The 57,671-nt window shown below is 42.8% G+C and carries 41 protein-coding genes, 1 other RNA gene and 4 pseudogenes (2 of these 46 cut by a window edge); 12 read left to right on the top strand and 34 right to left on the bottom strand.

All coding sequences use genetic code 11. The features are described from left to right. The 3 genes from NXX38_RS13420 to NXX38_RS13410 all read right to left on the bottom strand — a co-directional run. Window positions 1-497, bottom strand: the 5' portion of a protein-coding gene (locus tag NXX38_RS13420) for a 4Fe-4S dicluster domain-containing protein (RefSeq protein ID WP_195650471.1). 58 nt of this gene lie to the left of the window's left edge; the window shows 497 of its 555 coding nt (coding positions 1-497); its start codon is at window positions 495-497; the stop codon falls past the left edge of the window. A 102-nt stretch (window positions 498-599) separates the two neighbouring features. Then, window positions 600-1,037: a hypothetical protein gene (locus NXX38_RS13415; RefSeq protein ID WP_074557379.1), complete on the bottom strand. Its 438-nt coding sequence runs from the start codon at window positions 1,035-1,037 to the stop codon at window positions 600-602. 82 nt (window positions 1,038-1,119) lie between these two features. Continuing rightward, window positions 1,120-3,843: a transglutaminase domain-containing protein gene (locus NXX38_RS13410; RefSeq protein ID WP_258979719.1), complete on the bottom strand. Its 2,724-nt coding sequence runs from the start codon at window positions 3,841-3,843 to the stop codon at window positions 1,120-1,122. A 324-nt stretch (window positions 3,844-4,167) separates the two neighbouring features. Here NXX38_RS13410 and NXX38_RS13405 point away from each other — a divergent pair, with 324 nt between their 5' ends. Together NXX38_RS13405 and NXX38_RS13400 are read left to right on the top strand one after the other, a co-directional pair. Beyond that, window positions 4,168-4,305 (top strand): hypothetical protein, encoded by a 138-nt coding sequence (locus NXX38_RS13405; protein WP_167511728.1) that lies wholly within the window; start codon window positions 4,168-4,170, stop codon window positions 4,303-4,305. 93 nt (window positions 4,306-4,398) lie between these two features. Beyond that, a complete protein-coding gene (locus tag NXX38_RS13400) occupies window positions 4,399-5,577 on the top strand; it encodes an aminopeptidase C (RefSeq protein ID WP_148364415.1) in 1,179 nt (392 codons plus the stop codon). Between the two features lie 207 nt (window positions 5,578-5,784). Here NXX38_RS13400 and NXX38_RS13395 read toward each other — a convergent pair whose 3' ends face one another. The 3 genes from NXX38_RS13395 to dinB all read right to left on the bottom strand — a co-directional run bounded on the left by NXX38_RS13395 (window position 5,785) and on the right by dinB (window position 9,898). Further along, complete coding sequence (locus NXX38_RS13395; protein WP_074557373.1) at window positions 5,785-6,486, bottom strand: DUF4627 domain-containing protein; 702 nt, start codon at window positions 6,484-6,486, stop codon at window positions 5,785-5,787. A 60-nt stretch (window positions 6,487-6,546) separates the two neighbouring features. Next, window positions 6,547-8,481, bottom strand: a complete 1,935-nt coding sequence (locus NXX38_RS13390) for a heparinase II/III-family protein (RefSeq protein ID WP_258979718.1) — start codon at window positions 8,479-8,481, stop codon at window positions 6,547-6,549. A 325-nt stretch (window positions 8,482-8,806) separates the two neighbouring features. Then, a complete protein-coding gene (gene dinB, locus NXX38_RS13385; protein WP_148364413.1) occupies window positions 8,807-9,898 on the bottom strand; it encodes a DNA polymerase IV in 1,092 nt (363 codons plus the stop codon). 215 nt (window positions 9,899-10,113) lie between these two features. On the opposite strand from dinB, the gene NXX38_RS13380 reads away from it, so the two are divergent. Then, window positions 10,114-11,541, top strand: a complete 1,428-nt coding sequence (locus NXX38_RS13380) for a DUF4419 domain-containing protein (protein WP_258979714.1) — start codon at window positions 10,114-10,116, stop codon at window positions 11,539-11,541. Window positions 11,542-11,608: 67 nt separating this feature from the next. Here the strand turns inward: NXX38_RS13380 and ssrA are convergent. Then, window positions 11,609-12,005: a transfer-messenger RNA gene (gene ssrA, locus NXX38_RS13375) on the bottom strand. Window positions 12,006-12,188: 183 nt separating this feature from the next. On the opposite strand from ssrA, the gene NXX38_RS13370 reads away from it, so the two are divergent. Further along, window positions 12,189-13,370 carry a lactonase family protein gene (locus NXX38_RS13370; RefSeq protein ID WP_258979703.1) on the top strand — a complete coding sequence of 394 codons (1,182 nt, stop codon included), beginning with the start codon at window positions 12,189-12,191 and terminating at the stop codon, window positions 13,368-13,370. 4 nt (window positions 13,371-13,374) lie between these two features. On the opposite strand, the gene NXX38_RS13365 is transcribed toward NXX38_RS13370, so the two are convergent. From NXX38_RS13365 to NXX38_RS13330, 8 genes are all read right to left on the bottom strand, one after another. Continuing rightward, the gene (locus tag NXX38_RS13365; RefSeq protein WP_148364410.1) at window positions 13,375-14,013 is read right to left on the bottom strand and encodes a M23 family metallopeptidase; all 639 of its coding nucleotides are present in this window, start codon (window positions 14,011-14,013) and stop codon (window positions 13,375-13,377) included. 37 nt (window positions 14,014-14,050) lie between these two features. Beyond that, window positions 14,051-14,716, bottom strand: coding sequence for a B3/4 domain-containing protein (locus NXX38_RS13360; protein WP_195648407.1), 666 nt, complete (start codon window positions 14,714-14,716; stop codon window positions 14,051-14,053). Between the two features lie 50 nt (window positions 14,717-14,766). Next, window positions 14,767-15,579, bottom strand: coding sequence for a peptidoglycan editing factor PgeF (pgeF, locus tag NXX38_RS13355; protein ID WP_217721616.1), 813 nt, complete (start codon window positions 15,577-15,579; stop codon window positions 14,767-14,769). Further along, window positions 15,576-16,742: a GTPase ObgE gene (gene obgE / locus NXX38_RS13350; RefSeq protein ID WP_074557362.1), complete on the bottom strand. Its 1,167-nt coding sequence runs from the start codon at window positions 16,740-16,742 to the stop codon at window positions 15,576-15,578. Before obgE ends, pgeF begins: the two co-directional genes overlap by 4 nt. A gap of 115 nt (window positions 16,743-16,857) precedes the next feature. Then, window positions 16,858-17,427 carry an adenylate kinase gene (locus tag NXX38_RS13345; RefSeq protein ID WP_004301902.1) on the bottom strand — a complete coding sequence of 190 codons (570 nt, stop codon included), beginning with the start codon at window positions 17,425-17,427 and terminating at the stop codon, window positions 16,858-16,860. Between the two features lie 67 nt (window positions 17,428-17,494). Next, window positions 17,495-18,031: a hypoxanthine phosphoribosyltransferase gene (hpt, locus tag NXX38_RS13340; protein ID WP_004304676.1), complete on the bottom strand. Its 537-nt coding sequence runs from the start codon at window positions 18,029-18,031 to the stop codon at window positions 17,495-17,497. A 41-nt stretch (window positions 18,032-18,072) separates the two neighbouring features. Next, window positions 18,073-19,617, bottom strand: a complete 1,545-nt coding sequence (locus NXX38_RS13335) for a peptide MFS transporter (protein ID WP_258979700.1) — start codon at window positions 19,615-19,617, stop codon at window positions 18,073-18,075. Between the two features lie 204 nt (window positions 19,618-19,821). Next, complete coding sequence (locus tag NXX38_RS13330) at window positions 19,822-20,046, bottom strand: winged helix-turn-helix domain-containing protein (protein WP_148364407.1); 225 nt, start codon at window positions 20,044-20,046, stop codon at window positions 19,822-19,824. A gap of 557 nt (window positions 20,047-20,603) precedes the next feature. On the opposite strand from NXX38_RS13330, the gene NXX38_RS13325 reads away from it, so the two are divergent. From NXX38_RS13325 to NXX38_RS13315, 3 genes and pseudogenes are all read left to right on the top strand, one after another. After that, window positions 20,604-22,115 (top strand): NAD(P)H-hydrate dehydratase, encoded by a 1,512-nt coding sequence (locus tag NXX38_RS13325; protein WP_258979698.1) that lies wholly within the window; start codon window positions 20,604-20,606, stop codon window positions 22,113-22,115. A gap of 72 nt (window positions 22,116-22,187) precedes the next feature. Then, complete coding sequence (locus NXX38_RS13320) at window positions 22,188-23,255, top strand: DUF4831 family protein (protein WP_074557355.1); 1,068 nt, start codon at window positions 22,188-22,190, stop codon at window positions 23,253-23,255. Between the two features lie 23 nt (window positions 23,256-23,278). Next, window positions 23,279-23,564: pseudogene (locus NXX38_RS13315) on the top strand (hypothetical protein). Window positions 23,565-23,865: 301 nt separating this feature from the next. Here NXX38_RS13315 and NXX38_RS13310 read toward each other — a convergent pair. The 16 genes and pseudogenes from NXX38_RS13310 to NXX38_RS13225 form a co-directional block, all read right to left on the bottom strand. Further along, window positions 23,866-24,213, bottom strand: a complete 348-nt coding sequence (locus tag NXX38_RS13310) for a PqqD family protein (RefSeq protein WP_195648413.1) — start codon at window positions 24,211-24,213, stop codon at window positions 23,866-23,868. Between the two features lie 118 nt (window positions 24,214-24,331). After that, window positions 24,332-25,720: an MFS transporter gene (locus NXX38_RS13305; protein ID WP_074557349.1), complete on the bottom strand. Its 1,389-nt coding sequence runs from the start codon at window positions 25,718-25,720 to the stop codon at window positions 24,332-24,334. Window positions 25,721-25,966: 246 nt separating this feature from the next. Then, a complete protein-coding gene (gene secG, locus NXX38_RS13300; protein WP_074557347.1) occupies window positions 25,967-26,359 on the bottom strand; it encodes a preprotein translocase subunit SecG in 393 nt (130 codons plus the stop codon). A gap of 6 nt (window positions 26,360-26,365) precedes the next feature. Next, window positions 26,366-27,138 (bottom strand): annotated as a pseudogene (locus tag NXX38_RS13295) (tetratricopeptide repeat protein). A gap of 5 nt (window positions 27,139-27,143) precedes the next feature. Further along, window positions 27,144-27,671: an LptE family protein gene (gene lptE, locus NXX38_RS13290; protein ID WP_074557343.1), complete on the bottom strand. Its 528-nt coding sequence runs from the start codon at window positions 27,669-27,671 to the stop codon at window positions 27,144-27,146. Further along, window positions 27,658-28,899 (bottom strand): sigma-54-dependent Fis family transcriptional regulator, encoded by a 1,242-nt coding sequence (locus tag NXX38_RS13285; RefSeq protein WP_258979693.1) that lies wholly within the window; start codon window positions 28,897-28,899, stop codon window positions 27,658-27,660. The genes lptE and NXX38_RS13285 overlap by 14 nt, the downstream gene beginning before the upstream one ends. 104 nt (window positions 28,900-29,003) lie before the next feature. Next, window positions 29,004-30,098, bottom strand: a complete 1,095-nt coding sequence (gene pdxA / locus NXX38_RS13280) for a 4-hydroxythreonine-4-phosphate dehydrogenase PdxA (RefSeq protein ID WP_258979691.1) — start codon at window positions 30,096-30,098, stop codon at window positions 29,004-29,006. 4 nt (window positions 30,099-30,102) lie between these two features. After that, window positions 30,103-31,146 carry a DUF4837 family protein gene (locus NXX38_RS13275; protein WP_074557337.1) on the bottom strand — a complete coding sequence of 348 codons (1,044 nt, stop codon included), beginning with the start codon at window positions 31,144-31,146 and terminating at the stop codon, window positions 30,103-30,105. A gap of 18 nt (window positions 31,147-31,164) precedes the next feature. Continuing rightward, complete coding sequence (gene rlmN, locus NXX38_RS13270; protein WP_148364403.1) at window positions 31,165-32,199, bottom strand: 23S rRNA (adenine(2503)-C(2))-methyltransferase RlmN; 1,035 nt, start codon at window positions 32,197-32,199, stop codon at window positions 31,165-31,167. 103 nt (window positions 32,200-32,302) lie between these two features. Continuing rightward, window positions 32,303-35,651, bottom strand: a pseudogene (locus NXX38_RS26750) (DUF4062 domain-containing protein). 204 nt (window positions 35,652-35,855) lie between these two features. Continuing rightward, window positions 35,856-37,997, bottom strand: coding sequence for a peptidylprolyl isomerase (locus NXX38_RS13250; protein ID WP_258979681.1), 2,142 nt, complete (start codon window positions 37,995-37,997; stop codon window positions 35,856-35,858). A 119-nt stretch (window positions 37,998-38,116) separates the two neighbouring features. Further along, window positions 38,117-39,374 (bottom strand): annotated as a pseudogene (locus NXX38_RS13245) (hemolysin family protein). Between the two features lie 53 nt (window positions 39,375-39,427). Further along, entirely contained in the window at window positions 39,428-40,042 is a 615-nt protein-coding gene (gene lptC, locus NXX38_RS13240) for an LPS export ABC transporter periplasmic protein LptC (protein WP_099146244.1), read from the bottom strand. 43 nt (window positions 40,043-40,085) lie between these two features. Next, window positions 40,086-41,411, bottom strand: a complete 1,326-nt coding sequence (locus NXX38_RS13235) for a hypothetical protein (protein WP_099146245.1) — start codon at window positions 41,409-41,411, stop codon at window positions 40,086-40,088. A gap of 62 nt (window positions 41,412-41,473) precedes the next feature. Beyond that, window positions 41,474-42,745, bottom strand: a complete 1,272-nt coding sequence (locus tag NXX38_RS13230) for an outer membrane protein transport protein (RefSeq protein WP_258979678.1) — start codon at window positions 42,743-42,745, stop codon at window positions 41,474-41,476. Further along, window positions 42,732-43,520 carry a type III pantothenate kinase gene (locus NXX38_RS13225; RefSeq protein WP_176553111.1) on the bottom strand — a complete coding sequence of 263 codons (789 nt, stop codon included), beginning with the start codon at window positions 43,518-43,520 and terminating at the stop codon, window positions 42,732-42,734. Before NXX38_RS13225 ends, NXX38_RS13230 begins: the two co-directional genes overlap by 14 nt. 408 nt (window positions 43,521-43,928) lie before the next feature. Here NXX38_RS13225 and NXX38_RS13220 point away from each other — a divergent pair, with 408 nt between their 5' ends. The 5 genes from NXX38_RS13220 (at window position 43,929) to NXX38_RS13200 (ending at window position 51,938) form a co-directional block, all read left to right on the top strand. Then, on the top strand, window positions 43,929-45,116 hold the full coding sequence (locus tag NXX38_RS13220; RefSeq protein ID WP_148364399.1) for a DUF4105 domain-containing protein: 1,188 nt from the start codon (window positions 43,929-43,931) through the stop codon (window positions 45,114-45,116). Then, window positions 45,116-46,690 (top strand): alkaline phosphatase family protein, encoded by a 1,575-nt coding sequence (locus tag NXX38_RS13215; protein WP_258979675.1) that lies wholly within the window; start codon window positions 45,116-45,118, stop codon window positions 46,688-46,690. The genes NXX38_RS13220 and NXX38_RS13215 overlap by 1 nt, the downstream gene beginning before the upstream one ends. 135 nt (window positions 46,691-46,825) lie before the next feature. Next, on the top strand, window positions 46,826-50,143 hold the full coding sequence (gene secA, locus NXX38_RS13210; protein WP_148364397.1) for a preprotein translocase subunit SecA: 3,318 nt from the start codon (window positions 46,826-46,828) through the stop codon (window positions 50,141-50,143). 181 nt (window positions 50,144-50,324) lie between these two features. Beyond that, entirely contained in the window at window positions 50,325-51,431 is a 1,107-nt protein-coding gene (locus NXX38_RS13205; protein WP_258979674.1) for a tetratricopeptide repeat protein, read from the top strand. Between the two features lie 60 nt (window positions 51,432-51,491). Then, window positions 51,492-51,938 (top strand): hypothetical protein, encoded by a 447-nt coding sequence (locus NXX38_RS13200; protein WP_217721609.1) that lies wholly within the window; start codon window positions 51,492-51,494, stop codon window positions 51,936-51,938. 234 nt (window positions 51,939-52,172) lie between these two features. On the opposite strand, the gene NXX38_RS13195 is transcribed toward NXX38_RS13200, so the two are convergent. From NXX38_RS13195 to NXX38_RS13185, 3 genes are all read right to left on the bottom strand, one after another. After that, window positions 52,173-54,308, bottom strand: a complete 2,136-nt coding sequence (locus NXX38_RS13195; RefSeq protein WP_234131916.1) for an alpha-N-acetylglucosaminidase — start codon at window positions 54,306-54,308, stop codon at window positions 52,173-52,175. 69 nt (window positions 54,309-54,377) lie between these two features. Further along, complete coding sequence (locus tag NXX38_RS13190) at window positions 54,378-56,705, bottom strand: beta-galactosidase (RefSeq protein WP_309569436.1); 2,328 nt, start codon at window positions 56,703-56,705, stop codon at window positions 54,378-54,380. Between the two features lie 88 nt (window positions 56,706-56,793). Continuing rightward, window positions 56,794-57,671: the 3' portion of a DUF4874 domain-containing protein gene (locus tag NXX38_RS13185; RefSeq protein ID WP_297284621.1), read on the bottom strand. 688 nt of this gene lie beyond the right edge of the window; 878 of the gene's 1,566 nt are visible here — the last part of the coding sequence; its start codon lies off the right edge, out of view — the gene reads right to left on this strand; it ends in the stop codon at window positions 56,794-56,796.

Raw genomic sequence — 57,671 nt, 5'->3', positions numbered from 1 at the left:
TTTACCCGTTCCGGAAGAAGGTTGAGCTTCCCTTTGACGAACATAACAGGAGCCACATTCAAATCCTGTGTCAAACGTAAGGTACGGGCTTTAAAACCTGCAACCAATCCAACCTCGTAGAGTCTTCCTGTTCTTTTTACTGATTCGAGAAAAGCGGAATGGAAAGCTACAACAGGGCGTGACTCTTTACTAATGCATCCTTCTTGACGGGATTTCTCACGCAGATAGTCCATCACTTCAGGAATGTTTATTTCTTTGGGACACCGGGCAATACAGTTTTCGCAATTCAAGCAAATCCAAATGGCATTGGAACTTAACACGCGACGGTCATTTTGAGCATTTTTTGTCTGCAACAACCGGAGAATATAGCTGGGAGCATAATCCATCTCCTCTGATAACACACATCCGGCCGTACATTTGCCACACTGGTAGCAATAAGACACATCAATACCCGTCTTTTGTTCCAAGTCACAGGAAATACATTCTTTGTTTTCCATGTTGACATGAATAAAATAGATAATAATAAAAATAAAGGAAAGAGTGGCAGAGAGGTATCAGAATAAGACACACCTCACCCAACCAAAAGAAAAGAATATTGTCTAAATGAGAATATGCGCCAATGTGTAGACGTAATACTTACACGAATATTTAGTGTAATTGACATCAAGGTCGGTATGACCCAAACGATTCTCCGGAAGCTGAACATTCAGAGAGCTCAATATCTGTATAATCACAGTATTTGTATTGAACTTCAAGTTCTTGAAAGGAACAATGCTTCTCGGAAAAGAGATATTATCAAAAATGCAGTCACTGACTTTACAATTGGATGTCTCATCAACAAACTGCGAATGCGATTTTTTACTTGACTTATCGAAGCCGGCAGAAGAGACACAACAACATGACTCTACTTTATATTGCATATCATTAACCCGGATTTCAGTTTCTTTCTGAAATCCCTGCAAATCTTTATCGGAAACATTACTAAATCCCAATACCAGAAATGCGCATGCTAATATGCAAAAAATATACTTAGTCATAATTTGCTGCAAACGTAATCATTCTTTTCCGAAAAAAGCATATTAAGAGCAAGAATTAACGATTATTCATACAGCCTCTTTCCTATAATCCATGTACAACTTTCATCAATTGTTCCCCTAAACCGATTGTATATCCTTGAGAAACAAAGACTATCCTATTAAATGTGTCGGCAATAATAAAGACCGGCAGGATGGAATTGTTCAAGTTCATAGCTGCCACAATTTCTTTCCGAATGCTGTCATCAGTATCAATACCGTAAGTGATGGTAGACGGAAGTCCCTTGAATTCGTCAGCATTAAATTTCTTGTATTGTTCTTCCGAAGGGAAAAGAAAGACCATCTTACGCCCCCACTGTTCAAAATCATTGCCTAGAGCGGCTATGTCTCTTAACGCATGATTGGTAGGTTCCTGCCCTGCCCCGAGAACAGCCACCACAAAATAGCCACGACCGCAGGTTTGCAAAATACTTTGCAGCCCGGTGTCACCAACCGGACGATAGACAGCTTCTGAATTAAAATTGCCGATCACCTGTACCTGATCTTTGCTTTCACGCATCACAAGATCAACTGTCGTTGTCTTACCCGGTTCTATCGTAAAAAACGTAATGTTGGAAAGCACTGCGCCACTTGCCAGACGGGTTCCGGTCACCATCATATAATAGCCTTCATCAAACTCTCTCCCATATCTTAATAAATTATGCCATGTAGTCCCATCCCCCATATCTGTCTCTCCTTCGTCATAATTCAACAACTGGAAGGTACCGTCTTTAAACTTGGAAAGAGTGAAATGCGAATAATATTTAGGATTATCTAATGAACGGATAGGCGTATAGGTAGCTTTCAATACTCCTTTTTGGGACAATGCGGATTCTGCTGTCTCGAAATCGACATCTTCCGGAGCAAATTCTTTATTTAAGACCTGTACCTTTCCGGTCACTTCATCAATCCGGGCAGGCGCCCATCCCATGCTCCGGCAAGCTGCTACAAAGAAAATATCACGTGACTTTTCATCAGCCACCCGTGCTTTCCACACACCCATCGGAGAGATCGGAATCTGTTGGGAATTCAATTCATTATTGATTTTAATTTCTTTTCTACACCATTCTATTAATACCTTAGGATCACGCTTCATGCTATCGGGAACAGACTGGTAAACAGTTTTTTCAATCGCTTCGCGAAGTACCTTTTTATAAGGAGTCAGCATTTCATTGGCTACACGAGGAGGATTGAGGTACATTCTTTTAAAACGTTCGGTATCTATCTTTTCCCAATCCGAAAGATTCGTTTGCAAATGATCATTCAATACATCCAGAGTTACATCACGGAGGTCTTTTGCCGAAAGACTCTCTAATATCCACATGGCACGTATTTCTTCCCATGAGACAGCATCTTTCTCTTTCCTGACAGGCAAAAGGAAGTCTTTCAATGTTTGGTAGTTTCCGCGCGAAGCAACCAGAAAGTCTGCCAGTTTTTCTTTCTTTTCCGATTGTAAAGCATTTCCATACAGCTTGTCTACCCACTCTTCGGCTTGTTTTTCCGTCATCATTGTTGCCACATACGCATTACGGATGGAGTCTTCTTGCGCCATTCGCCGATCATTCTCTGCACGCTGTTCGGGAGTGACTTCGGGGATATTCGCCCCTTCTACCGGAGGAATAAGATCCATTGGCAAGGAATAAGTTTCCCCTTCTTTCTTATCTAAAGAGAGATGCAATGCATTGTCTTTTCCAAAAGATAATTTAGCATAGCCAAATCGTCCGTCACGGGATGCCCAAACCAGCATATCTCCTTTACCAGCAGTCAGGCTGGCTTTCCCTTCTGCATCTGTATACTTCGTAGCTACTGTATAGAACTCTGCATAATTGTATATCTTAAATTCAACTTTAGCGTCTGCTACCGCTTGTCCTTCGGCATCCGTCACCGTCACGATAGCCTTAGCGGTAGGCGCATAATTATCAATCACATTGATTTCCGTATAATTCGGCGTTTCAAGCATCATTTCCTCCGGACCGTTATAACGCCCGAAGACTTTCGTATGCATCAACATTCCCCGACTGGCAGGAGCATTGAACCATCCCAGATTCAAAACCGGCTCCGGCTCACAGGCTCCGAAGAAATACCAATGTCCATCCGCCCATGCTTCCACCCAGGCATGATTATCATCCGTATGCGCCCAACGAGGCGTATACACCTGACGCGCCGGAATACCAACCGCCCGGAGAGCAGCTACCGTAAATGTAGACTCTTCACCACAACGCCCATACGCCGTCTTGACGGATGCCAATGGCGAACTGGTACGCGCATCACTCGGACGATAGACTACTTTCTCATGACACCAGTGATTCACCTCTAATATAGCCTCTTTCATCGGCAGTCCCTTCACCCTATCTTTCAGCTCGCCATAAAACACACGACGGGAATCGTCCAGATTCTCATTATTCACCCGGATCGGCAAAACAAAATGACGGAACACTTCATCGGGAATCTCCTTTCCCCAAGGCATTTCGCTACGCGTCTGCTTTGACAGCCGGACATTTTCCAGATAATAATCTCCTGAATAGTCCGTCACATCCCCTATCGGCATATAAGCATAGAGAAACATCAATGCTTCGCGCTCGTAGACTGATAAAACAGAATTGGCAAAGATCGCAAATAAATCTCCATGAGGAAGTGCCTGTTTTTTCAGTTCAAAGTCTTGAGCCACTTGATTCCGGTAGGCTTCTTCTTTGAGAAAATGAGCGTTGTTACAAGCAAACAGCACAATTGACAAAATCAGAATGCACAAAAGATGGGTGAATGTTTTCATACGAGTGTTTGGTTTATTCTAATAATAAGGTTGCTGACTGACAAAAATACAAGAATATTTTCTGAAAGCCTAGATAAGTACATAAAAATGTGATAGATAAGAATAATATTGTCATCAACGGAGAATTGCGGGCATTTTGTAACAGGTCTGTAACATGGACCGTGTTCGAACCCTTATAAAAAGAAAATTCAAATGAAAAAGAAGATTTTTATGTTTTACAGCATATAATTCAAAAACAATTCGTATCTTTGCAGTGTTATTAGAGAAAACAAGATGTAAAATCGCTCTTCAAAACGTGGAGGGCAAAAAAAGAGGAAACAAATTATGAAAAAGAATGCAAATGAAAAAATTATGATGTTACAGTACCGTATTAAACGCTATCAAGCAATGGGAAATGGTGCTATGTGTCAAACCTTGAACGGTAAACTTCAAAAACTGCTGTCACAGCAGGTTGTCATGTAAATAAACACACTAATTATAATAAATAGAGCGAGGAACTTTCGAGTATCCTCGCTTTTTTTATACATTTGCAGAAGAAAGATAATAAAACACATTATGAAAAAGCTATTTATGTCGGTTGCGCTGCTTTTACTAGCCGTAACCTCTTTTGCACAAACACCCGGTTATGAATTCACAACCGTTGTATCTCACAAAGCAACACCTGTCAAAGATCAGGGCTCCACAGGAACCTGCTGGTGCTTTGCCACCGCTTCTTTTATGGAGTCGGAACTGCTCCGTATGGGAAAAGGAGAATATGATCTCTCGGAAATGTTTATCGTCCGCCAGAAGTACATGAATCAGATCGAAGACAATTACCTGCGTCGTGGTAAAGGAAGCATTGGGGAAGGAAGTTTGGCACACACTTTCAAGAATGCTTATAAGAAAGCGGGAATCGTTCCGGAAGAAGTATACACCGGACTGCTAAACGACAGCAAAGATCATAACCACGGAGCATTGTCACGTTACCTCAAAGCATTGGTGGATGCAAATATTGCTTCTAAAAAGCGTACTCCGGAATATGATGCGCTCATCAACAATCTGTTCGACATTTATTTGGGCAAGCTTCCTGAAAAGTTTACTTATAAAGGCAAGGAATATACGCCTCAATCTTTCACTGAAAGTTTGGGATTGAATATGGATGATTATATCGAGCTGACCAGTTTCACTCATAAACCTTATTATGAAACCTTCTCACCTGAAGTGCCCGACAACTGGGAGAATCAACCGATGTATAATCTTCCGCTGGACGAACTGATCGGGGCTATTGACTATGCATTGAACAAGGGATATACCGTATGTTGGGATGGTGATGTCAGCGAACAGGGTTTCTCTTTCAAGAACGGAATCGCCATCAATCCGCAAGTAGAGGACGTGAAAGATTACTCAACTACCGATCGTGCCCGTTTTGAAGCTATGCCTAAATATCAGCGTATGGATGAAGTGTTCAAGTTCGAGCATCCTTATCCGGAAATCAATGTTACACCGGAAATCCGTCAGGACGGTTATGAGAAGTTTGTAACGACCGATGACCACCTGATGCATATCACCGGCATTGTAAAAGACCAGAATGGTACTAAATATTATATTACCAAGAATTCCTGGGGAGCAGAAAGCAACAAATCCGGAGGTTATCTGAATATGTCTGAAAGTTATGTACGTGCCAAAACTATTTGTGTCATGGTTCATAAAGATTCTCTGCCAAAGGGTTTGAAGAAGAAACTCGGAATCCAATAAGCCGCTTGGTATCACCCTAAATAGAGGGTTGATTATTCTATGGAGTCTATATATTAAGTATGTGTTCTTAATAATTTAGGCACGGATTACACGGATTAACACGGTTACTTTGTAGCAATGACAATACTTAAGACCGTGAAATCCGTGTAATCCGTGCCTAAAAAGATAGCAATTTATGAGTGACAGGCACTTACCCACCCTTAGTTTTTATTTTTTTCTCAATGTCACGTCGCTGATTTCTACAACGCCACCTTTGTTTTGTGAAAGAATAGCCAGATAGCAATCTTTCAGAATAGCAGCGTCATCATCCGTGTCAGATACTTCCAAGTCAGCATTTGCCTTCTTGCTGCTAATAGCATTAACCACTTGTCCCATATCATAATAAACCACTACTTTAGTCCATTTATCAGCATCTTTAATCTTAAAGTTATACTGTGCACCCGAAGCATTCGGTTGAGCATCCGCATCATAATCTCTACGCATGAAGAAAGTGGTATTGTACTTACCATTATCGTTCTTTTCTTCATTGGTCTGTTTGATGTATACACCTACCGGAGTACCAGCTTCTTTAGCTTTTGCATAGAAAGTAAGAACATAGATGCCTTTTTCCAAACCATCGGTAATACGTTGTCCCAGAAAAGCCTTGTACCAAGAGATATTTTTTTCGGCACCGGAATTATCAAATTTCATCGCATTCGGATATTTGGCATCTCCCGTTTGTTCCCAAGCAATAGTAGTTACTCCGTCAGCTTCATTATTCAAAATAAACCACTCTCCTGCGGCAGCTTTGTTAGCGTTAGTCACTTTAGTCTTTACTTCGGTAGCGAATTTTTCATTCTTTATCAGGTTCTGTGCACTTACACTTACTCCTGCAATGACCAAAAGGCCGGCAAATAAAACTTTTTTCATCTTACTGTGATTTAAATGTTTATACTTTATTTTTTCTTATTTAAAAGAATCTACTTCATCTTACTTCACTTGTTGGATCACAAATTCATATTTACCAGTCGCTTTCTTTTCTTCTGTCTTTAGTGTGATGCGGTAAATCTCCTTGCCCCATACGTTAGACAGGCGCGGATCATCTAATTTGATTGTTTCCAGTTCTGCTTTAAATTGTGACGGATAATGCATTTCCACCTTTTGTCCCTTCACTTCGATTCGGATTTTCCCTTCAGACGGGAAAGTAACATTGCCCCAAGTTAAGAAATTCAGTTGATTAGGAGCAATAACCTCATCTAATGTATAAGTATCGCCAATAGTTAATTTATTATTATCAAGTGCGTAAGAGCGAATCCAACTTTTCACTTTCGCCTCTGCCGGATAAGCAGTAGCTATATCAGTAGAGAATGTCCGTTTCTTCTCATTGCAAACTGTATTTGTCGCTTTATACTGCTGACCGAATTTTTGCGGTACTCCGTTAATCATCGGCAAGTTGTGATAATTGCTCTGCATGGTCCAGATAGTATAGCGGTCTTTACCGAACGTCTGTTTGGTATAGGTACCTACACCGGCATCAATAATCACGGGGATCGTATTCACGTATAGAGAGAAGGTCCCTACATCATTGTGATTATGACTTTCGTTATTAAATCCGCCTTTAGCGGCAACGAACATACCATTCTTGTTCTTCATATAGCAGAATTCCGTTTCGGGATACCAGGTAACATCCGGCATATCATGTTTCGGAGTTGCTTTTGCGAGTTCATTACAGCAAAGCAGAGACTGGAGCGAACGGAAAGCATCGTTGCCCATGGTGGCATACGGCTTTCTCCCATTCAGCAGGTAAGCGGCAAAATGCATCATTTCATCGCTGTTTACAGCTTTACCGAAACGATAGATTAACAAGGGATCACCTCCTCCTTGTGCCGATGCGTCAGCAAAGTTCACCACCCAGCCATTACCCACGTATGAGCGGGACATATATTCTCCCATCCGGCGAATCATCGGTTCGTTGAACAGAGACAGTTTTCCACCTGTACCGTCGGAGAGTATCTGCAGATAGTCATAGAGTTTGCCGGCAGCATGTCCCCAGTAGGATGTACCTTCTTCACAGGCACCGTCGGACTTCACGAAATTGATAAATTTGTCGACTGATTGCATGGAGCGGTAAACGGCTTTTGCCAACTTGTCTTTATTGTTCTCCATCAGGAAGAAACATTGCAGGGCATTCGAGTTACACCAGGGATTCCAGTTGTTGATGATTTCCCCCGGTTTCCAGTTAAAAGCCATCCACCACATTTCATCGTCGTTCATATATGGATCGAGAATACGTTCTTTGATTGCCTTACGCATTTGTAAAGATACCACGGGATTGATTTTGTCGAATGGTTTGCGGAAGAAATAATGCACCCAAGCCATTAAAGCTCCATATCCGCCTGAACCGAGGTCAATAATCTGTTCACGGAAATCGGGCAGTGAACGTTTGCTGCTCTGGCGAGGCAAGTGTGCAGATAAAACCCATGAATTCATTTCACAGCTCATATATGCTCCGTTCAGTAGCTGGTCGATGAAGCGTCCTTTCCCTTCAGCCAGTTCGGCGAGCATCAGGGTGTTGAGTGCCTGACGGTTGGCGTCATAAGGAACTTCCATCACTTTCCGGTTACCGCTACGTTCGTACTCCAAATAAGCAGTGGCAGGTATCAGCTGCCATTTATAGTTGAGGAGTTTTTCACCGGCTTCGATGAGGCATTGTTTGTTAGGTCCCATCAACGAGTCCCAAGCGGCGCGATCTGTATAAGCAGGGTAAGGCACCCAAGCCTGTTTCATTACCAACACGTTTTTCAACGTAGTTTCGTCTGCCGCTTTCTGCAGCATATTGCGTTCGGTATATGCGTTTGCCTTGAAAGAAAGACTTCCCAAAGCTGCTACCAGAAAAACACAAAGCAAATGTTTCATTCGAGTCATGGTATTTTCATTCATTTAAGTATTGCAAAGATAGTGTATCTGATAAAAAATGAGGTGAGCAAATCATACGAACCTAATGACAAAAAAGTACATACTTCAAAATTTGTACTCATAATTGCTTCATTTTAAGCTTTTAGGTTATAGAATAATCGATTTCACTCATATTTAAACAGAGATTTCTTCTCAAAATACAGAGATTCCGTTCCAAGAAAACAGAGGTGCAATTTTAGCTAAACAGCGGCTCTGTCTTCCTTAAACAGAGCCGCTGTTTAGTCCAAATAAAGGCTCTATTTTGACATCCTGTTCTCTTCCCGTTTTTCATACCTTAATCCCAATCGCTAAATTCAAAACTCAACTGTTCCCAAACACCGTGTTGCTCATCGGCTTCTTCTTTCGGATTGGAGACAGAAAGCCCGATGAGACGGATTGGATGTTGTTCATATTCCACACTTTTAAGCAGTTCCTTGGCAAGCGGGAGTACCCGGTCTAAGGTAGTCAGTTCCTGCGATTGAGTAAGGCTTCGGGTGATCTGGCTAAAATCATGAAACTTAATTTTCAAGGTAAGCGTGTTTCCTTTGAAGTCTTTTCGCTGGAGACGTTCAATCAGTTCTACTGCAACGTGATATAATTCGATTATGACCGATGAACGGGCCGAAATGTCCCGTTCCAATGTACGTTCACAGCCGATAGATTTACGAATACGAATTGCTTCGACAGGGCGTTCGTCAATGCCTCGCGAACATTCATAATACAGCGTACCTGCTTTTCCAAAATGACCAGTCAGCATTTCAAGAGAACATTTCCGTAGTTGAAGTCCGTTGTGGATACCCAGCAAATGCATCTTCCTGGCAGTCACAGGTCCCACTCCCCAGAAAGATTCAATAGGAAGACAGGCGATAAAATCAAGAGCTTGTTCCGGGTGAATAGTACATAAGCCGTCCGGTTTGCGATAGTCCGAAGCTATTTTAGCTAAAAATTTATTATAAGATACTCCGGCAGAGGCAACAAGGTTGAGTTGCTCGCGAATCTTCCGCTTTATTTCCTTGGCTATATCCACAGCTAGGGAAATATCTTTCTTGTTTTCAGTAACATCCAGAAAAGCCTCATCCAAAGACAGAGGTTCGATGAGGTCTGTATATTCGTGGAAAATCTCATGTATCTGACGGGAAACGGATTTATAAACATCCATCCTGCCGGGTACAAAGATGAGTTGGGGACAAAGGCGTTTCGCCTTTTGGGAGGACATGGCCGAACGGACACCATAACGCCGGGCTTCATAGCTGGCAGCAGCCACAACTCCCCTCTCTTCAGCATGACCTACTGCCAAAGGTTTGCCACGAAGTTCAGGATTATCACGCTGTTCTACAGAGGCATAGAAGGCATCCATGTCGATATGTATAATCTTTCTCTGCGTCATTCTTTAGGATTAGCAGAGCAAACTTACTACAAATTCCCGAATAATTCCCGCTTATCGGCTCAAGAAATAATACGCTTATGTTTTTTATAGATATAAATCAAAAAACATTTAATATCCTGTTTAATCTACTTCTTATAATGTTATATTTGCATATCGTCTATGAAAAGCATAGACATACCTGATAAGTTTATGCCACCATAGAATCATTTAAGATTATGAAAAACATACTTTTTGGCTTATTAATATCTTGCAGTGTTCCCATATTCGCTCAAAATGGAATCACCTTTAAAGTTGAAAAGCTTTCAAAGCCTGAAGAATTACTCCATTTGAATTCCCAAGACGACATTTATAAAAGTCTTATATTATCGTACATGAACATAGAGCCTTATGAAATAAAAAAGAAGCATATCGAAATTCCTTATCATATCATTGCAAAGAGCCAATCTCCTGACAGTCTGGTATCTTTTGGTCCTAATTCTTTTTTCAACGGTATGTATCAGGCTTATGCAGATCACAGGCCATTTGTTCTGTCCCCAGACATGATTTGGCTACTAATCAGCCAGGGATTTGCCCGGCATATAAATGCCAATCAGGAATCGATGAGAAATGATCTCGTTGACTTCTCCGGCAAACTGTCCTTAATTGTAAGAGCGGACAAGAAACTGGAAGACCCTACTTTTTCATGGGAAGAGATCTTTCCCCAATTCACAAAACAAATATCAGAACACGTCTGTAACCATCTGACTGAGTTGCTTACCTGTAATTTTTCAACAACCACCTCCTTAGAGAAAGTTGCTTCTGAAATAACAATCATGGAAGCTGTGAAGCCATACTTTGAGTTTATAATCATACGCATTGTCTGTGGAATACCTGAAATAACCCTCGAAGGAACTCCGGAGGACTGGGAAAAAGTTCTACAGAAAGCCAGAAGCCTGAAAGAATATAAACTTGAATGGTGGATTTCCGAACTGGAGCCTCTTCTGGAAGAATTTGTCAAAGCCTCCAAAGGCCAGGTGGACAAAAGCTTCTGGCGCAATATGTTCAAATATCATTCACAGAAGCAATACGGCGCTCCGAATATTATTGACGGATGGATTGTTAAATTTTTCCCGTATGACAAGAAAGGAAGAAGAAATAATCTGAAACAGCTTGAAGGCAGAAATTGTCTCCCCGATGAAATAGTGAAGGTAGATGTAAAGTATCAGGAAGTATATCCCGATGCTGTCAAAGAGACCCCATTGGAATTTTGGGCAGGTTTCATCGGACTGGAGCAAAATAGTAAGAATTTTGCTCTGCGACCACAAATAGGTTGGATGGTCAGAAAGAAAGACGTTAACAATGACGGATTAAAAAACAAGTTGAGTGCTGACGCCCAAAATGATGGCTGGGGCAGTGGTATTAACATTAGGGTAAAGAAGTTTCCTACTGTCTTGTTAGAACTGAAGGAGATAAAAAGACTGGATATCCAGTTTATCGATAAGATTGATATACCGGATGAAATATCAAAGATAAAAATCAAATCGTTGAACCTATATGGAAAGATAACCAAAGAGGGAATAGAGCGCATTAAAATGCTATTGCCTGATACAGATATAAAGATTAATGGCTCACGAGGGGGAATAAATTCATTGATAGCCCCATAGAAAAGAACACTCAATGTTACTTTTGCAACATTGAGTGTTCTTTTTATAGATACTAATGATCAGTACAAAGTGGAGCTGGAGGGAATCGAACCCTCGTCCAAACGAGGAAATCATAAGCTTTCTACATGCTTATCTTTGCCTAAATTTTCGTGCAGGAACAGAACCAAAGCCATCAATTCCTGCCTTATCCTCTTAAGTTTCATCAAAGGTGCGAGGCCGCCTTTGACTATCCCCGATGTAACTGCACCACTGAACCGGAATGCTTCGGAGCAACAGCTTCCGAGTGATGTCTCGTCCTGGCACCTAGTGCCTGGATTAAGCTAATCTACTGTGATTCGATTAAGCAGCAAGAGCGTAATTAGTTTCGCCAGATAAAATTTTGATAACTGATATTTAAGTGGAAATTACCGACCCACTGCATGCTTACCTACCATTTCTGCCCGCTGTCAAATCCAGTCAACCCCAAATTCTTATTCGTACAGAATAGCGATTATTTAGAACGCTTTCCAAGGGTACAAAGATAGGAAATGTTTTCTAAATTACGAGAAGACGTTAGCAAATATTATATCAAAGCATTATCTTTACGGAGCTATTTTATACTTAAAATGAAAAAACACCATGAAGAACCAACCAATAACATGCTACTTATGAAGAAGAGATTTTTATCTAAAGCATTTATATTCAAGTCATTCGCGGCTATTTGTCTATTCGGAATCAGTATCAGTAGCTGCACATCTAAAAAAAAGACTCATATGGAAACAACCGATACTACGGAAAATGAATTAACGATGTTAGTAGGTACTTACACTTCAGGAACCAGTAAAGGTATCTATAGCTTCCGCTTTAATGAAAAAGACGGAACTGCTGTCCCGTTGAGTGAAGTAGAAATAGAGAATCCTTCTTATCTTGTTCCATCCACTGACGGAAAATTCGTTTATGCAGTCAGTGAATTTAATGATGAGCGGGCTGCTGCCAATGCATTGGCTTTCGATAAAGAGAAAGGCACTTTCCAACTATTAAATTCACAGAAAACCGGAGGCGAAGACCCTTGCTATATTATCACTAATGGTAAGAATGTGGTGACTGCCAATTACAGTGGAGGCAGTATTTCTGTTTTTCCTATTGCCAAGGATGGTTCTCTCCTTCCTGCTTCCGATATCCTGAAGTTTGAAGGTTCGGGAGTAGACAAGGAACGGCAGGAAAAATCTCATTTGCACTGTATACGGATTACTCCGGATGGAAAATACCTGTTTGCTGATAATTTAGGAACAGACCAAATACATAAATATGTCATCAACCCGAATGCAGATATTGCCAACCAAGAGAGTTTCCTTAAAGAAGGACAACCAGCAGCCTACAAAGTAAAAGCCGGTTCAGGCCCCCGCCATCTGACATTTGCCCCGAACGGTAACTATGCTTATCTGATAAATGAGTTATCGGGCACAGTCATTGCTTTTGAATATAAAGACGGAAACCTGAAAGAGATTCAAACGATAGCTGCTGATACTGTGGGAGCTAAAGGAAGTGCAGACATTCATATCAGCCCGGATGGAAAATTCTTATATGCCAGCAATCGCTTGAAAGCAGATGGCATCGCTATCTTCCGGATTCATCCGGATAACGGAATGTTGACGAAAACAGGCTATCAACTTACAGGGATTCATCCGCGTAATTTCATCATCACGCCTAACGGTAAATACCTGTTAGTCGCTTGCAGAGATAGCAATGTGATACAAGTTTATGAAAGAGATGCAGATACGGGATTGCTAACGGACGTGCACCGGGATATTAAAATAGACAAACCGGTTTGCATACGGTTTGTACCATAATAGTTTACTTCTTATTCTGCGCAACCCGACTATCAGGAGTGTGAGTCTTCACAACGATTTTACCCCCATTCTTGGTACACTTGATACATTCTTTCCGCAATGTTCTCTCTTTCAGGTTGAAAATCAGATTCGGATTGAAGTGCTCTCCGTTGATACGGGTTTCGAAATGCACATGTTCGGTAGTGGCACGGCCAGTACGCCCGGTTAGTGCGATAGGCTGTCCGGCTTTTACGATATCACCGCTTTTAACCAGATTCTTGAAATTGTGGCTATAAAGAGTTTCCAATCCGTTAGCGTGACGGATAACGACTAGATTCCCGTAGGCATAATATGGTTTCGACATACGTACCACTCCATCAAAAGCAGCACGAATCGTATCTTTTGCACAAGTTTTAATGTCTGTTCCCGAATGTCCTCCACGAGTTCCATAGGCGGAGATTACTTTTCCTCCGGGTAATGGAAAAGCATATTCATGGTCTTTCAAGGAGTCCAAATGCAGATAGATGTGATTCCCTTTAGCAAATAGCCCGGGAGTAGCTACCCGGACATCGCTCACTTCCCGGGCAGAGAATGAAGGTTTATTCTGTCCGTTGACAGCCAGTGGCAATAATAAAACAGTCAGTAAAATAAGTATGTTTTTCATGTGTTTTTTCTTTTTCAAGCCGGAAAAAGGAGCCTCATTATTCAAAGAACATGATTTCGCCTCCATCCGATTCTGCATAGTTTCTTAATAAAGTCTGAATCATTTCAGCAGCTTCTTTCAAGCCTTCTTTCCCGTTATAACCGTTGACTATCGCTAAAATATGAGTAGTTCCGAGATCCATTTTCGTACGTTCGTGATCGCTTGTCGGGGTTCCGATTCCTCCGAATGAATCGCGATATACGGGTAATCCTTCAATATTCAACACACCGCGCCCGATGCCTTCAAATGGTTCTCCAGCTTTACCGATACCGAGTTCAAGGTGTGTACCTTGTATTTTATCCGCATCAAAGCCACCGATAGAATGTCCCGTACGAAGAGACACGAGGTTAATCAGGTCTACCAACGTATCAATCTGATATAAAGGGATTCCGCGCATCAGGCGGCGACGCAAAGCTTCGGCTGACGGACGATAACGTCCGGGGTCTTTGCCACAACGTTTATAAGCCTCACGGGTAGCAAAGATAACAGGTTGATGTTTGATGTCTTCCATCTGTGTTGTGGAAGTCAGTTGTTCGGTGAAAGCATTGATTTCGTGCCAAAGACCTTCGCTGTAAGCAGTATTCTTCACTGCAGCATACACGGCGGCTCCGGCGAAAACCGGGCATGCGTCTTTTATTTCTTTAGATACTTTTATTTCAAACATAACTTATCATAAACTAATCATCAGTGCTATACGGTTATAGGTACTGATTATTACTTTCTAATCATTATTCCCGACAAGATACGGCCGGAGTCTATACCCAGTCTACGTGCAGAGAAGAATTCATCATGATGAATATAGGTACAGATGCCAGCTACTTCTATCTGTTCTGCAGGCACTCCGGCATTCAGTAATTCAATCCGGTTTGCTTCCCACAGGTCGATATGATACTTTCCGGTTTTCCTCTTTTTAATAGAAATAAGGGACATATCGAAACCACTTTCTTTAAAAGCTTCGTAGACCTCATCGCCTACTTCAAATGATTCGAGCGAAATACTCGGTCCGATGCAAGCTACCACATCTTCGCCTTGCGTTCCGAACATCTCATTCATGTGTTCGAGTACATTGCTGACAATATGCTCCACCGTTCCTTTCCATCCGGCATGAATGGCAGCTACCACTTGCAACTTCTTGTCATACAACAATATGGGTACGCAATCCGCAGTCGTGACGCAAACGCAATACCCCGGTATATTGGTAATTAAAGCATCGGCACCTCTCAAAACATCCTGCCTCATTCCTTCCGGAGCATCAAAGTACCATTTATCAATCACTATGCTCACGGCACCGTGTCGCTGCTCTGCAAAGAATAATTCTTGTATTTCCCACTTCATCAATTGAAGCAACCGATGCCGGTTACGGACAAGATTCATACACGTGTCATTCGTATAAGGCGAGCAGTTGAAAGAGGCATAAGTCCCGGTACTAACACCTCCGTGACGTGTAGTTACGAAATGAGCTACTTCGGGATATGACATGAGTGACTTATATCCCTTCAACTCTTTATTTTTTGTAAGTGAAATCATTTTTCTTCCCAATCTTCTTCCTCATATTCATAGTCGATATCATCATCGTCATCATCAACATTGTCATCATATTCATAAACGATGTCTTCATCTTCGCCCATGTCTTTGAGCTCCTGTTGCAGACGGGTCACGTCCTTCGGACGGTGAACGATGTTCTCTATCTTATTACTTTCCTTATTCAGTTCTTCCCAAAGAATGTCTTTCAACACCGAGATACCCAAACCGGAAACAGAAGATATGAATACATGGGGAATGCCTTCCGGCAATGTAGGTTCTATTTCGTCCATCAATTCCTGATCGAGCATATCGCTCTTGGTGACAGCCAACACACGTTGCTTGTCCAACATTTCAGGATTGAAAGTACGCAGTTCGTTCAGCAAGACTTCGTATTCCTTACGAATGTCGTCACTGTCTGCCGGAACCATAAACAGCAGTAATGAATTGCGCTCGATATGACGCAGGAAACGCAGTCCCAAGCCTTTACCCTGACTGGCTCCCTCGATAATACCCGGTATGTCCGCCATTACGAAAGACTTTCCACCATGATAGGAAACGATACCCAGATTGGGTTCGAGCGTAGTAAACGGGTAATCAGCAATTTTCGGTTTGGCAGCCGAAATAGAAGAAAGCAAAGTTGACTTACCCGCATTCGGGAAACCTACCAGACCAACATCGGCAAGCAGTTTCAGCTCCATGATAACGGTCATTTCCTGCATCGGTTCTCCCGGCTGCGCAAAACGCGGAGCCTGACGGGTTGCCGTCTTGAAATGCCAGTTACCCTGACCACCGCGACCGCCTTTGAGCAAGATCACTTCCTGTCCGTCTTCTGTTACGTCACAAAGATATTCCCCGGTTTCGGCATTATAAACGACCGTTCCGCAGGGCACTTCTATTACTTTATCCGCACCGTCTTTTCCGAAACTACGTCCTTTGCTCCCCGATTCACCATGACCGGCCATTGCATGACGGTCATACTTCAAGTGCAGCAATGTCCAGTAATTACGGTTACCGCGCAAGATGATATGACCTCCTCTTCCACCATCGCCCCCATCGGGACCTCCGTTAGGACAATATTTCTCGCGCCTCATGTGCGTAGAGCCTCTTCCGCCCTTACCCGAGCGACAGTATATCTTTACGTAATCAACAAAATTCGATTCAGCCATATTCTTTTTAAGTAGTTAAAGTAGTCAGTAGTTAGAGTAGTTAAGTAGAATACTCCGGCTACTGACTGACTTATTCATTTATAATAGTGTATTGATAATTAGTAAGATTACTAAATTACAATTTATCTACTGCTTCGCAGATTTCAGCAAAGATACCTTCCATAGTACCCAAGCCGTTGATGTGTTGGTATTTCTTTTCGTTCTTGTACCAGTCGATCAGTGGGGCAGTCTGTGAATGATATACGTGCAGACGTTTTTTGATGGTCTCTTCATTATCATCAGCACGACCGGAATCCTTACCACGTTTAATCAGACGTACCATCAGTTCTTCTTCCGGAACATCCAGGTCAACCATTACAGAAACATCCTGTCCTCTTTCTGCCAACATTTTCTTTAATGCTTCAGCTTGTGCAATTGTTCTTGGGAAACCGTCGAAAATTACACCTTTGCTATCTTTGAAGCTGTCGAATACGCTTGCCAGAATATCAATCATTAATTCATCAGGAATCAATTGACCTTGGTCGATGTAACCTTTAGCAGTTTTACCCAGTTCTGTGCCATTCTTGATTTCAGCACGCAATACATCTCCTGTTGAGATGTGATTGATTCCATACTTTTCTACAATACGTTCGCTCTGTGTTCCTTTTCCTGAACCCGGAGCACCGAAAATTACGATGTTCAACATTTTGTTATTTACAATTTAACGATTTACTATTTACCATTAAAACTGGTACCTATTTAATATTAACTGTTTAATCTACTACTGTATAAATATCGGGATAGTTACGTCCGAAACCATCATAATCCAATCCGTAACCAACGATAAAGTCGTTCGGGATTTCCATTGCTACATATTCGATGTTCAGATTGACCTTGAGCTTTTCAGGCTTCACAAGCAGAGAAGCAATATGGATTGCTTCAGGGTTGCGTGTACCCAGTGTATCCAACAGGCGTTGCATGGTCAGCCCGGTATCCACAATATCTTCCACAATCACTACTGTGCGTCCGGCAATGTCTTCATTCAGTCCGATCACTTCCTTAATCACTCCCGAGGAAGTCACTCCCTGATAAGAAGCCAGTTTCACAAACGAAATCTCGCAAGGGATGGTGATATGCTTCAACAAGTCGGCGGTAAACATAAATGAACCGTTCAACACACTAAGGAAGAGCGGATTCTTACCTGCCAAGTCGCGGTTGATTTCGTTCGCTACGCGAATCACTTCTTTCTGAATATCCTGTTCCTTAATAGAAACAGTGAACTGTTTGTCTTTTATCTGAATGGTATCCATAACCGGTAATTTTAAAAATAACCTTGCAAAAATACGATTTTTTATTCTACCCCGTGCATCATCTTCTGTAATTTCTTCGAGAGAAGGAACAGAATCAATGAAGCAACACCGGACATGACAACGAATACCATAAAGAAATCGTACATGGTAGCAATCTGATAACCAAAGATTGATTTCACTTTTCCGGCTTCCGGATAAAGTCCGCTCAACATGCCTGCAAATTTATTGGCTGTGGCAGTAGACAGATACCAGATTCCCATCATCAAAGAGGCGAAGCGTAGCGGACTCAACTTATTTACCATTGAAAGTCCGATAGGTGACAAGGCTATTTCACCCATTGTATGAATAAAGTAAAGTCCTGTCAGCCAAATCATACTTACCTTCACTCCGGGGATGGCATCTTTCACTCCGAAACAGATGAAAAGATAACCTAAAGAAAGAAGTAGCAAGCCAATCGCTTGTTTGGTAGGAGAAGCAGGTTCCATCTTTCGTTTGTTAAGGAAACTCCACACACCCGGCATTATATATGCCAGAACAACAACAAACAGAGGATTGAAGGATTGAAACCACGAAGCCGGCATTTCCCAACCTAAAATATCGCGGTTGGTCTGTTCGGAGGCAAAAAGGGTTAAAGAGGCTCCTGCCTGTTCGTAAGCCGCCCAGAAGAAAATGACAAAGAAAGATACTATATAGATAACAAAAATACGGCTACGTTCGATCTTGGTTAATGATCCGTCCAGCAGGATGAGGACAGGGAAAACAATGCAGGCGGTAAAAATACCGATGCTCACCCAATCACCCTCAAAAGCATAATTAAAGAAGGCTATTAAAGCAACTGTAAGAATAGTGATTACAAAGGTATTACGTATCTTGGTACGCTTATCCATCTTCGGGTGTGAGATATGCTCGGCTATCTCCTCTTTCTTTTCACGTTTGGCATCGGGAATAATACCGATTGGTTCTCCGGAGGGAGAGAAAAGATATTTATTCTTTTGAGTTTCAAAAAGTACAACGGTGAACAGTGTCATGATTCCGGCTGCAAGAAATCCCCATTTAAAGTCGTGCGGATCACCGGTATCACCCAGATAACCACAAATCAAAGGGGCGGCAAAAGAACCGACATTCACTCCCATATAGAAAATGGTATATGCAGCATCCAGCCGTCTGTCTCCCGGTTCGTAGAGTTGCCCCACGAGAGAAGAAACGGTAGGTTTGAAACAACCATTTCCCAAGATCAGGAATCCGAGTCCGCCATACATCATCCAGTGAGCAAGTTCCGTATTATCCAAAGTAGAGGCACTCATGAACATCAGGAATTGTCCGACTGCCATCATCACTGCTCCCCAAAACACAGAGCGACGGATTCCCCAATATTTATCAGCAATGTATCCGCCAATCAAAGGAGTTAAATAGACTAATCCGGTATAGCTACCGTAAATGGATGCTGCCGCTTCTTTGTCAAACAATAATGCCTGCGTCAGGAAAAGAATAAAGATCGCGCGCATACCGTAGTAACTGAAACGCTCTGCCGTGCTTGTCGCGAAAATCAGATAAAGGCCTTTCGGATGCCCTTTCAATGCACTCATAAATTTATGTGTTTAGTAGTTTATGGGGTGCAAAGGTACGAAAAATAGATTAAATGCTTAAAAAAAAGAAAGTTCTTATCAAACAGGAATACAGGGGGAATAATAAAAATGAGCATAAAAAATCCTACCGGTCCACTTCATTATTTTTTTAGCTGTGTAAATAACAAAATGGAGATCCATCTTACATGCAGGTTACTTACCACTTTAGCCAAAAGTAAATTCGACATTTTCGACACTGGCAAAAAGCATTCCTTCCCTCTTCCTCAAAAAGACTTTGCTTTCTCTAGCCAGCCAACCAATAGCAAGAGCTACGTCTTCGAACGTCAAACCTAATTCACGGCACAAATCGAACATGGAAAGTTCACCTTTTTCATTTAAGATGCGCCATACTTTCCCGGCATTCAAGCCAATCTTTGTCTTTTCCATCATGCAAACTTTAAAAGATTAAACAATCTATTATTTATAATCTTATTCATTGTGAGCATAGGAAAATGATGCAATACACATCACCTACCCCAAAGATAGTATTTTTATTGGGAACCGCAAATAATCAAACACTTAAATTGTTCAAAAACAGATTTTTCCCCAAACCAAACAGACTATGTCCGATACATTTACAGATCATTCCCAATCTATTCATAACAAAGTTACTCTCTATCAATGATAAACTTACTAATGACTCATTGAAAAGTTCCCTTTCACTAACTAAAATCTATAAATGCAACTTGCATTTATAAAAACAAAGCTTGCGTTTATATAAATGAAAGCTTCATTTATATAATCAAAAGTTGCAATTATAGTTTTCTTCCTATACTCAAAAACTTTGCAACCTATAGAAAAGAACTTTGCTATGGGTCACGGACAACTTACTTCCCTATTCCCTGCAGCTCATCTCCTTATAATTAATAAGTTTTCTTCCCACAACAAACGGGAAAAGTCAGAAGAATCATGTACATTTGTAATCCGAAAACTAAAAGAACATCGCAATGAAAATATTTCCAAGCAGCAGTATCAAGAAATTGGACGCTTATACCATTGAGAACGAACCTATTGCATCAATCGACCTGATGGAACGTGCAGCAACCGCATTAACTAAAGCCATCACAGACAGATGGAATACGGAAACACCGGTCACCATCTTTGCCGGACCGGGAAATAATGGCGGAGACGCCCTTGCCGTAGCCCGCATGATGGCTGAAAAAGGGTATAAGCTCGAAGTATATCTCTTCAACCCAAAGGGAGAACTTTCACCTGACTGCCAGACCAACAAAGAACTGGTAGAAATGATGGAAGAAGTGGCATTCCATGAAATTAGTACCCAATTCGTCCCTCCTGTCCTGACACCCGATCATCTGGTTATTGATGGATTGTTCGGTTCCGGCCTGAACAAACCATTGAGCGGAGGATTCGCTGCCGTAGTGAAATACATTAATTCTTCCCCTGCCATGGTAGTAGCCATCGACATTCCTTCGGGATTAATGGGAGAAGAAAACACATTCAACGTAAAAACCAATATTATCCGTGCCGACGTTACTTTCAGTCTGCAACTGCCGAAGCTCGCCTTTTTGTTCGCAGAAAACACTGAATTTGTAGGAGAATGGGAATTACTGGATATCCAATTGAGCGAGGACGGCATTGAAGAAACGGAAACAAACTACGAGATGTTGGAAATAGAGGAGATCCGTTCACTCATCAAACCACGCAAACAGTTTGCCCACAAGGGAAACTTTGGTCATGCACTATTGATAGCCGGTTCAAAAGGAATGGCAGGAGCTTCTGTTCTCGCCGCCCGTGCCTGCCTCCGTTCGGGAGTAGGACTGCTGACCGTTCATGCACCAATGTGTAACAACGACATCTTGCAGACTTCCATACCTGAAGCAATCGTAGAAACCGACGCCAACGAGACCTGTTTTGCCGTACCCACCGACACAGATGATTATCAAGCAGTCGGCATCGGTCCGGGACTGGGACGAAATGAAGAAACGGAAGCTGCCCTACTGGAGCAACTGGAACACTGCCAAGCCCCTGTTGTAGTAGACGCCGATGCACTTAATATCCTTGCCAACCACCGCCACGCACTTACACATCTGCCGAAAGGCTCCATCCTCACCCCGCATCCGAAGGAGCTGGAACGTCTGACCGGCAAATGTCAGGATTCCTACGAACGTCTGATGAAGGCTTGCGAGTTGGCTCATGCCGCTCATGTCCACATTGTTTTAAAAGGAGCCTATTCCGCCATCATCACCCCCGAAGGCAAATGTTTCTTCAATCCGACCGGGAATCCAGGAATGGCAACCGGAGGTAGTGGTGACGTATTGACCGGAGTAATCCTGGCACTGCTCGCCCAAGGTTATCCAACCGAAGAAGCCGCTAAAATCGGCACTTACATTCACGGATTGGCGGGCGATGTCGCTCAAAAGAAGCAGGGAATGATCGGAATGATCGCAAGCGATATTATCACCTGTCTGCCGACAGCATGGCGACTTGTAAGCGAATAAAAGTTAAGAACTTACAGTTTTTTCAATAACTTCATTAACTTTGTTTTCAAAACCAGTTAAAAAGAACCGAATATGAAAAAGTTGATTATAGCAGCGGGACTACTGATGGCAACATCCGCCTATGCACAAACCGAAGTACTGACGGGAGTTACCCGGGGAAAAGATTACGGAGTAGTCTACAGCCTTCCCAAAACCCAAATAGAGCTTGAAATAAAAGCCAACAAAGTCAACTATACTCCAGGAGAATTCAGCAAATACGCTGATCGTTACTTGCGATTGGCCAACGTCTCCACCGAACCCGAAGAGTATTGGGAACTGGCTAGTGTGAAAGTGAAATCCGTAGGAGTACCCAACAGCGAAACTACTTACTTCGTAAAATTGAAGGATAAAACAGTAGCACCGCTTATGGAACTGACAGAGGACGGCATCGTGAAAACCATCAATGTGCCTTACAGCAAAAGCAGTTCAGACAAGAAAACAGCTCCTGCTCCCACTGTCCTCTCAAAAATAGCGAATCCCCGCGAATTCCTGACCGAAGAAATCCTGATGGCCAGCTCTACCGCGAAGATGGCTGAACTGGTAGCTAAAGAGATCTATAACATCCGCGAAAGCAAGAATGCCTTATTGCGCGGACAAGCTGACAATATGCCTTCAGACGGAGCACAGCTTAAAATTATGCTCGATAATCTGAATGCACAGGAAGAAGCCATGACTCAAATGTTCTCCGGCACTCGTGATAAGGAAGAGAAGACATTCACCGTCCGTCTTACTCCGGACAAGGAATTCAACAACGAAGTTGCTTTCCGCTTCTCCAAGAAGCTAGGCGTAGTTGCTAATAATGACCTGGCAGGAACTCCGTTTTATATCAGCTTGAAAGACCTGAAATCTGTCAAGATCCCACAGGAAGACGGTAAAAAGAAGAAAGATTTGGATGGAATCGCCTACAACGTGCCCGGACAAGCAATGATTACATTGACCGACGGTAAAAAGAAACTTTACGAAGGTGAACTTCCTATAACTCAATTCGGTGTGATAGAATATCTGGCTCCTGTCTTATTCAATAAGAATTCTACAATCAAAGTTTATTTTGATCCGAATACGGGAGGATTGTTAAAAGTGGATAGAGAAGAAGGTAAATAGTAAAATTCTAAAAGACAAAGAATATGGGTGGTGAAGGACATATGCTCGACATGATACGCCGGCTTAGCGAAGGACGGGAGGCTTCCCGTCTACGCCGTGAACGTGCCAACAACAAACTGAAGCACTTAAACCGCACCAACGAGCCTTATCCACTGCCCAACACCACTCCCGAGGAAATGGGACGTATCATCCACGACTCGGAAAAAAAAGAAAGAAAAGGACAGTAATTATTTCGTTTGGGGGACGCTTATTATCATGGGAGCCCTCATAGCAACTGCTGTCATATTCTGGGCAATCTTCCTTAATTAGATAATTTATGATGATAGATGATAGATGATAGGTGATAAATGATAGATGGGAGATGGGAGATGTTTCCTAAATGATAAGGGATATTTAGTAAATAAGAAATATAAGTAACTAAAGATATTCTCAAAATATTAAAAAGGCAACTAATTCGTAATGAATCAGTTGCCTTTTTTCATGTCTTTAAACGAGATATTTAATAAACCTCCTTAGGAGGGCTGTACTACGCATATAACCAGCTATTATGCCACATAGTAACTATCATTTATCATCTATCAACTATCATTTATCAACTATCTATCACCTATCATCTAATTAAGAAAAGTTTTATAAATCCATCTTTCTGCATTTGAGAAAGATAAGCCGATACACGAGACTCGTATCCCACTTCATTTTGAAAATGCTCTGCGAGTTCTTCTATGATCTCACGAACAGTACGTTTTCCATCTATCAGTTCCCATACAGCCGTACCGTGTTCTTCCAATCGTACATGAAGTTCTTTCGACATTCCTGCCGGTACAAGGAAGCGTTGCATCCACGGATATTTAAAACGGGGAAAGGAGAGCACAATCGTCTCCCCTTCCCTTTCTGCTGTAATATGTTCACTGCGACAGGGAATAACCTCTAACAGGTTGGTTTTCTCTTTGGCAGCCATAGTTCTTATTTCTTATTTCAAAGCATTAATACTGATTCTCTTTTATTTCCGAACCTTATACTTTCGGATTTATAGCGTTACTTTGAATCACAACAGTTACTTCGAATTGTAGCAACTGTTACTTCTGGATATTTGCCTCTTCCAAACCGTATCCTTTCTTCTTGTTCTCTGCTTTCAACATCAAAGCAACAACCAGAGCAAGTACACCAAAGAGAGCAAAAATAGTCATCGGCAATGTGTAATCATAAGTCTGTGCACCGTCTACCACCGGACCTTTACAATAAGTATTCAATACCCATCCGATTAACAAAGGAACACCCATCAATCCCCAGTTCTGTACCCAGAAAATCAAAGCGTAAGCAGTACCCAACTGTTTTTCCGGAATAATCTTCGGAACAGAAGGCCACATAGCCGAAGGCACCAGTGAGAAAGCAAATCCCAATATAATCATTATAATAGTAGCAAACCACCATATATTCAATATAGGCAGGGCAAACATGGTATGTACAAAAATCAGCATCAATGATCCGATCACCATCAATGTGGCTCCCTTACCGATACGGTCATATAACGAACCGAACAACGGAGTCAGGATAATAGCACCAATCGGCAATAATCCGGGAATCGTTCCCGCCAGTTTCGGATCCACATTATATTTCTGCACCATCAAGTCGGCAGCATATTTGATAAAGGGGAACACGGCCGAGTAGAACAATACACACAGTAATGCGATCAACCAGAATCCTTTATTTGTGATGATATACACAATGTCTTTCATGCGGAACGGCTCTTCCGGTTCCAAGCCTTCTGCATCCAAAGAAGCATCCAATTTCTTATCGTAGAAAGTATAAAGGAAGAAAGCGATGGTACCTACACACAACATAATCAGACAAAACAGAATAGGAGCAGGAATATTGGTATGGAATGCACCACTCTCATCCGTATATCCGAAGAAGTCTGCCAAAGGAACTGTCAACACCATCGCCAGAGTTGTTCCGATACGTGCCGTAGCCATTTCAAGTCCCATAGCCAATGCCATTTCCTTGCCCTTGAACCATTTCACTATAATCTTGGAAACAGTGATACCGGCAATCTCCACACCTACACCAAAAATAGCATATCCCAATGCAGCCAAAGTCACCTGTGTTTTGAATCCGAAGAGCATGGCACCTTCCGGAAAAGTAGTAGAAATCGCATAGTATTTCAATCCACAACCAAACACCATCAATAAACAAGCTCCCATTCCAGTGAAACGAACTCCCATCTTATCCAAAATGATACCACCGAAGATCAGCATCAACAAGAATACGTTAAACCAACCGTAAGCGCTTGTGAAGAATCCATAATCAAGACTATCCCATAGTAGTTCTTTCTCAAGCATGGGTTTTAGAGGAGACATTACGTCGGTGAGGAAATAGCCGCATAGCATAGTAAATGCGACCAATGCTAGAACACTCCATCGGAGTACGGCGGAGTCATTCAATTTCTGTTTCAAATGTTCTGTCATTGTTATATTCAAAAAGTAGTTAATAATCTTATACAGCCCACAAAGGTAGTTAAATCTCGTTTGTTTCTATCACAAAGAGATTGTTTTTACAAGAAAAAGTTAAGTGCGGATTACACTGACCACTCGGAACATTGAAAATCCGTGTAATCTGCGTAATCCGCACTTAAATATCAAAGAAATGCAGCATCCGTCTGCACCTTCCCTTAAATGGTTTTATCCCAAAGCCTTACCTGACGGCGGAGCAAATTACTCTGCTTTAGGAGCAGGAGTTTCAGCCGGTGCCGGAGTTTCTGTTGCAGGTGCATTGGTAGCAGGAGCATCAGTTTGCGGTGCAGCCGTACCTGCGGGTAAGTTATACGGGTTAGTCTGTTGTTCTTTCTGTGCCTGTTCCAACACTGCGTCTTTAGCAACTGCAGAACGAGGAACTACATAAGCAGTAGCAATGCTCATTACAACCATAAAGATGGCCAGGCCCCATGTTGCTTTTTCCAGAAAGTCTGTAGTCTTGCGCACGCCCATGATGGCGTTAGATGAAGAGAAACCAGAAGCAAGTCCGCCTCCTTTTGAGTTCTGAATCAGCACGATGAAACACATCAACAAGGCTGCAATAACCATTAAGATAACGAATAATAAGTACATTTTTAGTTATTTTGAATTAGCGTTAATAATCAATTTCTCCAAAAATCTGATTTGGTCTGCAAAGTAAGCATTTTTTTTGGATATTTCAAGCTTAATTTTTTAATTATTTCAAGAGCTTTTGAATATCGTTGCTGTTTAACATAGATTTTTGCTAAAGTTTCCGTGAAACAGCTGTCGTCTTCCTCTTCTTCCTCCATCATTTCTTCTTCGCATACCTCGTCCGAAGCAGCTGCGGAAAATACCGCTTCTTCTCTTAACGGCTTCATGCAGAGGGGGGAGTCACTCTCACTCTTTTCTATAAAATCGTCAATCAGTTCGTATCCTTTGAGTTTGGGCGTTTCTTCCGATGGCTGTTCCGTAGCCGGAGTCTCCTCCAAAAGATAGGAAGTATAATCCATCGAATAGTCGAAGCCGGTCTGGGCCGCTACTTCTTCGGGGACTGTGGACAAGAAAGCGTCAATCAATGCCAATGTGCGGTCTACAGACGGCTCGTCTTTCAGTACCTGCGTGAGAGGTACTCCTTTTTTCCGCGCCTGTACATCATAGCGGTCACCTTCAATCAACTGGAACAACTGTCGTCTGTCTGCGATGTAAAGAACCGCTTTTCGCAGTTCCCCACCAAAACTAATATCATGGAGAACATACAGGTTTTTCAAATACAGCAGACGGAGCGACTGAAAATACGGATATCTCGCAAGAAGATTGCGCAGTTCGTATAAAGTATCCCTATTCAGCATCTCGGGATGCTGTATCCATTGTTGAAAGTTAACAGAAGTCATTTATATTACCAGTTTGCTACAGTTGCATTAAAAATTTGGTCGGTGATCTCTTTAGACATTTCAGCAATCAATCCGTCCTGTACGGCAGTCAGCAACTGGGTAGAGTCGTAGGTACGGAAAGCAGAAAACTGTTGTTCAAAGTCTTCGGCATGATTGGTATTGTTGACAAAGCGTACATTGACGGTGATAGTCAATTTTGTTTCCGAAGAGTAACCGTCGGCAGATACTGCCTGGTTATACTGATTGTATCCTGTGATTTCTCCGTCAATCTGCAAGTCGGCATTCTGATTCGGCTTGAGCAGTTGCAGACGGGTTTGCCGGATGAAGATATCTTTCAGGTCTTCATTGAACTTGGTCGCCAACGGAGCATACACATACTCCGACTTGATCGGGAAATCTGCTATCGAAATAGTCTTTACCTTATCATAATTGATAGACGATCCGTTAAACTTATAGGAGACAGTGCACGCAATGACTACCACCGGTAAAACGAACAGTACCAAAGGGCGTATTATTTTCTTAATCCAATTCATATTCTTTTATTTTTCTATAAAGTGTACGCTCGGAAATATTCAAGTCCTTAGCCGCACTTTTCCGCTTTCCATGATGCCTTTCAAGTGCTTTGCGTATCATTTCTTTTTCCACTTCGTCCAGTGACAAAGGAGGTTCTTCTACATATTCTTCCGTGTCTTGTATGTCATCATCATCCTTGCAAACCGCAGGCTGCATGGTATGAATGATAGCAGGTACCGAAGGCTGGTGTGTCGTCACCACCGGGGTAGTAACCACCGTTCCCACTTGTCCTACCTGCCCCACCTGTCCGGCACGTTCAGCCATCAGGTTGTGTACCATCTTCTTCAACTCCGCTACCTCCTGGCGCATATCGAACAGAACGGAATAAAGAATCTCCCGTTCACTTTCAAAGCCTTTACTTTCGCGTGTTCCCATCAGTGCGGGAAGACGTTGTATATTTTGTGCGGGAAGATAATTCTGCAAGATGGCGGCAGTGATCTCCCTGTTTGTTTCAATGATGGATATTTGCTCGGTGATGTTCTTCAGCTGGCGCACGTTACCGGGCCACGGATAAGCCAGCAATTCTTTCTTGGCATCCTCCGTCAGCTGAATAGCGGGCATCCGGTATTTCTCTGCAAAGTCTGCGGAAAACTTACGGAACAATAGGAGCACATCGCCCCCACGTTCACGCAAAGGGGGAATCTGGATAGGTACCGTATTCAACCGGTAATATAAATCTTCACGGAAACGTCCTTCGGCAATCGCTTGTGTAAGATTGACATTGGTAGCTGCAACAATACGTACATCCGTCTTTTGTACTTTGGACGAACCTACTTTTATAAACTCGCCACTCTCCAACACACGAAGCAAACGTGCCTGGGTAGGCATCGGCAACTCCCCTACTTCGTCAAGGAAAATAGTACCACCGTCGGCTTCGCCAAAGTACCCTTTCCGTTCGCCAATCGCACCGGTAAACGCACCCTTCTCATGCCCGAACAGTTCGGAATCAATCGTACCTTCCGGAATAGCACCACAGTTGACAGCAATATACTGCCCGTGCTTCCTCCGGCTATATTGATGAATAATCTGCGGAAAACTTTCTTTTCCGACTCCACTTTCTCCGGTAATCAGCACAGACAAATCGGTAGGAGCTACCTGAATGGCAACATCTATGGCGCGCAACAATGCTTCGGTATTACCTATAATACCGAAACGTTGTTTCACTTGTTGTATCTCTGCTTTTGTCATCTATTTTAAGTATTAAGCCAGTATAAAGTATTAAGTATAAAGTATTAAGTATTAACCTTGCAAATGATCGACTGTGATAATACTTAATACTTTATACTTAATACTTATTCTTCGTCTACTGTATCCAGTTTCAGTTTATCACTATCATCACGTTTCTCGTAATACTGTTTACGCAACGGATTGGCACGAGCCACCTTTTCCCGCTGACGATTACGGAACACGTCGATGGCAACATAAATTGCCTGACGGAAAGAATCTTCACAAGCCACTCCCTTGCCTGCAATATCATAAGCAGTACCATGAGCCGGAGAAGTACGTACCACCGGCAGACCTGCCGTATAGTTCACTCCATCTTCCATAGCCAATGCTTTGAACGGAGCCAGCCCCTGATCGTGATACATTGCCAGGATACCGTCAAAATGAGTATAATTGCCTGAACCCATAAAGCCATCGGCCGCATAAGGACCGTAACTAAGGATTCCTTTCTCTTCCATTTCTTTCATGGCAGGAATAATCACTTCCTGTTCTTCCATTCCCAACAAACCATCATCTCCGGCGTGAGGGTTGAGAGAGAGTACCGCGATACGCGGAGCACCAATGCCGAAATCCTGTTTCAAGCAACGATGGAATATCATCAGCTTCTCCTGAATCAGTTCCTTGGTAATCGTAGTGGCAATCTCTCTGACAGGGATATGCGTCGTAACCAAAGCTACCCGGAAGTCATTCTTCATCAAAATCATCAATGATTTATTACCGTTACCCAGACGTTCTTCGATATATTCCGTATGTCCGGGGAATGAAAATTCTTCCGACTGAATCGTATGTTTGTTGATCGGAGCTGTCACGATGACGTCGATCAAACCTTCGCGATATTCTTCAATGGCACGTTCCAAGGCTCCCAACGCAGCTTTACCCGCTTCGGGATCGGGTTTGGAAAATTCCACTTTCACCTCATCATCCGTGCAGTTCACCACACTCAAGCGGTTGTATCCCGCTTCGGTAGCAGAGTTGACAATACTGAAATTCGTCTGTATGTCCAACGCTTTACGATGATAAGCCGCTACTTTTGGTGAACCGTAAATGATCGGAGTACATAGTTCCAACATTGTAGGGTCGGAAAATGTCTTCAGAATCACCTCATAGCCCACCCCGTTAATATCTCCCTGGGTGATACCTATTCTTATCTTGTTATCTTCCATGTTTTTATTTTTTAGTTTGTTCCGCTGCCTCCTTGGATACACCTCCCAATGGAATTTGATTCTGCTGAACTTCATTCGGAAGTTTCAGTGTATAAAGAGATGCTTCCATCTGGCGTACCAGGTTGCGTTTCATTTTATCAGGTGAATAAACAAATATTTCTGCTGTAATAATTCGTTGGTTTTTCTCGTCCAGGCGAGTGTGGGAAACGTATGGGCCACCCATAAAATCACCCTTCATACGCCACAAGCCGCGTGCTTCCATCGTGTAGCTGTTCTGTACATTGATGGGACGAACGTCAGTCAGCAAACTGTCAGTCGACATATAAACGCCTTCTTTGAATCCGGGGATATTGGCTTGCATCACAGAGTCACGCTTATGCACAAAATATTCTTTCGTAAATGTATCCTTGTCAGTATAAGGATAAGAGTACATCACAAAATTACGGTCGGCAGTACCTGTGTTGGTAGAAGCCCAGAAAAAGTTCTCACCGGTTTTAGAATTGGTCAGTTCGGAAGGCAACCAGATATTGCAGCCGAACAGGCTATCCACTTTGTTGGAGATAAAGTTACTGTGTTTTTCTTCCAATAACGTAATCTGACGGTTCATTTCCGCACGGGTAAAGAAGTCGACAATCGTCTTTTTATTCTCTTCTACAAACTTTTCAAACTCTTCTTCGTTCGGAGCCTGGATAGTCAATATCATTTGCGGATTGGCATATACGTCTTTCGCATATTTGAAAGATGCTTTCGTATATATATCCTGTATATCTACAATAATAATGTTACGTATCAGCTTCAATGTAGAATCATAGTCTTTCGGTGAAGTATACATAATCCGGAAAGAAGGTTCCGACTGCGGCAAACCGGGCATATCGGAATCGAGCGCATCATGTAAAGCCCTTCCGGCAGCACGATCCCAAACACCGTGATCTACTACAACCAGAAGCTCATAGGCACGACCACTAGAGGTGTGATTTCCTTTCAGACCACAAGAAGCAACGACAAAGGCTACCAAAGCGATGCTTAAATAAAAAAAGTACTTTTTCATGATGTTCGGTTTTATATATTAACTCTCATTATTTTCTTCCTGTTTCGCTGTCGACAACATACCACAAGCTGCAAAAATATCTTCTCCTCTTGAAGAACGGATGGTGGTGAAAAGCCCGTGTGACGTCAGATAATCACGAAAACGGGTCATCGTTTCCATGTCCGCTCCTTCGAGGTCTACTCCCGGTATGGCATGAAAACGAATCAGATTCACCCTGCAATCCAGTCCGCGAAGAAGCTTCAGTAGCTCTTTGGCATAGACCTGCGAATCATTAAGCCCTTTAAAAACAATATATTCAAATGAAAGTCGACGTTGTTTGCTAAAATCATAGTTTTTTAACAGTTCCACCATCTCGGTGATCGAATATGCCCTTTCTGCCGGCATCAATTCGGAGCGTTGAGCTGTCAATGGAGAGTGAAGACTGATGGCGAGATGGCAATCGTTTTCTTCGATAAAACGCTGCAATCCTTTCCGTAGTCCGACTGTAGAAAGTGTGATACGCTTCGGGCTCCAAGCATAGCCATAGGTAGCGGTCAGTAGTTCCAATGCTTTCAGCACCTCATCCAAATTATCAAGCGGTTCGCCCATTCCCATCATCACGACATTGGTCAGTTTGTCGCGTTCCGGCAACGAATGAATCTGGTTGATGATCTGACTGGCGGTCAGGTTGGCGGTATAGCCTTGTTTACCCGTCATGCAGAACTTACAGTTCATCTTGCAACCTACTTGTGAAGACACACACAATGTTGCCCGGTCGTCATCCGGAATATAAACCGACTCAACAAAATGATTCTCACCAACTTTATAAAGATACTTCACCGTACCATCTACAGAGCGCATTTCATCTACCGGAGCAGCTGCTCCCACCTCATAGTTCTGCTTGAGCAACTCCCGGTGTTTCAACGACAAATTAGTCATTTCATCAATCGAGGCTACCTTCTTTTCGTAAAGCCATGATGCAATCTGTTTGGCAGCAAAGCCGGGCATACCCAGTCTTTTTGTCAATGATTGAAGCTCTACAAGAGTCATTCCTAAAAGGGGATATTTAGACATTCTTCTTTCTGTTGATGGTTTATATTTGCAAATGTAAGGAAATAAAGTCGATTTCTATATAGCGAGAATGCAAAAGTTAACAAAAAAGGGAAGTAGCCCCAAGTTATGAACGAACCACATCTATATATTGAAGCAGCTTTTTCGCCATTTCCGAGTCACTACCATTCCTTTTCACTTCATGATCGTACGCCTCACGAAAACAGGACAACGCATCTTCCCGTTCATTACAAAAACTGTGTAAAACCCCTAGATTTTGACAAGCCAGAATCGTATGATCATCCTCCCATCCCAAGTACTTCTTCCGTAGTTCAAACTCTTTTAAGAAAGCATCTTTCGCCATTGGATAATTTTCCATCTTTGCATAAGCTTGCGCTTCGTAGTAACAGACCTCACTAGAAACATCAGGATCAATATCCTCGTGAATATCTAAAGTCGTTGCAATACGAATTACGTTCCCATACTCCTTATTCTCGTAATATTGTCGCATAATATCACATCTCAATGCCTCGTAACGGACAGTTAATTCAGCCAGACGCGGCTTTTCACTGAAAAACTTTTCATGCAGAAGAGACTCACGAAAAATAAAGTAGAACTTTGTTCATCTCCACGCTCCTTCATCACCCGTTTAAACTCTTTGCACAAATGATACAACTCTTTGTGACAAGCCACGATCTGTTTCCTATTATCTATCTGTATAGCAATACCCAACGCCTCATTCACCAAACTCCACGCTTCATCATATCGCTTAATATAATAAAGACATTTTCCCTGCATACGCAAACATTTAGCCACTCCACTCGACAGTCTGCCATTCAAAGATTCGTGCATTTCAGCCACTTTCCGGAATTTCTTGGCGGCACTCTCTTCCTCATCCCTATAATAATCACAATAAGCCAAAAATTCGGAAAGTTCAATAACTTCTGCCTGACTCTTCTCGTCAGTAGAAGCCGCATGATAATTAAGCGCCCTATTCAAATAAATCGCAGCCTCATTGTATTGCTCATTGTAGTAATATGCCAGAGCCAGATTCCGACAGGTATTGGCAATCTCCAATTCCGGAGTTGGTACAATACTTTCCTGCATCACCAATGCTTTCAAGAAACAGTCGCATGCCGTTTCGTATTCTTCATTGCGGGCGTACCGGCATCCTTCATTCATCTTTAATACCGACTTGGCAATTAACGGTATCGCTTCTCCTTCCATACTTTTCTCGCTCACCTCCATTGCCGCCTTCGTCAGATGGAAAGAGCTGCTTAAGAAAGTAGCCATGTCATTAGCAATGACAGGAATCAAAAAAGAGTCAATCTGACCAAAGTCCAATTCAGCATAGGCTGCAGGCGTAAGCGAAGGGTTATCGTTCATTATCGCCTTCCAACAATCTTCTAATAGAGAATAATTAGTGCGATACAGGATTTCGAAGGTTTCCGCATCACAAATCCAATCTCTTAAAAAGTCCCAATGTTGCATCTTATAACTTTGATAAGTAATTTCCACTTGATAGCGATAAGAATCATGGTAACAAAACTGCTTCATGCGATAGTTATAATCAGCAAAAGTCAAAGGATGCGAAAGAGTATCGCTATCATCCAGAAGAGCAACAATTATTTCCTTGCGACACTCGTCTATAGACACGTCATCTTGAGCAAAACACCGTTCAATCGCCTCTATCATTTGTGTATCACAAATGCAATATCGCCCCCTTTGTTGGTGAGCCAACTACTCATTTCCACTCTCAACTGCGACCAAAGCAGCTGATTAATACCTGTCATACTCTTTACCTCATCTTCGGTAAATCCTTCTAAAGTAAGTGAAAGCATTAAAAGCGCTCTTCCAATCCTATCGAAACCATAATCAGACGACAAACGCCGGAGCACACTGTCGTAGAATTGGGCAATCTCGTTTATCTGACAATATCCACTCATATATTCACTAAGAGTATCATATTGACCAAACGAAACTAATTCATTGAGCAATACATTTAAGCAGCGCGGTTGTTTAGCCAGCCCCCATGAGCTAAGAATATCTTCTTGCTGTGCAGACAGAGCTTTAGAATAAGTAGACAAATATTGTTTTGAAAACGACTTTGCATCAGCCTGCGAAAAGCCATTCAACCGGTAATGAACGTACCCGTTCCGGACAAAAGGCAGATATGCAGTAGATGATGCAGCAAAACTTAACACGACCTTCACATTGGACGGTATAGATCCGAATAAAGAAAACAGAGATACTTCCGTTGAATTTAGATAACTGATATCATCAATCAATAAAATGATAGCATATTTTGATCTCCCCAGCGCAGCCCATAACTGACTGAACTTTTGAATAGAATTCAAATCTTCCTCAATTTCTTTAATGTTTCGAAGTGTGTTTTCTGAAAAACCGTCCAATACATTATTCCCAAACACCATTGATTCTCTCACAATATCCAGAATCGATCTGGCTGTACCTTGAGTTGAATCTGATTCCTTTGAAACTTCAGCGGTAAACAAATCTTCTTCACCTAAAGTCTGACATTTGAGTGCATTCTGACATTTGGCAGCTAATGCCCTCACCAAAGTCTCCGGATAAGAAGACAGCATAGTATTGTCCAGTCGATGATATATGGGAATCATCTGCGTATCATTGTTCACCCAATCACTCCAATGAGCCAGCAGAGCACTCTTACCAAGACCACGATCACCCGTTACAACCAGACACCGTTGCTCATCCGCAGCTAAGAAATCGGAAAAAGCCTGATCCGCTTCAGGTATTGGATGATAATTAAATAAGAGTTCATTACGGGTTAACTGTTCTTGCAATGCCTGGTTATCTTCCACAGTCAATACACTAGGAAACTCTTGTTCGAGCAGTTCTGTGAAAGCAGATTCTACAAATTGGCATAGCTGCTCGGGCGAATCATACTCTTGCACAGGGTAGCGATCCTGCTGCAAAAGACACTCTTTAAGATACTGCAGCTTATGAAACTCCTCTTTAGGACAAGAGGGATCAGTAGCAGACTGTTTGATATAAAAATAGGCATGCAACGGATCGGGATTGCGCAGTACTCCAAACTGCATTTCCATCTCTGTCACACTCAAGTGGTTATTCAAATCATCTTCCACCCAACTATATTCCAGGCTATCACTGAAAGTCTGCGATAAATCTTCATAACTGGGACACCATCCATAGCGTTCACCTACCATGCCAATGAAGAAAGGTCGGGAATGCACTATTTCTTTCAAACAGATTTCGACCACCTTGCCACTTTTTGCATCTTCTTCTGTGATGCCCCAACGCAGGTCGACCAATGAAATGGTAACACCACGGCTGGCAGCCTTCACTTGCAAGCCCTTAAAAAGTTTGACTAATGCAGAGCGTTCCATCTCCATGTCTCTGAACGTTGACGAAAGGAATACACGAATGATACGTGAATTTTCAGTGGGAACTGAATACTGGGCTAGTTGTTTGGTCATAATATAGATTCATATTAGTTAATGAAGTATTTCACAAAGCCAATTAAAGATTGGCAAGGTATGGAAAATTTATCAGATAACAAAGATCGTAAACGAAAATGAGAATAAAAAAGGCACGGATTACACGGATTTCGCGGTTCTCTCATAAGTTAAAACCGTGTAAATCCGTGTAATCCGTGCCTGAAATCTATTCCTATTACTTCTTTAGAAGAACAGGAAGCGTGTATCTTTTACGTTTGCTTTCAGATACAAGTCGTTCATCAGACGGCTGGCAAAACGTGCGTGCATGTTAGTCAGCGTAGCTTCTTCAGCTTTTGCGTCGAATGTTTCGTTCAACTTGTCTTTACCGTATACTTGCAATACAAATACTCCGGCGTTACCTTTAATAGGAGCACTCAACTGATTTTCCGGAGCAACAGAAGCATAAGCACCTACCAGCGGCTCGCTGCTGCGCAATGCTGATACATAAGCAGGGGCTGCAAAAGTAACCATCTTCAAAGAGTCGCTGACTACATTAGCCATATCTTTGTACTGGTTGAATGAAGTTGCATTGGCAGCTTTCATGTCAGCCATGATCTTTTCAGCTTTCTTATCTTTCACGATTTCAGCTCTCAACTGATCCTGTACAGCTTTCAACGGACGGTATCCTTCCGGTTTAATGCTTACCAGACCTACCACCATCAGGTGATCGCTTTCGCCACATTCGTACAAGCCGGAAACATCACCCGGTTTCGCTTTATCAAATGTCCATCTCAAAGCCTCTTTTGTACCTCTCACGCCACCGATGTTATGTTCTGAGCTGCTCAAATCCATTCTGTCGAGCAATCTGTAACCAGCTTCTTCAGCGTTAGCCACCATCTTTTCTACACTAGGGTTAGCAGCGATAAACTGGCTGAAATCATTATAAGCACGGTTGTAAGTTTCTTTGCTGAACTCTACTTCACGCTTGATAACAGCTACTTTATATTTATCTTTCACAGATTTCTTGTTAGTCACCTGAAGGATTACATTTGCTTGTCCCATCGGCAAGTTCACCAGTTCGTTCACACCTGCATTGTTGATAGCAGAGATGAATTTCAGGTTGTCACCATCTAGCTGTGCACCTTCATACTGTGCAGAAGTGATCCAGTTAGCATCACCAGTCTGGCCATATTTCTTTGCAACATCTGCAAAGTTAGCACCGCCTTTAATAGCGTTATAGATACTGTCAGCCAATGTCTTTGTCTTCACTGCATCTTCTGCGTATACCTGAATCTGGCGGAATTCCACAGAGTCGGCAGCAGCAGCCTTAGCAACTACTTTGAAAGAGTTGATTGTATTGTCGGCTCCGTTATAATAAGGACCATAAATAGCACCAACAGAAGCAGAGTCCAAACGTGCAACTACATCTGACGGGAAAGCTGTCTTGTTATAGAACAAGTCTACATAAGGAGCTTCCGAGCCAACCGAACGGATAAAAGAAGTATAATCATCCGTAGTGGTAGCCAACTGTGCAGTGGCTTCGTCTACTTCTTTCTGGATAGCTGCTCTGTCTTCAGCACTTGCAGTTACCTGTACATCAATATATTTGACGTCACGAGTTTCCTGATATTGCTTGAATTGTTCTTTCTTCTTGTTATACAAATCTTTCAGTTCCGATTCTTTCACTACAATTGTAGAATCTACCACAGAAGAGTAAGGAATACCAGCCATCAACACATTGTACTGGTTTACTCTTGCGTCGAAAGCATCCTGTGCTTCCACCGGATTAGAAAGAAGAGCTTTAGAAACCAATGCCTGGTATTTTTCAGCCAGACGGCTCTGAATCAACGTTTTCTGGATGAACGACCAGTATTTATACATATTGTTGTATTGTTCAGCATACTGTGCCGGCATCTGTGACTCGCTCATCTTGGCATATTCCACGAGGAACTTGTTCAACATATCCTTGTCGAAGTTGCCTGTCTGCGGATTCTGGAAAGGAGTTTGTCTCAACAAAGGATGAACGCCAGCTTTCAGGATGTCCTGAATTTCAGCAGCAGAAACAGTCAGTCCCAGTGCTTTTGCTTCTTTTTCAACCAGTTTATTGTTTACGTAGGAACGCCATACTTCATCGCGCACCTGATTGGTTTGTTCGTCATTCAAGGCGGTCACCCCACGCATGAGTTTCACCACTTCGGTATATTCTTCTACCAAATTCTGATACTCTTGAGCGGAAAGAGCGTCTCCGTTCACCTCACCTACGTCATGTGCCTGATGCGGCTGCATCACCTTCCATGCGTCACCCGCAATGAAAGCAAACAGCGCCAAGCCGATAACAATCACCAATAGAGGTCCTTTCGACCTAATGTTTTGTAACGTTGCCATTTTGATTAATACGATTTATGTTTATTATTATTTCTTTCTTTTGTCGTTTTAGCGCACGAAGATACAAAAAATGCTAATATGCATCTATTTATTGGCTAAAAATTTCTTGATTATCGTCATTATTCCAAGACTTTTAATCGCACGAGTTCTATTTTTGTCGCTGTGACCTTAATTATCTTGAATTGATAACGTCCTACCCGCACCACTTCATGCAGCTTCGGGAAGCTCTGATATTGGTTCAGAATCAGCCCTCCTACCGTCAGATAATCGTCCGATTCGGGCAAATCAAGTCCGAACGTCTCATTGACTTTTTCTATCTCCAAGCGGGCGGACAACACATACTCGCGTTCGTCGATCTGCTTGCTGATGTAGGAAGTATTATCGTGCTCATCCTCTATATCTCCAAAGATTTCTTCCACGAGGTCTTCCAGAGATACGATGCCGGATGTTCCGCCAAATTCATCCACCACTACGGCAATCGTTTTCTTTTGCTGCATGAAGAGTTTCATCAATTTATGGGCGGACATGGTTTCGGGTACAATCGGCACTTGCTTCACATTCTCATGCCAGTTTTTCGGAGCACGAAACATTTCTGACGAATGGATATACCCCACTACATTATCGATATTTCCATCATACACAATGATCTTGGAGATTCCGGATTCGATGAAGCGGCTTTTCAACTCGTCCAGTGAAGTTGTCAGATCAACGGCCACCACTTCAGTACGGGGAACGATACAGTCACGGATTTTTATGTTCGAGAAATCCAAAGCGTTCTGGAAGATTTTCACTTCCGTATCCAGTTCTTCCTCATTCTCGGCATTATCAATACTGCTTTGCACGAAGTAATCCAAGTCTACTTTCCCAAACGCTCTATCGGACGCATCCTTGTTGACCTTCATTCCAAAGACACGAAGAAATAAGCAGGACAAACCGGAAGCCAGTTTGGAAATAGGATATAGAATGACATAACAAACAATAAGTGGAATGGCAAAAATATTCAATACCAGATTGGGATTGATTTTGAAGATTGTTTTCGGCAGAAACTCTCCGGTCACCAGAATGATAAGGGTAGAAATTATAGTCTGCGCCAGCACCATCAGAAAATGATTGTCAATGAATCCTGCCAGCAAATTATCACCGATAATCTGTGCCATCAGGATACCATAGATGACCAGGGCGATGTTATTCCCCACCAACATGGTAGAGATAAATTCATTCGGGTTCTTGAAGAAGATGGAGAGGATGCGGGACGTAATTCCCCCCCTTACGTTCCATCTCAAAACGCAGTTTGTCTACCGACACAAAGGCGATCTCCATTCCTGAAAAGAAGGCGGAGAAGACCATGGTGATAATTAGAGAGATATAAATATTCATAAGTTCTGATTTACGATTAGACGATTTACGATGTACGATTGATAGTACTTCGCCTATTTCGCTGAATCTTTTTTCACTGAATCCGGCAGTGCTTTCGTTTCCGGTTGGGGCGGACCACCCGCTTCCTCATCCACATAGAAAATGCCTTCGATATTATGGATGGTATATATGGTCATTTGCTGGTTCGAGTCGAATCCATGCCCTGTAATAATTCTGTCCGGTTGTTGAATACGTATAAACTTGTCAGAATACACCTTCTGGGTAGCTTCGTTCCAGTACAGCAGTTCCGTATTAAAACGCTCTCCTTTCCGGTTCTGTATATCTACGTTCCCTATCAGCTTCCAAAGCCTTTCTTTGTCATAATAGTAGGCAGTATCCGCTTTGATACTGGCTTCTATATGAAAGATAGAGTCGAACTGTTCCAGATATACGCCTTTCTCAAAGGCCCAATAGGATGGTTTCTTACGGTCGTACACCGACCATTCTTCCGTATTCACTCTGTAGCGTGTCACTCCGGAATCGGAGATAAGGGTGGTGACTCCCAATGTTGTCATCATCGGAAGGGAATCACGTTCAGTGATGGCCTCACCCATAGCTTTCTTCTTTCCGCCACAGGAAGATAATAAAAGAAGCATAACAATCACCCCGAAGGTGATTGTTATGCTCATGCTTTTATGCAATAAACGGTTTCTTCGTTTTCGCAACATACATTTATCTAATCGTTGTAGTCTCTCCTATCCAACCGCCGATAGTGATGCGGTCGCCTTGCTTGTAACCTAACATAAATAGGTCTTTAGCTTGCGGAGTATGACCTGAATATCTACCGATCAATTTGTTAGCTTCTTCAGCTACGCTCGGATCCACTTGTTTTGCACGTTGCAGTTTATCGATCACTGCAAAGTAAGTACACTTGTTCAGAGCAGATTCGTCGCTCCAGTTAGGACTCATTGCATAAAGGTTAGCAATCAGGATATAAGGAGCACCATAATTCTCGTTGAAACCAATTGCTTTCTGGCAATAAGCTCTTGCTTGAGACAGTTTCTTGGCAGAAGCCAGTACTGCTGCAGCAGCGTATGCTTTTTCAGCCTTCTTCATATTGTCTGTTTCCAGATTCACTGCTTCATCGAAGAATTTCACCGCACCATCAATATCACCTTTCTTAAATGCCTGATAAGCACATCCGGTAGCTGCTTCTGCAGTAGGTTCTATCTTATAAGAATAGAAAGAAGCCTGTTGATAAGCGTCACTTTCAGTACATTTCATCATTTTCATGATATCGATTACTTTCTTCAAGTAAGCCAAGTCTGTTTGGTTAGCTTCTACTTTCGGTCCATAGATGCTTTGCAATGATTCACAATCAGCTGTTCCACTGTTCACAAACAAAGCAACCAAGTTGTCTTTGATACCCAGCAAAGATTTCTTTTTAGCTTCACTAGCCTCGGCTGCAATAGCAGCATCTACATATTCAGAAGCAGCCAGATAATCCTGAATGAACTGTTCTTTATGATTCGGATCCGTTTTCAGTTTATCCAAAGACATTTGCAGGAAATAGAAGATAGTTGCACCTGCCGATTCACCTTTCACAGCGTTTACAGACTGGCTCAACCATTGATAGGCCTGATTCACATCAATCTTCGGAGCAAAAGCAATATAATCTACCGCTTTGATACCCAGAGCTTCATCAACAGAAGACACTTTTGTACCTTTAGACAAGAATTCATCCGTATATTTGATACGCAGGTCATGCGTATTCATCAGTTCATTAAAATATTTCTGATAATCCGCACTATTCCGGTCTTTAATTTGTCCCATCAAGCCTTTCAGAATTTTATATCCGTCAGTAAAGGTATAGAAACGAAGCGTCGGGCAGTTTTCCAACACAGCTTTCCAAGGAGTATACGCATCTTTAAAATTACCAGCACGCACAGCTTCATGCGAAATACTACTGTTAGAGTTACAGTTAGACGCATCCTGTGCTACCACAGTGGTTGCTCCTGCCGAAAGGAACAACATAGCCACAAGCGTTTTAATTTTCATTGTATCTAAATTTTAGTTGTTATTATATAGTCGTCTATTCTCTCTCACATCGATTCATCCCATTATTCCACTCTGCGTTTGAAGAACCAACGTTCGTTGAACGTCAATCCGATACTCACGCGGAAGATATTTTCATTTACAAAAGCCGCTTCCTGTCCACTGATGCGAACAAACTGCCCGCTAATGCTAAGAATGGAACGGGAACGGGGTACAGGCAGACCGAAACCAGCAGTTACGCCATATTCACGGGTAGCCTCTTTGCCGCCGACCTTATAATACGGAGTCGTATAATAAGCTCCCAAACGGTATTTTATATGGGATAAATAGGAACGTCCAATCAAATTAGGAATGTATTCCGCACCCACTGATATTTTATGACGGTCGCAATACGTGTATGTTTCTTTAAAGTCTTCACGTACAGCTTCATCTGGTGTATTTACGTCAAATTTCGTTTTTGACCATTGTTGCAAACTATAATCCAGACCAACTGTCAGGCGTTTGTCATAGTTATATGTAAATCCGATGCCAAATGTATTAGGAACTTCAAACGTTGCATCCAAGTTATTGCTATTAGTTGTACTAACCTGTGTCGTTATCGTATAATCGTTATTCAATTTATGCTTCGGAGAAAAAACAGCCCCGATTGTCATCGAATGTTTTTTACTCAAATCCAATGTGTATTGTGCACCGAAATCCAGTTTATAGTCTGAAATAGATACCCCCATCTGCTGTATATAAGAGTTAGACTCCGATGTTGCGGGATAAATAACAGTCCGCGTACGGGTTATATCTCCCCAAAAATAAGAAGCATTCACACCCAGCGAAAGATTCTTAAGTACTTTCACACCAATACCACCATAAAGTTGATGCAATCCCCCATCTCCTGTAAAACTCCGGGTTTGGCTGACTCCATTATCAACTTTACTGTCCGACACAGAATACCCCACATTGGAGAACGGCAGCAATCCGACACTCATCGCTATCCTAGGATGCAAACGAAATTGCATAGCCAGATAGTCAAAACTGGAGTTTTTAGCGTTCAGTTTCACACCGCTACCGCTAATATTCATATTTTGCAGACTGACACCTCCTTCAAAGAGGAATGTCAATGAGTCAATGGCTGTATACGAAGCAGGATTCAGCGGATTGATCTGTGCTCCATCCCGAAGTCCAAAAGCAATTCCCCCCATCGCCTTGCTGTTACCGAAACTCTGATCGGACAAGTCGCCATAGCCATATCGTGTATAAGGAGAGTTTGTATTATTTTGAGCGATTGCCATTCCGGTAACCATCGTGAGCAAAAGCGCACAAAGTGTGTGTTTAAATCCTACCATTATTATAGTTTAAAATTCTATTTAATCCTTTCAACACTAAAAATCTATCTGCAAAGATGATACTTTTTACGCTGCTATCAAAAGAAAAATCATCTCCGCCCGTTAAAAAAACCAAAAGTTCAGGATATTTATGCTTCATAGACTCAATATAACCTGAAATTTCATATTCCATCCCTTTCATCACTCCGGCACGTATAGCCGTTTCGGTGTCCCGTCCCATCGGGAGTTTGCGCCCGTTGGTATCTACCAGAGGCAAACGTCCTGTAAACTGATGAAGTGCTTTGAAACGCATTTGCATACCGGGAGAAATATTACCGCCATGATACTGACCTTTTGAGTCAATAAACTCATAAGTAATGCAAGTTCCCGCATCAATCACCAATATATCCCGATGAGGAAACTGCTCATTAGCACCCACTACGGCAGCCATACGGTCATATCCCAATGTTTCGGGAGTTTCGTACAGGTTGACAACCGGAAGCGGAGTCTGATGATTGAGCCAGAGCAAAGGAAACGGCAAAGCTGCCAAATCAGCTAATACCTTTTCGCTTAAATCAATGACAGTAGCCACAATCCCCTGTTCAACCGGATATTGGGAACAAAAAGCCTTCAAGCAACCCAACGACTGATTGGATTCAGCTACTACATCCACGATTTCTCCGCCGTCGAAGAAAGCAATCTTTGCCTTTGTATTTCCTATGTCGATTATTAAATTCAAATCTTTTGATTCTTTAGTGGGCGCAAAGGTAAAGTAAAAAAAGAAAAGTTGAAGCATAGAAGAGGAATTATCTTCTTTTTTCATTTTAGAAATCCCCAAAAACAAAAAAATCGAACTATCTATTTTTAAATAGATCAATTATCTTTTATTGTTTATTATGTATTCCACTTTGCGTTCGGCAGTCTTTTTTTATTACATCATAAACAGCTAATAAGCAATAGATTACAAGAGAAAAACAGTGTTCCAAAAAGTGTTCCACTATTTTGTAATCAATTTTCCGTTCAAGCAGAAACATTATTTCACCCCAACAGAGGCTCCATTTAAAGAAAACAGAGCCTTTGTTTAAGCCATATAGAGCTTCTGCTTGTATGAAACGGAGCCTCTATTCTGATAAAATAGAGGCTCCGTTTTCCCGAATCCAACTATTCTTTCTATATTTGCCACCGAAATAAAACGAACCAGCTAATGAAACGGTTTTTCTCATGCATCATCCTCTCCTTCTTCCTGTTGCTTTTGCCCGCCGGACAAGCATCTGCCAACAACAACGACTCCATCCGTTTGAGCCTGTTGACTTGTGCCCCCGGAGAGGAAATATATTCCCTGTTCGGACACACTGCCATCCGTTACGAAAATCCTTCACAAGGGATTGACGTTGTATTCAACTACGGATTGTTCAGTTTCAACACTCCCAACTTCATCTTCCGCTTCTCGCTCGGAGAAACAGACTACCAACTGGGAGCAACGGATTATGAACGTTTTGCAGCTGAATACGCATTTTTCGGACGCAGCGTATGGCAGCAAACGCTGAATCTGACCGATGAAGAAAAAACAGAACTAATCCGGTTATTACAAGAAAATTACCGTCCGGAAAACCGGGTGTACCGTTATAATTTCTTTTACGATAATTGTGCTACCCGCCCCCGGGACAAGATAGAAGAAAGCATTGCAGGAAAAGTGATTTATCCCGCAGAACCGCAGGATGGCTCCCACACTTTCCGCGACATCGTACATCAGTATTGCAAAGGACATCCGTGGGCACGTTTCGGCATCGATCTCTGTATCGGAAGTGAAGCCGATCAGCCCATCACACAACGTCAGATGATGTTTGCCCCTTTCTACCTGATGGATGCTTTCGACGGTGCACAAATTAAAGGCGATTCTATCCAGCGTCCACTCATAACGGCCAACGAACTGGTAGTCGATGCCACTCCCGAACCGGATGAAAGCAGCCGGATGCCTACTCCGCTTCAATGCTCCTTACTCTTATTTATACTGACAGCCGCCGCCACAATCTATGGAATCCGCCGGAGAACCGGATTATGGGGAATCGACCTCTTTCTTTTTGGTATGGCAGGCATTGTGGGATGCGTCCTCGCCTTCCTCGCACTCTTCTCCCAACACCCGGCAGTCAGCTCCAATTTCCTATTATTGGTATTCCATCCGGGGCAACTTTTTTTCTTGCCATACATTATATATTGTGTCCGAAAAGGAAAGAAATGTTGGTATTTAACCCTGAATCTGATGGTTTTAACACTTTTTATAGTGCTTTTTCCTGTAATTCCGCAAAGATTTGACTTTGCTGTTGTACCTTTGGCACTCGTTTTGCTGATACGTTCAGCGAGCAATCTGATTGTGACATCTAAAAAGAAATAATGAAAGGACTACTAACTTCCCTCATCACCGTACTGACTTTCACCGGGCTACAAGCCCAGTCACTGCCTGCCGCCCCTAAATTAGTAGTAGGGCTGACGATTGACCAATTACGTACGGACTATTTGGAGGCTTTTTCGTCACTCTACGGTGAGAAAGGCTTCAAACGTCTTTGGAAAGAGGGAAGAGTGTTCCATAACGCCGAATATACCTTCTGCGGTATAGACCGCGCTTCTGCCATAGCGGCTATTTATAGCGGTACGACGCCTTCCATGAACGGAATTATTTCTCAACGCTGGATGGATGCCTCTACCCTTCGCCCCGTCAACAGCACAGACGACACGGCATTTATGGGGTATTACACCGACCAGACTGTCGCCCCCACCAAACTACTGACTTCAACCATTGCCGACGAGCTTAAAATAGCGACACAAGGCAAAGGACTCGTATATGCCATTGCACCAGATTGCGATGCCGCACTTTTCGCAGCCGGACATGCCGGAAACGCTGCTTTCTGGATCAATCCCAACACCGGAAAATGGAGCGGAACCACCTATTATGGAGAGTTTCCGTGGTGGGCAAGCCAATATAACGACCGTCAAGCGATTGATTTCCGTATTGCCGGTATGACATGGGAACCCATATTTCCCCGAGGCATGTACACTTTCCTGCCAGATTGGCGGGATATGCTCTTCAAATATAAATTTGATGATGATCGCAATAACAAGTACCGCCGCTTCATCACCAGCCCTTTTGTAAACGATGAAGTGAATGCGCTTGCCGAAGAAGCATTAAACAAAAGTTCGATCGGCATGGATGACATTACTGACTTATTGGCACTCACTTACTATGCCGGAAACTATGCGCATAAATCCGTACAGGAATGTGCCATGGAAATACAAGACACCTATGTGCGTCTTGACCGCAGCATTGCCGACCTGCTCGAAGTTCTTGATAAGAAAGTAGGACTGCAAAACGTGCTTATTTTCGTCACTTCCACCGGATATATAGACAGCGAATCGCCCGATTCGGGATTGTACAAGATTCCCGGCGGAGAGTTTTATCTCAACCGTTGTGCGGCTCTATTGAATATGTACCTGATGGCTACGTATGGCGAAGGAAAGTATGTGGAAGCTCACCATAACCAGCAGATTTATCTGAATCATAAGTTATTGGAAAAAAAAGAACTGAATCTGGCAGAGATCCAACAAAAGTCAGCAGAATTCCTGATACAGTTCAGCGGAGTGAACGAAGCCTATTCGGCTAACCGGCTATTACTGGGTTCATGGACTCCGGAAATCTACAAAATACGTAACGGCTACCACCGCAAACGTTCGGGTGACCTCGTAATCGACGTCCTCCCCGGATGGACGATCGTCAACGAGAACGGCGGCGACAACAAAGTGGTACGTCATTCTTATATTCCCTCACCGCTGATTTTCATGGGACATTCCGTGAAACCGGCCATTATCCAGACACCTGTAACCATTGACCATATTGCGCCTACACTGGCACATTTTATGCGCATCCGGGCTCCCAACGCCTGTACTTCTGCTCCTATTACCGACCTTCGGTAAAAATTTACTCACAAAAACAGGGAGCAAAACATAAATAAATCAGCATTTTAATGTAACTTTGCGGAGGTTTCTTGATATAAAGATTCCCCAACTCCGCGTTGAAATTGAAATAAATAATAAACTAAATAATATAACATGGGATTTAATGAATTTTTAAGCTCGATTTTCGGAAACAAATCCACACGAGACATGAAAGAAATCAAACCCTGGGTGGAAAAGATCAAAGCTGCTTACCCGGAGATTGAAAAACTAGACAACGACGCCCTCCGTGCCAAAACGGAAGAACTCAAAAAATATATCCATGAATCGGCTACCGCTGAACGTGCGAAAGTGGAAGAGTTGAAGGCAAGCATTGAAACTCTCGAACTGGAAGACCGCGAAGAAGTCTTCGCACAAATCGATAAGACAGAAAAAGAAATTCTGGAAAAATATGAAAAAGCACTGGACGAAGTACTACCTGTTGCTTTTTCTATCGTAAAGGCTACTGCCAAACGTTTTACTGAAAATGAAGAAATCGTTGTAACTGCTACGGACTTCGACCGTCAACTGGCTGCCACGAAAGATTTCGTACGTATCGAAGGTGACAAGGCCATCTATCAGAATCACTGGGTAGCCGGTGGTAATGATACTGTATGGAATATGGTTCACTATGACGTACAGCTCTTCGGTGGTGTCGTTCTGCACAAAGGTAAGATTGCGGAAATGGCAACTGGTGAAGGTAAAACACTGGTAGCCACGCTCCCGGTATTCCTCAACGCATTGACCGGAAACGGTGTACACGTAGTTACCGTGAATGATTACCTCGCCAAACGTGACTCCGAATGGATGGGTCCTCTTTATATGTTCCACGGTTTGAGCGTAGATTGTATCGACCGCCATCAGCCGAACTCCGACGCACGTCGTCAGGCATATCTGGCTGATATCACTTTCGGTACAAACAACGAATTCGGTTTCGACTACCTGCGTGACAACATGGCTATCAGCCCGAAAGACCTTGTACAACGTCAGCACAACTATGCCATCGTCGATGAGGTTGACTCGGTATTGATTGACGACGCACGTACTCCGTTGATAATCTCCGGTCCTGTACCTAAAGGCGATGACCAGTTGTTCGAGCAACTCCGTCCACTAGTGGAACGTCTGGTAGAAGCACAAAAGGTACTGGCTACCAAATATCTTTCCGAAGCAAAAAAACTGATCGCATCCAACGATAAGAAAGAGGTGGAAGAAGGATTCCTCGCTCTATACCGCAGTCACAAAGCATTGCCGAAAAACAAACCGTTGATTAAGTTCCTTAGTGAACAGGGAATCAAGGCAGGCATGCTCAAGACGGAAGAGATCTACATGGAACAGAACAACAAGCGTATGCATGAAGTGACTGATCCACTGTACTTCGTGATCGACGAAAAGTTGAATAGCGTAGACCTGACAGATAAGGGGGTAGACCTGATTACCGGTAACTCTGAAGATCCGACTTTATTCGTTCTTCCGGATATCGCCGGACAGCTTTCGGAACTGGAAAACATGAATCTGACCAACGAGCAACTGCTTGAAAAGAAGGATGAGTTGTTGACTAACTATGCCATCAAATCGGAACGTGTACACACCATCAATCAGCTGTTGAAGGCTTACACAATGTTCGAAAAAGACGATGAATACGTAGTAATCGACGGTCAGGTGAAGATTGTAGACGAGCAGACCGGTCGTATTATGGAAGGTCGTCGTTACTCTGACGGATTGCACCAGGCTATCGAAGCCAAGGAACGTGTGAAAGTGGAAGCTGCTACACAGACCTTCGCTACCATTACTTTGCAGAACTACTTCCGTATGTATCACAAACTATCCGGTATGACCGGTACTGCTGAAACGGAAGCAGGCGAACTTTGGGACATCTATAAATTGGACGTAGTCGTTATCCCGACCAACCGTCCGATCTCCCGTAAGGATATGAACGACCGCGTTTACAAGACGAAGCGCGAAAAGTATAAAGCTGTTATTGAGGAAATCGAAAAATTGGTTCAAGCAGGACGTCCGGTACTGGTGGGTACTACTTCGGTAGAAATCTCCGAAATGTTGAGCAAAATGCTTACCATGCGTAAGATTGAGCACAAGGTATTGAATGCTAAGCTGCACCAGAAAGAAGCAGACATCGTTGCTACTGCCGGTTTGAGCGGCACGGTAACCATTGCTACCAATATGGCAGGTCGTGGTACCGACATCAAACTAAGTCCGGAAGTAAAAGCAGCGGGCGGTTTGGCAATCATCGGTACGGAACGTCACGAATCCCGTCGTGTAGACCGCCAGTTGCGTGGTCGTGCAGGACGTCAGGGCGACCCGGGTTCTTCTGTATTCTTCGTGTCATTGGAAGACGACCTGATGCGTCTGTTCTCTTCCGACCGCATTGCCAGTGTAATGGACAAGCTCGGTTTCCAAGAAGGCGAAATGATCGAACACAAGATGATTTCCAACTCCATCGAACGCGCACAGAAGAAAGTGGAAGAAAACAACTTCGGTATTCGTAAACGTCTGTTGGAATATGACGACGTAATGAACAAGCAACGTACGGTGGTTTATACGAAACGTCGTCACGCTTTGATGGGTGAACGTATCGGTATGGATATCGTGAACATGATTTGGGACCGTTGCGCCAACGCTATCGAGAACAACGATTATGAAGGTTGCCAGATGGAATTGCTCCAGACATTGGCCATGGAAACTCCGTTCACTGAAGAAGAATTCCGTAACGAGAAGAAAGATAAGTTGGCCGAAAAGACTTTCAATATTGCTATGGAGAATTTCAAACGCAAAACTGAACGTCTGGCACAGATCGCTAATCCGGTTATCAAACAGGTATATGAAAATCAGGGACACATGTACGAAAACATCCTGATTCCTATCACAGACGGTAAACGGATGTACAATATCTCTTGTAACCTGAAAGCGGCTTACGAATCGGAATCTAAAGAAGTGGTGAAATCGTTCGAGAAATCAATCTTGCTCCACGTAATCGACGAAGCATGGAAAGAAAACTTGCGCGAACTGGACGAACTGAAACATTCCGTACAGAATGCAAGCTACGAACAGAAAGACCCGCTATTGATCTATAAACTGGAATCCGTGACTTTATTTGACGCTATGGTGAACAAGATCAACAACCAGACTATATCTATCTTGATGCGCGGACAAATTCCTGTACAGGAAGCTCCGGATGAATCAGCTGCACGCCGTGTAGAAGTGCGTCAGGCTGCTCCTGAACAACGCCAGGATATGAGCAAGTATCGCGAAAACAAAGAAGATTTGAGTGATCCGAACCAGCAGGCTGCTGCAAGTCAGGATACTCGTGAACAGCAGAAACGTGAACCGATTCGTGCAGAGAAGACAGTAGGTCGTAACGATCCTTGTCCATGCGGAAGCGGCAAAAAGTATAAAAACTGCCACGGAAAGAACCTTTGATTAATTAATAATTAAAAATTATAAATTAAAGGTTGGAAATTGTAGGGTAATGTGCTTTATGGCATAGTCTCTCTATATTCAACTTATAAAAGAAAGTCTCAAACGGTTAAAAACTGTTTGAGACTTTCTTTTATTCTTCCAAAGTTGTACTTTTGTTCAAATTACTAAATAGAACAAAACTATGGCAAAATCTTATTCACTGGCTTTCATCGTTTTATTCCTGCTGACTCTGGGTAGCTGTCAGAGTCTGGAACAGATCCCCATTGATTATCTGCAACCTGCCGACTTGAGCTTTCCTCCGCAACTCCGGAAAGTAGCTATTGTGAATAACACCAGCGACGCCCCGGATAATAAACTGATAACAGAGACTGAAAAAATGAAAGAAGGTACACCATTGGTAAGTCGTGCAACGGCTTATGCCAATGGAGATCCTAAGACGGCCACTGAATCACTGGCAGAAGAAATTGCACAGCAGAACTACTTCGATGAGGTGGTTATCTGTGATTCTGCCTTACGTGCCAATGATAAACTGGCCCGCGAAAGTACATTGAGCCAGGAGGAAGTGCGTCAACTGGCTTCTAACCTGGGAGTGGACTTTATTATTGCACTGGAAAACCTGCAACTCAAAGCAACAAAGACGGTCCGTTATCTGGATGAGTTCAACTGCTTTCAAGGAGCGGTAGACGTGAAAGTTTATCCCACGGTGAAAGTTTATCTTCCCGAACGTAGCAGGCCGATGACTACGCTCCATCCTACTGATAGCATTTTTTGGGAGGATTTTGGAGTTACAGCCATAGAAGCTGCCACTCGCATGATTCCCGACAAGCAGATGCTGGAAGAAGCGGCAGCATTCGCAGGAACGATTCCGGTGAAATATATTGTCCCTATTTGGAAAAAAGGAACACGGTATCTTTACACTGGCGGTTCGGTTCCCATGCGTGACGCTGCCATTTATGTACGCGAAAATTCATGGGACGACGCATACGAACTTTGGCGTCAGGCTTTCGAAGGAACCAAGAACCAAAAGAAAAAAATGCGGGCAGCTCTCAACATCGCTGTTTACTACGAAATGAAAGATAGTTTGGCTAAAGCGGAAGAATGGGCAGAAAAGGCCCAACAACTAGCCAAGAAAATAGATAAAAAGAACATCACAGATAGTCCTCAAGCTACCATTGATGACGTGCCGAATTATTATCTTACTACCTTGTATTTAGCTGAATTAAAGGAGAGAAATGCTCAATTACCCAAGTTAAAATTGCAAATGAGCCGATTTAATGATGATTTTTAAGGAAATTGTGTATCAAATCTTATTTTTTTATACCTTTGAACTTATAAAAAGAAGGAACCCATGAAATTGAGCCAACAATCATTATCTATTATCGAATCGGCTATCCAAAAGGTAGTCGCTAAATATGCATGTAACTGTGAACAAACAGTCGTAACCGATATCCATCTCCAACCGGATCAGGCATCGGGACAACTTAATATTTACAACGATGATGATGAAGAACTGGCAAACATCATGATCGAAGAATGGGCTACTTATGAAGGGGATGATTTCCTTGAAAACGTGGAACCTTCTCTTCGCAACATTCTTTGCAGAATGAAGGATGCCGGAGATTTCGACAAAGTGACTATTCTGAAACCTTATTCTTTCGTCTTGGTAGATGAAGAGAAAGAAACCGTAGCAGAATTGTTGTTGATTGACGATGATACCATACTGGTGAATGATGAATTGCTGAAAGGGTTGGATAAGGAGTTGGATGACTTCTTAAAGGATTTGTTGGAAAAATAAAGAGGAATTGTTGGAGAAATAAGATACCGTTCTTTTTTAAATAGAGATCTTCAAGATCCATATAAAAAGATAATCGGAAGCAATCAGGATATGTCCTTTATTGCTTCCGATAATTTTATATATCTACCTTTCAGCAATGAAATTTGAGATTCCTTATAAAAAAGTTCTAATGCAAATGTTATAGCCGGACATATTTCATACCCGACTATAACATTTGCATTTCTATTCAATTATTTAGTTCTTCAATGTCTGTGCCTTACTCTTCTCTGCCCAGGCTTTCTCCATCCCATAGAAGTTTATTTCCTGTCCTGCAGGCTTCCCGTCCAGCTCCGCCTGTTTCTGCTCAAAGAAGGCTTTCCAACGCTGATAATACAAGTCTTTCAAGAGTCCGCTCCATTCCCGATGCGAATAATCATGTAGTCCGCCTTGATTGGCAGCAATGCTATCTCCCCAGACTGTGATTAATGCGGAAGCATTCCATTCGTACAATCGCTTTTCTTCTTCTGTAGTTCCCAAAGAACGAGCTGCATTCAACCAAGAGGAAACGGAAAATTCTTTCCGGGTAGATAACAAATGATCCTGTGCCAATATCAAGTCCAGGAATTGCTGTGTTTGTCTGCGGAAATTCTCTTTGTCCTTTCGGTCATAGCTATGTGATATTTCTTCAAGTAACACATTTCCTTTATCGGCATTACTCTGACGTACGATGTCTACCAAGTCATATTCAAAATTATTGTTTCCTTTATACTGGTCGGCAACGGAAGTAAATAGCAGGGCTGCCTTTGCTGTAGAATCCGGAGCATAAAATAATTTGGAATATCCCCAAGTGGAAGTTCTATCCAGATGGAAACCCGGACGGGCACATAACAAAGACTCAATGGTTCCTTCACCCTGATAATCTTTCGGAGCATTGTAAACGGTGTGTTCCAATGCACGCCAAGCCTCCATTATTTCCGGTGAAACTTCTCTGCCATAACGAGCTTTCAAGTAAGTCTGCAACCATTCATCGGAAGAAAAGCGTTCTTCACGCCAAGGAAGTTCGTAAAGTAGTTCGAACATCACCGGATTATTCTCTATGCCCTCCGGGGTTGCTCCTACTCCATGCAACGTTTTCCCGTTAGTGTGTGCACAAGCATCATAATAACCGTTCACCAACTGATTCATCCGGCCGTGCAAGCCGACATTACCTCCAAAATTCAGCAACATACAATAGAGCCAGTCGTGTTTGCCAAAGCCTTTTTCCCGATACCACATGGAGTCCGGATCTCCCCATTGGGGACGTTTCTCGCTATATAAATCTAAAACGAGCAAATCTCCCTGATTAAGAGAAGCAATCATTTCTTCCCGAGGATTTGCCTGCCAGGCTTGAATGATCCAAACAGCCTTCGGATTGGCTTTCTTCATGGCTGCCATAATGGAAGCACCCGTTTTCGCCAAGTCGACTCCTTCCGTGTTGCCTCCCTCATGGAATGGGTCCATACTGTAATAGTTGGCTTTTCCATAGAGTTTCTCCAATTCCTCATAATACATAGCGGCAAAAGAATCGAAATGTTCATCTTCCGTAGAAAGGAAAGCCGGACGGGGGAAACCGCACCATTTACCGGGATCAGCGATCTGATAACCCAGCTTTTCACCAATGTTACGGGGAACCATTCCAGCATATCCGGGGAATACGGGTTCAAGACCCAACTCCCGCATACGGGCTACGATCTTCTTCTGAAGCGCTTCTTGTTGCTGATACCAGCTATCGGGGTTCGGTCCGCCCCAACCCTCGAGATTATTCATTTGCCACCAAGCCATAAAGGCCGGGCCGGAAATAAATTCATTGACTTCTTCTGTTGTGTATCCCAAACGTTTCAGCAAATTGTACCAGACCACCTCCATTCCGGTGATGCTCAAAGGCATATTGATGCCATGCATTGCCATCCAGTCTATTTCTTTTTCCCAACGCTCCCAATCCCAGAAAGCCATGGAATAAGAATAGGTACAATAGTTCAGATAATATCTGTCCTGCATGGATGTTTCCTTACGTATCTTTTCCTGTGGAAGCGGTAGTATTTCCGGTAACTTCTGCGAAAGATTATTCCAGGAAAGATGAATACCGGCTACATATTTCAGATACCAGTTCAACCCCGTAGCCAGAGACAAATCAGAGTTTCCGGTTATCAGCACTTTACCCTCTTCAGAAGATATTTCAAAATAATCTCTTAACGGATTGTTTTCATCAGCAATCATCCGAAAAAGAATACGATCTTTCGAAGTACCCTCCGTCACACGATCTGCCAATGCATTGACAGGCGACTGTTCGGTTTGGCAGCTACATATCCATGTAGCCCCCAATAATAGAATGAATAAAAGACGTGTATACATAGCTTTATTTACAATTTATCAAATATAATAATTAAGAGTCGCATTTTATATCTATTTACTACGTTTTATTCAATGAAATAAGAAGAATTGTGGACGGCCATATACATTTATATCTTTCACCTTTCCTGACAAGAATGAACCTTTACGAACTTTCACGCGAAAAGCCGAAACCTTATAAATTTCTTTCAGATCTATAATAACCCGGTGAGGATGATTAGGTTCCATAGCCGCATCCGTATGCCAAAAAGAAGAGATATCTCCATCAAACAGGTTTTCCGCTATTCCCAAGTTCTTATCAGCTTGTTCGCTGCTTACATAAACGACTTCCCATTTAGTTTTGTCAATCGGCTGTCCCTTATCATCTATCAGTTCCACTTCCGAAATGCAGGCCTGATTATCCTCTGTGTAGGAAGACAGAGTCTCTATACAGAAATGGCGGAGAGTAGTCGCAACCGGTAAATCGAATGACTGCCACTCATTAGTCTCCTGCAAAGTAGTTTTTAATGCAAGATCACCGTCTTCCAGAATCGGAGTGCCTGCCACTGCACGACGCTGGCCTTTCTGATAATTCTTATCAATACCCAGACTATCCAGAATGGGTTGATTCAATCCTTGCAAAACACGCTTACCCGTATCTTCCATTTCAAACACTACAATTTCGTTTTCTCCCTCTTTCAGCCATGGAGCGGGCAGATAGAGTGTTTGTTGAGGGCCGATATTCCAGAAACGTCCCAGAGATTTGCCATTTACCCAGACAGCACCTTTGCCCCATTGACTCATATCCACAAAGCAGTCACCTTTCTTCTCTACTGTAAACGTTCCTTTATGGAAAGCGGGAACGCCTTTGATGGTTTCGCCAAACTCCATTTCCGAAACTTTTTCTTTATACAGAGGCAATGGAGTAATAGACCATCCGGTCAACTTTTCATTTCCCCACAAAACTTGGCTGGTGATACCTTTCCGGTTAAACAGTATATCGGGGCCGTAGTTGACGCGTCCGGTATTTTCTACCAGAATCTCCAGTGTGGCAGGTGTCTTCGGCACATTCAAGGTCACACTGTTCTGATTGTAACGACGATCCAGACTGGCTACCTGCTTACCATCAATGAGGATCACAGCATAGTCACGCAAATCCTGTATGACAAGTTTCTGTCTTCCCGCTTTGGGGAGTGTTGCCTGATAATGAATATATCCGAAATCAACCCCCAAGTCTTCCATCGACAGCACATTTTCCGACTGGGTAGTCTGATGAAATGCAGTCCTTAATGGAGCACTTTCCTTTAATTCGACTGTTGCAAAAGTGGTAGTCGGATTATCTGCCGGAACTTCCGGCAATACTGTTCCCGCAGGCAGGTATTTCTGAATCACTTCCCTGAATGCATGATATTTGGGATAACAATTTCCCCATTCACCCAAGGGAGCGTCATAATCATAGCTTGTGGGCTGGGGCTGATAACCGCCTCCGGTATTGGCTCCATTGGTATACTCAAAGTTTGTACCTCCATGGAACATATACATGCTGACAGAAACACCGTGGCTCAACATCCAGTCCAGCTGTTCGGCAGGACGTTCATAAGCAACAGAAGAATGTCGTCTGCCCCACTCGTCAAACCAGGCCGGATAAAACTCCGCTACAAAATAGGGACCGCCCTTTTGGTACTTATCTACCACTTTGAATATATCTTCACCAAACACTCCGTTCAATGTAGGCAGTACGCCCTCAACATGTCCGGCTTCCACCTGTCCACCACCGTCGCAGGTAAATAGCGGAACATTGAATCCTGCTTCTTTAATCATATCGCGGATAGCGGCAAGATACTCTTTATCCGCTGCATACGATCCATATTCATTCTCCACCTGCACCATAATAATATTACCTCCATTATTGATGGTCAAAGGAGACAGTTGTTTGCCTAGTTCTTTGATATATCGTTCACAATAGGACAGGAAACGCGGATCTTTACTACGATAAGTCAGATCCTTTTCTTTCAGCAGCCACGACGGGTAACCTCCGAAATCCCATTCTGCACATACATACGGACCGGGACGAAGAATCACATACAGTCCCTCTTCTTGTGCCGTACGGATAAATTCCGCAATATCAGCCTGTCCGCTAAAGTCAAATTCTCCCGACTGACGTTCATGGAAGTTCCAAAAGACGTAGGCAGACACCGTATTCAGTCCCATCGCACGCGCTCTCTTCAGGCGGTCACGCCAATACTCGTGCGGAATGCGGGGATAGTGCATTTCTCCACAAATCAACTGGATATCCTTTCCCTCGATAGTAAAAGTACCATTTCCTATTCTAACCTGTTCCTTGGGGGAGGAACAGGATGAAATTAGAAATGATACTATGATGTTAAGTATAACAAGTACGGTTTTATGATTTTTGTTCATCTTCATTCAAATAAGATGTGAATTCCGAATACTCCGACCGCAACATGAAATCCATTCCATACGGTCGGAAGTATTCATCAATTTATTTTTAGAATGTAACTGTTCCGAACAGGTTTACAGCGTATTTTTTTGCATCATCATACCAATGAGTCACATTTTCTGTTTGAGCAAACTTAATGGCATATACCGAATTGTATTTCCAATCGGCTACTTTTTCCGGCATCCAGATTCCTACTTTATAAGTCCCGCTCACACCGGCTGCCACACTTCCTTTGATAGTGTATTTCGCAGCCTGATTCGGTTCCTGATCAGTAGACGGAATCCAAGTCTTAGGATCCACATCCAGTTTAAATTCTTTCACTACCTGACCGCTTTCGGAAACCAGTACGAGATATACCTCTTTCGGATTAATCACCGTAGCAAAACCGGTATTCGTAATCGTCAGATCATATTCCAGATTTCCACCTTTTGCTTCTACTTTCGATTCACTTTGGAGATTCAGACGATAGCCCAAATGGTCGCGGACAAAATCATAGAATGAACGAACAACATCATTGCCCTCCTCATCTTTGAAGTAACTCTCATCGAACAGAATATGATTATCATTTAATAAAGCGGGATTTACTTTTACCCGTTTCCAACTCATGATATTCAAATCAAAGTTTTGTGTCACATCAAATGCCGAGTAACGGTGTTCGCGCAAAATACGCAATGATTTTATCGGACTAATCAACGCTGCCAATCCCCATTCTGTATCCTCATTATAAGGGATCTCACCGCTCATATAGAAATTGTTCGCTTTCACCTCTTCCGTTATCTGCTTGTAGTCATCCGTATTAGGAACAAAGTCATTGCCCGGTGCAAGCGGATGTTCGCCGGCTGTAAAATAATCATTCGCATATCCGATGCGTCCACGAGATCCTTCCTGTTCCAGTGTCAACGCTTTCTTATGATTCGGATAACGCA

Source organism: Bacteroides sp. BFG-637 (assembly GCF_024793605.1).
Taxonomy (GTDB): domain Bacteria; phylum Bacteroidota; class Bacteroidia; order Bacteroidales; family Bacteroidaceae; genus Bacteroides; species Bacteroides vicugnae.
The sequence above is the reverse complement of the archived record's forward strand: the minus strand, read 5'-3'. Positions and strand labels throughout refer to the sequence as shown.

Coding starts and splice junctions, on each gene's coding strand:
- NXX38_RS13415 (WP_074557379.1), bottom strand. CDS start 1,037: ATGACTAAGTATATTTTTTGCATATTAGCATGCGCATTTCTGGTATTG.
- NXX38_RS13410 (WP_258979719.1), bottom strand. CDS start 3,843: ATGAAAACATTCACCCATCTTTTGTGCATTCTGATTTTGTCAATTGTG.
- NXX38_RS13405 (WP_167511728.1), top strand. CDS start 4,168: ATGAAAAAGAATGCAAATGAAAAAATTATGATGTTACAGTACCGTATT.
- NXX38_RS13400 (WP_148364415.1), top strand. CDS start 4,399: ATGAAAAAGCTATTTATGTCGGTTGCGCTGCTTTTACTAGCCGTAACC.
- NXX38_RS13395 (WP_074557373.1), bottom strand. CDS start 6,486: ATGAAAAAAGTTTTATTTGCCGGCCTTTTGGTCATTGCAGGAGTAAGT.
- NXX38_RS13390 (WP_258979718.1), bottom strand. CDS start 8,481: ATGACTCGAATGAAACATTTGCTTTGTGTTTTTCTGGTAGCAGCTTTG.
- dinB (WP_148364413.1), bottom strand. CDS start 9,898: ATGACGCAGAGAAAGATTATACATATCGACATGGATGCCTTCTATGCC.
- NXX38_RS13380 (WP_258979714.1), top strand. CDS start 10,114: ATGAAAAACATACTTTTTGGCTTATTAATATCTTGCAGTGTTCCCATA.
- NXX38_RS13370 (WP_258979703.1), top strand. CDS start 12,189: ATGAAGAAGAGATTTTTATCTAAAGCATTTATATTCAAGTCATTCGCG.
- NXX38_RS13365 (WP_148364410.1), bottom strand. CDS start 14,013: ATGAAAAACATACTTATTTTACTGACTGTTTTATTATTGCCACTGGCT.
- NXX38_RS13360 (WP_195648407.1), bottom strand. CDS start 14,716: ATGTTTGAAATAAAAGTATCTAAAGAAATAAAAGACGCATGCCCGGTT.
- pgeF (WP_217721616.1), bottom strand. CDS start 15,579: ATGATTTCACTTACAAAAAATAAAGAGTTGAAGGGATATAAGTCACTC.
- obgE (WP_074557362.1), bottom strand. CDS start 16,742: ATGGCTGAATCGAATTTTGTTGATTACGTAAAGATATACTGTCGCTCG.
- NXX38_RS13345 (WP_004301902.1), bottom strand. CDS start 17,427: ATGTTGAACATCGTAATTTTCGGTGCTCCGGGTTCAGGAAAAGGAACA.
- hpt (WP_004304676.1), bottom strand. CDS start 18,031: ATGGATACCATTCAGATAAAAGACAAACAGTTCACTGTTTCTATTAAG.
- NXX38_RS13335 (WP_258979700.1), bottom strand. CDS start 19,617: ATGAGTGCATTGAAAGGGCATCCGAAAGGCCTTTATCTGATTTTCGCG.
- NXX38_RS13330 (WP_148364407.1), bottom strand. CDS start 20,046: ATGATGGAAAAGACAAAGATTGGCTTGAATGCCGGGAAAGTATGGCGC.
- NXX38_RS13325 (WP_258979698.1), top strand. CDS start 20,604: ATGAAAATATTTCCAAGCAGCAGTATCAAGAAATTGGACGCTTATACC.
- NXX38_RS13320 (WP_074557355.1), top strand. CDS start 22,188: ATGAAAAAGTTGATTATAGCAGCGGGACTACTGATGGCAACATCCGCC.
- NXX38_RS13310 (WP_195648413.1), bottom strand. CDS start 24,213: ATGGCTGCCAAAGAGAAAACCAACCTGTTAGAGGTTATTCCCTGTCGC.
- NXX38_RS13305 (WP_074557349.1), bottom strand. CDS start 25,720: ATGACAGAACATTTGAAACAGAAATTGAATGACTCCGCCGTACTCCGA.
- secG (WP_074557347.1), bottom strand. CDS start 26,359: ATGTACTTATTATTCGTTATCTTAATGGTTATTGCAGCCTTGTTGATG.
- lptE (WP_074557343.1), bottom strand. CDS start 27,671: ATGAATTGGATTAAGAAAATAATACGCCCTTTGGTACTGTTCGTTTTA.
- NXX38_RS13285 (WP_258979693.1), bottom strand. CDS start 28,899: ATGACAAAAGCAGAGATACAACAAGTGAAACAACGTTTCGGTATTATA.
- pdxA (WP_258979691.1), bottom strand. CDS start 30,098: ATGGAAGATAACAAGATAAGAATAGGTATCACCCAGGGAGATATTAAC.
- NXX38_RS13275 (WP_074557337.1), bottom strand. CDS start 31,146: ATGAAAAAGTACTTTTTTTATTTAAGCATCGCTTTGGTAGCCTTTGTC.
- rlmN (WP_148364403.1), bottom strand. CDS start 32,199: ATGTCTAAATATCCCCTTTTAGGAATGACTCTTGTAGAGCTTCAATCA.
- NXX38_RS13250 (WP_258979681.1), bottom strand. CDS start 37,997: ATGGCAACGTTACAAAACATTAGGTCGAAAGGACCTCTATTGGTGATT.
- lptC (WP_099146244.1), bottom strand. CDS start 40,042: ATGAGCATAACAATCACCTTCGGGGTGATTGTTATGCTTCTTTTATTA.
- NXX38_RS13235 (WP_099146245.1), bottom strand. CDS start 41,411: ATGAAAATTAAAACGCTTGTGGCTATGTTGTTCCTTTCGGCAGGAGCA.
- NXX38_RS13230 (WP_258979678.1), bottom strand. CDS start 42,745: ATGGTAGGATTTAAACACACACTTTGTGCGCTTTTGCTCACGATGGTT.
- NXX38_RS13225 (WP_176553111.1), bottom strand. CDS start 43,520: ATGCTTCAACTTTTCTTTTTTTACTTTACCTTTGCGCCCACTAAAGAA.
- NXX38_RS13220 (WP_148364399.1), top strand. CDS start 43,929: ATGAAACGGTTTTTCTCATGCATCATCCTCTCCTTCTTCCTGTTGCTT.
- NXX38_RS13215 (WP_258979675.1), top strand. CDS start 45,116: ATGAAAGGACTACTAACTTCCCTCATCACCGTACTGACTTTCACCGGG.
- secA (WP_148364397.1), top strand. CDS start 46,826: ATGGGATTTAATGAATTTTTAAGCTCGATTTTCGGAAACAAATCCACA.
- NXX38_RS13205 (WP_258979674.1), top strand. CDS start 50,325: ATGGCAAAATCTTATTCACTGGCTTTCATCGTTTTATTCCTGCTGACT.
- NXX38_RS13200 (WP_217721609.1), top strand. CDS start 51,492: ATGAAATTGAGCCAACAATCATTATCTATTATCGAATCGGCTATCCAA.
- NXX38_RS13195 (WP_234131916.1), bottom strand. CDS start 54,308: ATGTATACACGTCTTTTATTCATTCTATTATTGGGGGCTACATGGATA.
- NXX38_RS13190 (WP_309569436.1), bottom strand. CDS start 56,705: ATGAACAAAAATCATAAAACCGTACTTGTTATACTTAACATCATAGTA.